Source organism: Lysinibacillus sp. K60 (assembly GCF_019731275.1).
Lineage (GTDB): Bacteria > Bacillota > Bacilli > Bacillales_A > Planococcaceae > Lysinibacillus > Lysinibacillus capsici.
The window spans coordinates 519042-576712 of record NZ_JAASJR010000003.1; the positions used below are offsets into that span (position 1 = coordinate 519042).

A 57671-nucleotide genomic window follows, 5' to 3' on the forward strand; every position below is an offset into this window, starting at 1 on the left:
TGTTTTTTGTGAGTACAACCAAATTCGCCGTGTCTCTTTCATTGTTTCGATCATTAAACCAGAAATTTGATCTAAAATTGTAGTGAGTAGGGGATTTTGAGAGGCATTGGAAATAGCTGCATGAAATTGATAATCTACTTTTTCCCCAAGCTGGCCATCACCATGTGCCTGCTTCATATCCTCTAAAATTTGTACCATTGCCAGAATATCCTGATCTGTACGTTGGAGCGCTGCACGTCCTGCTGCTCCCACCTCAATAATTTTGCGCACTTCTAGTAAATGAGCGATATCCTGTCTATTCGTTAACATAGCTGTGGATAATGGAAAGTCAAGCTGATGGGCTGGCACACTTTTGACAAACGTTCCAGAGCCTTGTTTGATTTCAATTAATCCCATTGCTTTTAATGCAGATAATGCCTCGCGTACAGCGGAACGACTCACTTGTAATTGCTCGGCAAGCTGCTCAACTGAGTCAAGCCGATCACCTGGCTTTAGGACACCAGCTCGTATTTTGTCATGCAATATTTCGGATACTTCTTCATAGATCTTTTTTGGTCTAATCTTTCTTAATTCCAAGGGCTACACCTCTTTTTTTCGCTCATTTGCTATCATTATTATACATGAAAATAAGTCATTTACTCATGGTTTAACATGAACACTTTGTGTAGAGTAGAAGACTGTCGAAATTTGAGGAAAGAATAATAAACCTATAATAAGGTCATCTGATGACTTTATATCCAGATGATTTAAACGATGAGTATAAAATAAATAGTTTTTTACTATAACATGAGCGTGATAGTGTCTATGAAAAACAGAAGCTTCTTTCAACATTAATGACAAGCAATCGACACTGTCAAGAAAAAGGTAGAAAAATTAGCTATACTCTTTTTGAAAAGGGGGGAAGATTGGCGGATTTTGTTGACAGAAAATCAACAGGAGCGCATAATGCAGAAGGAGCTTGATGGGACTTCTCAAAAATCTCATCATTTTGCCATGAAACGTTCACAAACTAGAAGGGCGCTTTTTATTTTATTTTTTGGTACGATGGATGCAGTAACTGTAAGGAGCGAATAAAAAATATGGGATCTGATATTAACGTATTTTTAGCTTTTGGTGCAGGGTTCTTAAGTTTTATTTCACCATGTACTCTTCCACTATATCCAGCATTTTTATCGTACATAACGGGTATGACATTAGATGAGCTAAAATCCGAAAAAGGTATGCTACAAAAACGTGCCATTTTCCACACACTATTCTTTTTACTAGGCTTTTCCATTATCTTTATCATTATTGGACTAAGTGCTTCATATGCAGCAGAATTCTTCCTGAATTATCAAACATTATTACGACAGGTTGGGGCTATTTTAATCGTCGTATTCGGTTTAATGATTGTGGGATTATTGCAGATAGACTTCTTAATGAAGGATCGAAAGTTCCAATTTAAAAATAGACCATCTGGCTATTTTGGGTCTGTCTTAATTGGTATTGCCTTTGCGGCAGGTTGGACACCATGTACAGGACCAATCCTTGCATCGATTATCATGTTAGCAAGTACAAACCCAGGTGCGGGCTTTAGCTATATGTTTGCGTATTATTTAGGATTCGCCATTCCATTCTTCGTACTATCTTTCTTCATTTCACGAATGACTTGGATTCGTACACACAGCCAGAAAATTGTAAAAATCGGTGGGTACATCATGATTGCCGTTGGGATTTTATTATTCTTTGATGGCTTAACGTATATTACACGCGTTTTACAGCCTATTTTCGGTGGATTTACAGGGTTTTAATTTGTTAAACTAAAGAGGCATACCGAACTTTAACGTGGAGGGAGATGAACATGTGCCTACAGTTTTAGTAGTAGATGATACGCTATTTATGCGTGTTGCAATCAGTAATATGTTTACAGAATGGGGTTATGAGGTAGTCGGTAAGGCAGTAAATGGTAAGGAAGCTGTGGCGATGTATCGAGAGTTACAACCAGATTTAGTCACAATGGATGTAACGATGCCCGTTATGACAGGTATTGCAGCCGTAAAAAAAATCATCCCAGAATTTCCAGATGCAAAAATCATTATGGTAACAGCATTAGGTCAGCAAAAATTAATCGTAGAAGCGATTGAGAGTGGGGCAAAGGATTTTATTACAAAGCCTTTCGAGCCAGAACGATTAAAGGCTGTTGCTGATCAATTACTTGGACAAAATTGTTAATTATACATTAGAGGAGGATTTTTTTATGTTAAGCAGTATCCCTTCTCACTATTATGTTATAGGGTCGACCATTATGGCCATTCTTATGGGGAGCTTTGTGATGGTCATACGAATGAGAGCTTCCAAAATGCCGACAAATGAGAAGAAAATTATTATTCCACCAATAGCGATGTCCTCTGGTGCACTGATGTTTTTATTTGAACAATTCCGTGTACCACCAATGCAAATCTTAGAGGCGGCAGCTGTAGGAATGGTGTTCTCGACAATATTAATTGCTACTTCTAAATTTGAAGTAAAGGGTCGAGATATTTATTTAAAACGTTCAAAAGCATTCGCTTTTATATTAATCGGATTGTTAATATTCCGAGTGGTGGCGAAAATGATTTTAAGTAGCTCCATCGATGTCGGTGAATTAGCAGGTATGTTCTGGATATTAGCCTTTGCCATGTTAGTACCTTGGCGTATCGCAATGCTCATCCAGTTTAAACGTGTCAAAAAAACAATTCCAAAACTACACTAGTACTGAAGCTGGTGTAGTTTTTTTATGCTTTTAAGCGCGGGAGGAACTGGATAGCCTCATAAAAGTAGCGGATAGAGCAGCAAAGCGCGGAGATGAGTCCAAATGAAGAGGATAAAGCTAGCAAAGTGCAGGATAGCTTCATAAAAGTAGCGGATAGAGCAGCAAAGTGCGGTTAGAGGTCCAAATGAAGAGGATAAAGCTAGCAAAGTGCAGGATAGCCTCATAAAAGTGGCGGATAGGGCAGCAAAGCGCGGATAGGAGTCCAAATGAAGAGGATAAAACTAGCAAAGTGCAGGATAGCTTCATAAAAGTGGCGGATAGAACTTCAAAAGTAGCGGATAGAGCAGCAAAGCATGGATAGAGGTCCAAATGAAGAGGATAAAGCTAGCAAAGTGCAGGATAGCCTCATAAAAGTGGCGGATAGGGCAGCAAAGCGCGGATAGGAGTCCAAATGAAGAGGATAAAGCTAGCAAAGTGCAGGATAGCTTCTTAAAAACACAGGTCAGGACAATATCGCATAGCTAAGTAAAAAACGCTGCACAAATCTTTGTGCAGCGTTTACTCATTCGAATAGATGTTCATAGGGGGAGATGTCAATTTGCATTTGCTCTAATTTTTTGCGTAAAAATTTGTGATCGCGTTTTGGTGTTGCTTGGATATAGCCGCGAATAATGAGGTCATTGTTAATGGCTGCTGCTTTTTCTTCTAATGCGAGCTCGCCAATTTTTCCTGCAATTTTTTCCTTAGCCACTTGTCTAAAAAGCTCAGGGACGGGGCTTACGAGTTCATAGAGTAATTCTTTTTCAGCTTGTCCCCACAAGTGAACGGTTTTATCTAAATAATATTCTTGCCAATCTAAATCTGATTTTCCATCCTGCTTTGGGAGTGCCTTTAAAAATTTGCGGAACATGAAGAATCCACCAATAGCCATCAATGAAATGAGGACGACAACCCAAAATAAAATAAACCATAAAAACCAACCTTGTAACAAATCGTTCACCTCTTTGCCTTCTCTCACTCTATTATAAAAGCTTCTGAAAAAAAATTCATCCTTAATGTCCCTTTTTTAGCAATTCGCCTTTATATAGTATGCAGAAGGGAGGTGATGCTACATGGCTAACGTTAACTTTGTAAATGCTACTCTGCGTCTCAAATATGTGGATGGCTATGATGAGAATAATAAGCCTACGTTCACAACGAAATCGTATCGAAATATTAACAATACACATAGTGCGGACGATTTGTTAGCTGTTGCTTATGCCATTGCTAGTCTTTCATCACAGTCACTAGCTGGCATTGCGAAACAGGAAACACACGATTTATCTTAAGGAGGGATCACAGAATGACACAAGTTCTAGAATTACAATTTGCCACAACTGATGGGAAAACGACAACCCTTTCGATTGATGCACCCAAGCCGAATATCACGGTGACTGAAATTCAACAGGCTATGGCAACGATTATGGCTAAAAATGTGTTTACTGGGCAAGGTGGTGCACTGTCAGCCATAAAGGGAGCTCGTATTGTAGATCGTCAAGTCACAGAATTTGAAGTAGTAACAGAATAATTCAACAATGGTCTTTGCTACGAGAAGTGCAAAGACCATTTTTAACGTGAGAGAGGAGGAGAAGGATGGAACAGTGGTTGAACATGATATCCGATATCGGTTTTCCGATTTTAGTGTCATTTTATTTATTGCACCGCGTCGAAGTAAAGCTTGATGCGATACATGCTGCGCTCGTTTCATTAAAATGAAATGGATTTCACAAAGATGTACGAAAGCTGTCACTTAGAAGTTCTTGTCAACGCTTACAACCTACGTTAGGATGGGGATAGTGTAGGTTAGGGAGAGTGTTGACATGAAACGTAAATTAATAGGGCTAGTGCTGCTGTTAGCCTGTGCAACTGTGCTAGGCGCATGTGGAAACTCAAAATTTAAAGCAGATTATAGTCTAGAAATACCCGATTTCGAACATGTTAATCAACGTGGTGAAACGGTTTCGCTTGAAAGCTTAAAAGGTAAGCCTTGGATTGGCATGTATATTTTCACAAACTGTGTGTCCATCTGCCCGCCCATGTCATTAAACATGGCACAAGTCCAAGAAAAGCTCCAGAAAAAAGGCGTAGAGGACTATAACATTGTTGCCTTTTCAGTAGATCCAGACGTTGATCAGCCAGATGTGTTAGCGGATTATCTTAGTAAATACAATGTTCCAGATGAATCTAAATGGAACCTTCTTACAGGATATTCACAGAAATATATCGAACAATTTGCGGTGAAAAATACAAAGATTTTAGTGAAAAACGACCCTAACAGTGACCAAGTCATTCATGGTAATCAATTTTTCTTAGTCGATAAAGATGGTATCCTCGTCAAAATGTATAATGGCTATGCTGAAAACATTGAAGATGTACCGATAGATACAATAGCTTCTGATATCGAAACATATATTGATGAAAATTTATAAAGTAACAGTAAACCGTCTCAAATGGTTGAGGCGGTTTTTTTATATTTTTCTATCTGGAAAAATAATCTTTTTCTGGTTGGGAGTCGTTTATAGTGTAGAAGGAGGGTGATGGCGTGTCTGATCATGAAAAATTCGAGCGGTTAATGGCTATACATACGGAGCAATTGTTTCGAATTGCTTATTACTATACAAAGGATTTACAAATAGCCGAGGATATTGTACAGGATGTGTTTATTAAGTTCTATCATCAAAAACACTATGAGGAACGAGGAGAGATGAAGGCATATTTAGCTCGCATGACAATCAATAAATGCAAGGATTATTTAAAAAGCTGGGCATACAGAAAAATAACATTTCAGCATAAATTTTTTACCAAACAAAAATCAACATTGCAGGACAAACTGATTCGTCAAGATGAACAAGCGCTGTTAGATGATGCTATTTTAAGCTTACCACTTAAGCCACGAGAAGCAATTGTCTATTTTTACTTGGAGGAGATGACGATTAAAGAGATTGCGGAGTTACTTGCGATTCCTGAAGGTACTGTGAAATCACGTTTAAAGAAAGGAAAGGAGCTATTAAAAGTAGAGTTACAACATATTGAGTGGGAGGTGCTTTTCCATGGATAAGCATACAATGCAGATACTACAAGATGTTTCAGCACATAAGGAAGCCATTATTCATAAGGTTCGACAACAAATTCAGCAAGAGCCTGTTATGTCCAAGCCGAAGTGGACATATCGTGTCGTTACGATGATGCTTACCTGCACTATTTTATTATTCATTGCCTGGCAAGCCGCAAAACCGATGGATGAGCTGGCGACACAGGATGAAGGAGAAACACCTACATTCACGGATTTATTTCAAACAGAAGTGGAGGGAAAAGACACAGCATTCAGTAATTTTCTTCCACTTGCTAATTATTTAAGTCAGGCAAAAGATATCCAATATTATGCACCACTTCAAGGTTTAGAGGCAATGCAATCAGTAGCCACATCACTGGAGGATGTCGTTCATCTCACTGATCCTGAAAATTTACCATTTCAACCAAATATTCAGGAGGTCTATGCAATTTCAGCAAAAATGGAGGATGGTAGCCAACAAACGCAATTTCAATTTAGCTATAAAGAAAAATCCTCCACTGGGGTGGATTTACAATTTATTAATTTTACCGTGACAAATGTAAAGTATAATCCCTTAGCGAGCTATGTGAAGTCGAAAAGTATGGAAGAAACTTTAGGGATGAAAGTTTCGAATATAGGCTTAAATTTTATGAATCCCCTGTTTTATCGGGAGATGTCACCAGAACAAGGTTATGTATATACTTATTATAATTACGATGAGACGGATAAGCGAATCTTTCAAATGACTACTAGAGCCAATGAGTTTTATTCTTACTATAACGGCTATGTCTATCATATAGGGTATCAACTTGATGGAAACCCTCAGGAGGTTCAAGAAAAAATGGCGATCCTTGCAAGAGATTTTATTCTTGGCGAATAAGTCATGAGACATTTCAATTGAGCTATAATAGAATGATAGAAAAGAGGGATGGAGGTTCGACTATGACAATTGCACAAACCTATTTACAAGTTGTTCAGAAAAGATTTCAAAGTGTGAAAGAGCTAGGGGATAAAACGCTTGCTCAAATGGAAGAGGCACAATTGCACTGGGCATACAATGAAGAATCCAACAGTATTGCAGTGATTGTAAAGCATGTAAGTGGGAATATGATTTCCCGCTGGACAGATTTTTTAACGACAGATGGAGAAAAGCCAACGAGAAATCGGGATGATGAGTTTGAGGATAGTCTTCACACCAAAGAAGCAATTATCTCGGCTTGGGACAAGGGTTGGCAGGTGTTTTTAGAGGCCTTGGCGAGTTTGACAGAATCCGATTTACAGGGGCATGTCACGATTAGAGGGGAGCGACTAGCGATCATTGATGCTATTGAAAGACAAATGGCACACTATGCACAGCACGTCGGTCAAATCATTTATATCGCCAAACAGGTAAAGGGCTCTGATTGGCAAACACTCAGTATTCCTAAAGGACAGTCACAAGCTTTTACTGAAGCTATGCTAGATAAACATCAACGCTAAAGAAGAAAGATCGTAGCCAAGTAGTAGGTGCTACGATCTTTTTTCTGCTAAATAGAGCTTGTATAAGGCTGTTTCTAGATCGGTCGCTTGAGCGAGTTCAAATGCCTCCTGCTGACTTCTATGATTTGTGATTATCTCATAGAAAAAGTGAATTAGAAACATGAGATTGGCATTACCCTCAATATAATCATCAGGTGCTAGGTAGGAATGACAGCCACTCTCTAAAAAGGCTGTCGCTAGCTGCTGCCAGCCTAATGTACAGCCTGCCGCAATGACCTTGACACCCTGTAGCTGACAATAGGTTAAGACATCTTGAGGTTCAAAATAGATACTCCTTGGTTCATTTTCTTCATATACCTCTTCTCCTAGCTCAGGCAGACAAAATCGCCCCTCATCGCCATGAAAGTTCAATAGCAAATAATCCATTTTGTGAGGAAGATCATTTCCAGATACAATATCAATTAAATCATTTGGTCTGCCAATTAAATCAAGTGTCACTCCTGCACCAAAGGATTCCAGTGCCGCTCGAATGGCCATGGATTCAAAATCACAATCAGGACCGACTACTAAATGTACGTATAATTCTGGTCTACTCATACATCATCACCTCTATTTAAGTATAGCTGAAACTTATTAGCGTAGTAAATCGTATATGACAATAATTACTATAAATGTAAAGTGGTAAAGGAGGTGATAAAGTGCACAAGGGTGGTTATATTTATACACTTATTCTGGGCATGGTTCTGAGTATAAGCACGCTACTACTCTTCCTTTACAATGAAAGGCAGCGGGAGGAGCTAGTGCCGCTGCATACTCCTATTCAATCGATTAAAGAGGCTTGGTATTTGTCTGGAAGTAATGGCAAAGAGCACTATTTATATCCATTAAAGCAAGTATTCTATGTCGACCGCTATGAGGTGAAAGATACAGATCGCCTTCAGCAAGTTTTACAAACTAAAAAGGACCTTAGCAGTCGACCAGCAGACCATGAAGCAGTAAGTGATTTATACATACGCTTCCATAATGGCAAGGAAACGGCCTTGAAAGTAATAGTCGAGGATGAACGATTCTTCCTAATGGATCAAAAAACAGGACGGTATTATGTACTGCAAGCACAAGAAGCTGAGGATTATTTCCATTTGTTAAATGATGAAAGCAAAATACCGTGGCTATTATTTATTGTTTATACAATTTTATTTTTTGGTCTTGTCTATATGCTTGCAAAGAAACTAGTAGCCACTAAATCCACAGAGAAAGAAAGCATGCCCTCCAATACGAAGGATAAAAGATCACTAGCAGATTCTATTTATCCAGCCATCTTACCGCTTGTTATCACATTCTCTATGCAGATTTATGGGGCTCAACATAGCTTACTATTACTGAGTGCGATGATGCTGACTTCAGGCATGCGAGAGTTTTTAGAAAAAAGAGGTCATTTCCTGAAAATGCTCCTGCTTCTTCCGCTCTTTTGGTGTTATCTCTATGGTTTCCAAATGATTACTTCCTATTTCAACTAGTGAAATAGTGGATATTATTGTCAATAGCTTAGATGCGAAATTCTCATTATTGTTAAATTTTAGCGATAGTTTAGGAGGAGAAACATAGATTTTATAGGCTAATAGGTTTAGGTAGGCTATACTCAAGTGGATTATAGAAGAATAGAGGGAATCATATGAGACTAACTGTGGAACGGAAATTGCAATTTGCTTTTGGTATTGTCCTCATCTTTTTACTGCTTATTTCAGGGATTGCTATGTACTACTTGAATAATAATAATCAGACATTAGCAGAAATCGAAGACAATACGGAATTAATCCATTTATATCAAGATATCTCGTTCCAAACCGTACGAGCGAATGCGGCTATTCGTGGGTATATGTTATATGGCAAGGAAGAAATGCTCAACAATCATCATGAAATCCGAAATACCTTACATACATCCATTAATCGACTTCAGGAAATAGGCGATAGTAATCAAGATTTTGATCAATTTTTATCGCAGCTTGACGACTGGGAAAAGGCTATAGATGGACAGATTGTGCCTCTTTATCAACGAGGGGATCACCAGCAAGCACAACAAATGGCTTTACCGATTTTAGGTGAGGGCTCTCAGAAATTGGTTGTCTTTGGAAAAACAATGGCAACAGCTCAGCAAGAAGATATGCAGGCTCATATTGAGGCTACCAAGCAAAAAGGAGAAAGAAGTGGCCTCGAAATTATGATTCTAGTGGCTATTTCTCTACTTATAAGCATTATCATCGCAACACTATTCGGTAGACGGATCGCAAAAAATATTCAACAAACAGTGGTTGAAATGGATAAGTTTTCGGAAGGGAATTTGCATACGCATTTACAATTTAAAACCAAGGATGAGTTTGCGCACTTAGCAGATTCCTTCAATAGTATGTCAGAAAAGCTTCGACTGATGATGAAACAAGTCGGAAATTCCTCTGAGCAAGTTGCCGCAACATCCGAACAGCTAACAGCAAGTAGCATGGAGGTTACACAGGCGACAGAGGTGGTAACAGAATCTATTCATGATATTGCACAAGGTATTGATCAGCAGGATACATTAACAGGTGATGTACGAAATTTATCTGCGCATATTTTGAAGAAAATGAATGATATTTCTACAAGCATACAAAGCGTGAATCAAGCAACAGTCAACACGAAAAATATGGCACAAACAGGTCGTTCTTCTGTGCATGATGTTACAGCGCAAATGAATGAAATCTCTACTAACACAAGTGAGCTAAATACACGTGTGCAAGATTTAGATGACAATACAGCGGCGATTGTATCAGCAGTAAATGTCATTAAGAGTATAGCGACACAGACTAATTTACTAGCAATCAATGCTTCCATTGAAGCAGCAAGGAGCGGGGAGCATGGGAAAGGCTTTGCGGTAGTGGCAGAGGAAGTCCGCAAGTTAGCAGATGAGTCAAATCTTGCTGCAGTCGATATTGAAAAAGTAGTGGCCCAAATTACAGATAGCACGAGGATTATCGAGGAAGATATGGTTAATAGTAATGACTCTGTCCATGTAGGTCGTGAAAAGGTTAATGTGGCAAGGGATAATTTTATACAAATTGATGATGCCATTAATGATGTACAAGCACAGACCGAGCTAGTAACGGCAGCGATTCAAACAATCCATCAAGATATTGAAAAGTTAGTGCAGGAAATCGACTATATTAGTGAAGTGTCGATGAAATCAAGCCATCATGTGCAAAGTGTTGCAGCCTCTTCAGAGGAACAAAATGCAGCGATGGAGGAGGTTGCAGCAGCCTCTACCCATCTAGCAAAGATGGCGATAGACCTGCAAGAATCCATTCAGTCGTTTAAATACTAAATCCAATTGACCCCTGTCTAGTTACAGGGGTTTTTATTTGTCGGTAAAGCCTGAATAATATGAAAATCGTAAAAAAGTTAGAAAAAAATTTTTTTGTCCGATAAAAGCTTTGGGAGAAATGTTAAGCAGATAAAGAGAGGGAGAGGTTTTGAAAAAATCAAAAGGAGATTGATATATGAAGAAACTATTTAGCAGTTTTAAGGGCAAGCTTTATACGCTATTTGCACTAGTATTACTTATCCCTGTCATATCTGTTGGGAGTTTGTCTTATTTATCTGCAAAAGACTCGATTGAAGAAGAAATTTTATTTAGTGCCAATGAAAGTGTAGGCATTTTAAATAAGCTCATTGACAAAACGATTAGTGAGAAAATGAGTGATATTAATGTATTTAGTAGTGAAATTGATGCGCGCCAATATGAAGAAGCACAAGCTTCGATTGTGGCTAAATTTCAGCAATATACAAAGCTTAATGCTGATGTATTGAGTGTTTATATTGGCATGAATGACGGTCGATTTACACAGGAGCCAAAATTGAATGGTGCAGACTATAATCCATTAGATCGAGATTGGTATAAAGAGGCGACAGCTTTAAAAGGAGAAACCTTAATTACCAACCCATACAAGGATGCGGGGACGGGTGATATGGTAGTAACAGTTGCTAAGCAGACGAAGGATCAGGCTGGGGTTGTGGCAATTGATATTAAATTAACCGATCTTCAAAAAATTGCTGATTCAATTCGAATCGGAAAAAATGGGTATCCTTCTATTTTTGGAGAGGACAAGATGGTCATTTCACATCCTACACTTGAAGCGGGAGGGGAGCTGAAAGAAAGCTTCCTTGATGAAATGTACGAAAGTCCATCAGGTACGTATGAATATGTCTTTAATGGTGATAATCGTCTATTATTCTATACTACAAATGAGCTGACAAATTGGAAAATAACAGGAACGATTTTTGCTAAAGAAATTGATGAGTCTGCTTCCTCAATTTTATACCATACGATTCTAGTCCTTATAGCAGCAATTATCATCAGTTCCATCATTTTTTATTTTGTAATGAGGGCTGTCATTAAACCAATTAAAGCCTTAAAGGATAGTGCTGTTACAATCAGCAAAGGGGATCTCACGGAAATAGTAACGATTACGTCAAAAGATGAGATTGGTCAATTAGGACAAGCCTTTAATGATATGCAAGAAAGCTTACGGACACTAATTCAAAAAATTGAACAAAATGCAGAGGAGGTTGCTTCTTCAGCAGAAGAACTAACTGCCAATGCCAATCAGACAAGCATTGCAACGGAAAAAGTGGCGATTTCCATTCAGGATGTTGCAACAAGCGCTGATTCTCAAACGATGAGTGCCACTAAAAATGCAGCTTCTTTACATGAGCTTTCTACTGCCATTCTGCATATTGCTGAAATCTCTTCGGCAGTGACGGACCTTTCACAGCATGCGACATTACAGGCGGACGAAGGCGGACAAGCTGTCCAAAATACAAAGGATCAAATGCAATCCATTCATTTATCCGTAGCAGACTCCAATGCGAAAATCCAGACATTGCATGAACGCTCTCAGCAAATTACATCCATTTTAGATGTGATTACAAGCATTGCAGATCAAACAAATTTACTTGCTTTAAATGCCGCTATCGAAGCAGCAAGAGCAGGAGAGCATGGGAAAGGCTTTGCAGTCGTGGCAGACGAAGTACGGAAGCTTGCAGAGCAATCACAGGAATCAGCTAAACAAATATTTGAGCTTATCCGAGGGATTCAGCATGAAACGGAGCAATCTGTCAGTATTATGGCGAAGGTTACAGATGATGTGCAAAGTGGATTGCATATTTCCGATGAAGCCATTGCAAAATTCCAAGTCATTATGACAAGTATGAATGAAATTACCCCTAAAATGGAGGAGGTTTCTTCAGCCTCTGAGCAGATGTCTGCAGGTGTTCAAGAGGTAGCAGCAGTAACCGAAGATTTGGCATTCTCCGCGAAAGGCAATGCAGCGGCGTCTGAGGATGTAGCGGCATCAACAGAGGAGCAATTAGCCTCAATGGAGGAAATCAATGCCTCTGCGCAAGCACTCGCGCATATGGCGGATGAATTAAAGCTACTGATTAGTCAGTTTAAATATTAAAGCACAACGCCACTCCAAATTTGGGGTGGCGTTAAGTGTTGATAAATGCCGTACTAGTAGAGCAAAGCAACCGTTTTTATCAAAAAACGCCACTCCAATTTTAGAAGTGGCGTTCAGTATTTTATCGATCTTCTTCTTCCCAACAGTCAGTATTTTTTAAGGTTGGGATTGATTTTGCATAGAAGACAGGATTTTTGCCTGCTCTACGTTGTTCAGTAAAGTCGTCTAGCACAAGGAAGGCAATTTTACCGAGCATCATAATAATGGCGATATTGATAAGCGCCATCAGCCCCATAAAGAGGTCAGCAAGATTCCATACAAGCTGTACTTGTGCGATGGAGCCGAACATAACCATAACTAACACTAAAATTCGATAGCAAAACATCCAAGCTTTATGGGCATCCATAAATTCAATATTGGATTCACCATAATAATAATTACCAATAATCGAACTAAAAGCAAAGAAAATGATGGAGATGGCAATAAAATAAGGAGCCCAATCACCAACATGTACAGCTAAAGAATTTTGCGTCAAAATAATACCATCACTCTCACCTTTATCATATAAGCCCGCTAAAATAATGATAAACGCAGTGGCAGTACAAATCATAATCGTATCAAAAAAGACACCTAAGCTTTGTACAAGTCCTTGCTTAGCAGGATGTGAAGTATTAGCAGTTGCCGCAGCATTCGGCACACTCCCCATCCCTGCTTCATTGGAAAATAAACCGCGACGTACACCCTGCATGATTGCAGCACCAATTGCACCACCAGCAGCTTCCTGTAGGCCAAATGCATGAGTAAAAATTAATGAAAAAACATGGGGAATTTCCGATAAATTGGTCACCACAACAAAAAGAGCAACAAGCAAATAAAAGATGGCCATAACCGGGACAAGAACTTGTGTCACCTTTACAATACGATGGACACCACCAAAAATAATTAAGGCAGTTAAAACGACAAGTATAGCCCCAATAATCTTAGGACTTACATCGAAGGCTTCGCCGACTGAAGTGGCAATTGTGTTAGATTGCACAGCATTAAAAATAAAGCCAAAGCTTAATGTTAATAAAATACTAAAAATAATGCCAAGCTTTCGTTGACCTAACGCTTTCTCCATATAGTAGGCGGGTCCACCACGGAATGTATCGCCATCCTTCACTTTATAGACCTGCGCTAAGGTGCTTTCAATGAAGGCAGTGGCCATTCCTAAAATTGCGATTATCCACATCCAAAATACTGCACCAGGTCCGCCTACACCAATGGCTAAGGCTACCCCTGTAATATTTCCTGTGCCAACACGTGAAGCAGCACTAATGGTAAAGGCCTGGAACGGAGAAACCCCCGAATCGCCCTCTCTTTTTTCTACAATTAAACGAAACATTTCAGGAAAAAGACGAATTTGTACAAACTTCGTACCGAATGAAAAATATAATCCTGCTACTAAAAGTAAGATAATGAGGATATATGTCCATAAAATATTATTTCCGCTATCAACTATCGTTGAGATCCATTCCATAAGTTGTCCTCCTTTCACAATACGCTTTAGTCTACACTGTTTTTTTATATAAAATCAACTTTTTTTAATATAATGAATTATACTAAAATTTTGATATTTCAAATTTATTAATTGTGAAAAATCCTTTTATATATTATTTTCCAAGCGTCATATATTGCTTTTGGAAAATTTTCTTATTTTTGTGTGAGAGAGGCGTATAATAATAGAAAAAAAGGAGTGGTGTAGACATGAAAACAATCGGCTTAATTGGTGGGATGAGCTGGGAGTCATCTGCTGAATATTACAGACTTATCAATGAACAGGTTAAACATAGACTAGGGGGCTTACACTCTGCGAAATGTATTTTGTTTAGTGTAGATTTCCAGCAAATTGAGCATTTTCAAGCTAACGGTGAGTGGGACAAAGCAGGTGAGGTGCTAGCTCAAGCTGCACAAGCACTGGAGCGGGCAGGTGCAGACCTAGTCATCATTTGTACCAATACAATGCATAAGGTCATTGATGTTATCGAGCCTGCTATAACCATTCCTATTTTACATATTGCGGATGCCACAGCTAAGCAAATCAAAGAAGCGGGGCTACAGAAAATAGCGCTTCTTGGCACAAAATACACAATGGAGCAAGCGTTTTATAAGGCAAGGGTAGAAAGCTTTGGCATAGAGGTGATCGTGCCTGACAGCAACGACCGAATGGAAGTAAACCGAATTATTTACGATGAATTGTGTCTTGGCACCATTGTACCAGCATCTAAAACGTACTATAGCCAAGTGATCGAGGAGCTTGTACATGCGGGGGCACAAGGGGTAATTTTGGGCTGCACAGAAATCGGCTTATTGATTCAGCAGGAGGATGTCAGCATTCCGGTGTTTGATACAACGGCGATCCATGCACAGGCTGCTGTATTAATGGCGATTCAGGAGGAGGCATACTATGCAGGGAAAAGTAAGACAATTGGGCATTGAAATTGGTATGTTACCAGTTGGGCAGAAAAACTGCATCACCGATGTAGAAGGAGTCCAAGTGGGACATGTGACATTGGATGAGCCATTAGATCAGAATGGGGCCTATGCGTGTACAGGCGTTACAGCCATTTTACCGCATGGAGGCAATGTATTTCAGGAAAAGGTAACAGCGGCAAGCTATGTACTAAATGGCTTTGGGAAAACAACGGGACTTGTGCAAGTGAATGAACTAGGTGTACTGGAATCGCCCATTATGTTAACCAATACTTTTGGCGTACCAGCTGTTACACAAGGTACATTAAGCTATATGCTTGATAGGAATGAAGACATTGGACTGACAACAGGAACCATTAATCTCGTTGTAGGCGAGTGTAATGATAGTTATCTTAATTCGATTCGAGCTTGTCCAGTGACACCTGCGCATGCCATAGAAGCCATTCGCCAAGCCTCTACAAAGACGGCACAGGAAGGCGCTGTTGGTGCAGGAAAGGGGATGATGTGTTTCGGCTATAAAGGAGGAATTGGTTCTTCCTCTCGCATCGTCAAAGTAGAATCAAATGAAGTGAACTATACAGTAGGCTGTCTAGTTCTTAGTAATTTTGGACAAGGCGGGGAGTTTTTAGCTGAGCATTACAAAGTCTCAACTACGCAAAACCAATCTATCTTATCACCAACAGATGGCTCCATTATCATTGTCCTTGCGACAGATGCCCCACTAAGTAGTCGACAATTGACACGTGTCATTAAACGCTGTGGTATCGGTTTAGGACGGACAGGCAGTCATTTTTCACATGGTAGTGGTGACATTGTGATTGGCTTCACGACGGCACATAGTATTCCTCATACCGCTGATCAGCTTATTGAGACAAGAATTCAGCTTCGTGAGGATCAACCCATCATGAATCAACTGTTTACAGCCGCAGCGGAAGCGACTGAGGAAGCGATACTGAATTCGTTATCGCAGGCACAGACAACAACTGGCCGCAATGGTCATACTGTACAAGCTTACTCCTTTCATCAGGCATAAAAGAAAAAGCCATTGAAACAGTGTTTCAATGGGTTTTTTTAGGTAACCAAACAGGATTCGTTAATTTTTTAGCATGAGCGAGCTATAAGATGAATAAAATCCTTAATTAGAGGATATAAGTGGTTTTTTGACCCGTCAATTGCTGGAATATGTATCATTATAAGAGTATATCCATTATTTTGTAATTATTCTTTTTTTATCTAGTCAATGATAGGGAGATGTGATAATATTCAACTTAAAAAACTGAATTATCTAACTATTTAAAGAGGGGGTTCCGTTATTATTAATCTTTTTCAACCAATAGCACCCTCTCTAAATGGAAGCCCCTCGCCATCACCAGTTGTATGTGAAAACAATGAGCCGCTTATCCAGCTTACAGGTGCTCATCCTAGGGTATTTATGAAGCCAATCTACTATCAGCAACAGATTTCTAATAGTTTACACGTTATTTATGTAAGAGAAGGTGTCTATGAGCGTTTGCAACAGGTATTAACATTATTACCTCAAGAGTATGGCTTATTACTTTATGATGGCTATCGCCCATTTCAAGTACAGCAGTATCTGTTCAGCCATTTTTCTCAGCAATTAGCAAAAAGGATGCCGCAGTTAACACCACAAGAGATTATGCAGGCGACCAAAAAATATGTAGCATTTCCAAGTAAAGATGCAGCCCATTTAGCCCCCCATTTAACAGGGGGTGCCATCGATGTAACACTGGCTGATGTTCATGGTAAAGCCCTCGATCTTGGGACAGCGTTTGATGAAATGAATGAAAAATCAGCGACCCGTTATTTTGAACAGCATACGCAAGAAAATCCGCTTGCCTGTCAGCACCGACGTTTGCTGTATAACTGTATGACACTTGCTGGATTTACGAACTATGCAGAGGAATGGTGGCATTACGATTATGGCAATGTGGCATGGGCTAGACGTGTTTATGCACAGGTAGCTCATTACGGAGCAGTACACGCAACAATTCAAAATCACAATGTAAAGGAGTTTCGATTTCTATGAAAGTTTATATTAGTGCAGATATTGAAGGGATTACAGGTACAACTTCGTGGAGTGAGACCGAGTTAAACGCACCTGACTATCAGTTTTTTCAAAGACAAATGACGCGAGAAGTAGAAGCTGCCATTGAAGGAGCGATAGCAGGGGGAGCAACTGAAATTTTATTAAAGGACGCACATGATTCAGCCCGCAATCTAGACATTTCTAATTTACCAATCAACTGTAAAGTCATCCGTGGCTGGACATATGATCCTATGTGTATGGTAGCAGGTCTCGATCGAAGCTTTGACCGTGCTATTTTTATTGGTTATCACAGCAAGGGTGGCAGTGAGCGTAACCCACTAGCCCACACGCTTTGCACATACGCAGATGTCAAAATTAATGGCGAATATGCGAGCGAATTTCTGATCAATACGTATGCAGCAGCGTTACACGATGTGCCCGTGTCCTTCGTAAGTGGGGATGTGGGGTTGACAGAAGAGATTCAGGCGATAAATGAACACATTGTCACGTTTGCTACAAAGGAAGGCATCGGCAATGCGACGATTAGTGTCAGTCCACAACTAACCATAATGGAAACCAAGCGACTGGTAGAGTCTTCTATGAAGATCCCTCGTGCCGCATTACAGGTAACGTTGCCAGAACACTTTATGGTAGAGATTATTTATCGTGACCATACAAGAGCCTATCGCAATTCATTTTATCCAAATGCCAAATTCAAACCACATAATACCGTGGAGTTCTTGACCCATGATTTTTATGAGGTGCTGCGTGTCCTGCAATTTTTAACATGATGGAAAGGTCTAGTGGGAGCTTTTACATCAAGTGAGGATTTTATTTCTTGAAAGGTGAGAAGTGATCCATTTGGTGAGGGACCCGCTCATGAAAGTGTGAGAAGTGATCAAAAAAGTGGTGTACCCGCTCACAAAGACAGGAGAAGTGATCAAAAGGTTGAGAGACCCGCTCATAATCACGTGAAAAGTGATCAAAAAATCGAAGAACCCGCTCACATATAGCTGAAAAGCGCTTAATCAAGTATAACCCCACATAAACGGATAATTAAAAAGCAGTGGGACACGCTGTCTGAGTGGTTTGATAGTTGATAGAACCGACAATTTAATCTCATAACCGTGACAACGAGTATGTACCGTTGTTCATTTCATCGATAGATGGTCGAATTAGACAGACCTAGCTTATGTTTGAATGATCCTAGGGAAGGTGCAATCCATCCTACCAATAGGATTTTCATTATAAAAAGATGACTAGGGGGATGCTTGTGAGAAAATATTGGTTGCTGTTCGTATGTCTGGTCGTATTATTTTGTGTAGCCTGTAATGACAAGTCAGCGAGTGAAAAAGCATCAGAATATCGAGTGGTGTATTCAGGGGAAATTAAAACGTTAAATTATTTAAAGACGTCAGAAACAAATGAATTTGCGGTGGCTGCGAATATGGTGGATGGGCTCATTGAATATGACAGCTATGGGGTGGTCCAGCCAGGATTAGCGAAAGAGTGGTCCTCGAATGAGGATGCTACGGTGTGGACATTCAAATTGCGTGATGACGCAAAATGGGTAACACATGAGGGCAAGGAATATGCAGCTGTTGTAGCACAAGACTTTGTGGATGGCTTACACTATGTGCTTGATGCTAAAAATGAATCATCGACAGCTTGGATTGCGACGGTGGTGAAAAATGGGGAAGCTTTCTATAATGGCGAGATGAACGATTTCAAGGAAGTAGGCATAAAGGCGCTAGATGAACATACAGTAGAATATACTTTAGAGGCGCCGACACCCTATTTTCTTTCTATGTTGAATTATGTTTGTTTCTTCCCTGTAAATGGCAAGTTCATTGCGGAAAAAGGAGAGGATTTTGGCACAACACGTGAAAACTTCCTCTATAACGGTGCCTATATTTTAGATAAATTTGAGCCACAAAATGAACGCGTTCTTGTGAAAAATGAAACGTACTGGGATAAAGACAAGGTGCTGATTGATCGTATTCGCTATAAATACAATAAAGAAGCGGCAACTGTGGCGCCTGAGCTGTTTTTACGTGGCGAAATCGATTCGGCTAGTATCCCTACCTCTATCATTGATGAATGGTTTAAAGATGAAAAGAAAAAATCTCAGGTTCGTCAAACACAAAATAACTTCTATACCTACTTTTATGCACTCAACTTCAACCCACAGTTTGACGCACAATACGAGCCTGATAACTGGAAAATCGCCGTCAATAATAAAGATTTCCGCAAATCCTTATTCCATGCGCTTGATCGTGTGTCCGCGATGCTAACGGTTGAATCATATAATCCAGCAGATTTGTTGAGCAATACCATTACACCAAAAAACTTTGTTGATGTGGAAGGCGTGGATTATACACAACTAGCACCACTTACATCCATTTCCAATGAGGATTCCTTCAATAAAGAGCTGGCCCTGGAGTATAAAGAAAAAGCAAAAACCGCATTAGCGGGTAAAGCTACATTCCCTGTGAAAGTATTAATGCCTTATAACGCTGGTATGCCGGATTGGGCTAATCGCTCTCAAGTAGTCGAGCAGCAAATGGAAAAACTACTAGGGACAGATTATGTCGACATTATTGTAGAGGCTGGTCCATCCACAGGCTTCTTATCAGAGGTACGTCGTCCAGGTAAATTTGCACTCTTAGAGGCGAACTGGGGTCCTGACTTTGCAGATCCATCTACGTATACAGATCCTTTCACAGTAGATGGTACTTACAATAAACCAGAATTAGCAGAGGGCTATAAAGAGGCGAATGGTAAAACAACTTATCAAAATCTTGTGGATCAAGCGAAAGAAACAATTGACACAGCCAAACGCTATGAGTTATTTGCGAAGGCAGAAGCATTTTTAATTGATGAAGCCTTTGTTATTCCATATTCAGTTGGTGGAAGTGGCTATATGGCATCTAAATTAAATCCATTCGAGGCGCAATATTCGCCATTTGGTGTAACGGCAGAGAAATTTAAAGGCCAGCAGGTGTTAGAAAAGCCGATGAGTAATGAAGAATTTAAAAAAGCGCTTGCCGAATGGGAGCAAGAACGTGCGGAAGCACTAGCCAATGCTGAAAAGTAGTAGAATTTCGTAGATGAAAAGGAGATACCGAAAAGAATAGTCGGCATCTCCTTTCGTCTTTTTGACAAAGGAGGATGGCGCGATGTTGCAGTATATAGGAAAACGACTCTTACAATCTGTTTTAACCCTTTTTATTATCATCACCATTGTCTTTTCATTATTACGGCTAATGCCAGAGGAAGGCTATTTAGGAGCGGCAGCCGATAAAATGTCACCTGCTCAGCAGGAAATTTACTTAACAAATCTAGGCTTGCGAGACCCAATGCTCGTCCAACTGGGGAATTTTTACAAGAATTTAATGCAGGGGGATTTGGGCAAATCAGTGACTTATCGTACCGATGTCCCAGTAGTGACGATTATTGCAGATAAAATCACGTATTCTCTGCTCTTTGGTTTAGGAGCCGTCGCTTTATCACTCCTGATTGGTGTGCCGTTAGGAATAATGATGGCCTATCGTAAGGGACGTTGGTTGGATCGACTTGGGACAGGCTACATCGTATTTGTTGTTGCAGTCCCAGCAGCCGTTTATTACTTAGTTATTCAAATGTATATTACAGAACTCTTTCAATTACCGATGCTGTTTGATGAATACAGGCCGGTTACTTGGATTCTTCCACTTACGTCAATGGCATTGGCTCCAACTGCCTCCTACGCGATGTGGATGCGACGCTATATGGTGGATGAACTGAACAAGGACTATATTAAGCTAGCTAGGGCAAAGGGCGTAAAGGAGCGGACATTGATGTTCAAGCATGTATTACGTAATGCCTTTATTCCCATGGCACAATATTTACCTGCAACGATTCTGTTTACGATAACAGGCTCGATCTATATAGAGTCGTTGTATTCCATTCCGGGGATGGGGGGCTTACTTGTGGATGCTATTCAGCGACAGGATAATACGATTGTGCAAGGCCTAGTGTTAGTGTTCTCTTCCCTGGGTATCATTGGTCTTGTTTTGGGGGATATTGCCATGGCACTTGTCGACCCTCGTATTAAATTAGGCAAGGGAGGGGGTGTGCGTTAATGGGGATGTATACAGATGAAATCAATAATATTTCAAATAAATCGCGTGAAACCTTGTTTGAATTTGCTGAAGTAGATGCAAGGCAGGCGGAGGAAACGGGCTATTCAAATTATTCTTATTGGCGGTCTACATGGCAATCCTTTTTGAAAAATCGACTGGCCGTTTTTTTATTAGTTGGGGTGATCATCATTGTTGGCTTTACGATTCTACAACCCTATTTACCAGCGCAAAAATCACCAACTAAAATTTACTTGGATGAACAAACGGGGATGCAGGCACGTAATATGGTACCTAATGCAGAATTTTGGTTTGGTACGAATTCAATTGGTCAGGATTTATGGTCTCGTATTTGGGCAGGCACACGGACATCCCTCTTTATCGGCTGTGTTGTAGCTTTAGTGGAGGCAGTTGTGGGGATTACAATCGGTACGCTGTGGGGCTTTTCAAGGAAATTAGAAGCGCCTATAACACAGCTTTATAATGTTGTCGATAATATCCCCACGACCATTGTGCTCATTTTAATGTCCTATATCTTACGGCCAAGTATTTCAACAATTATTATTGCTATGTGTATTACGGGGTGGGTGGAAATGGCGAGGTTTATCCGCAATCAAATTGTTATTTTGCGTGACCGCGAATACAATCTAGCCTCAAAGTGCTTAGGCACACCTGATTATCGTATTATCCTAAAAAATCTATTACCTTATTTAATTTCTGTCATTATGCTACGCATGAGCTTAGCGATACCCTTTGCAATTGGGGCCGAAGTCTTTTTAACGTATATCGGCTTAGGGCTTCCGATCAGTGAGCCATCCTTAGGAAATTTAATTAATGAAGGACGTGTCCTTATGATGTCACCAGATCTACGTTATCAGCTTATTTTCCCAAGTATTGTACTAAGCGTTATTACGATCGCATTTTATATTATTGGTAATTCCTTTGCAGATGCAGCAGATCCGAAAAACCATGTATAAGGAGAGGAAGCGAGTGACATTGAAAAAATCACGCATATTAGGCATTCAAAATTTAGTGATTCAGTTTACGCTACGTGGTCGAGTTTTAACAGCGATTCGCGATATTTCACTCGACCTCTACAAGGGAGAAAGTTTAGCCATTGTGGGCGAATCAGGTTCGGGTAAATCCGTGCTGATGAAATCCATTATGGGCTTGCTTGATAAAAATGGTCGCATTAAGCAGGGACAAATTATTTACAATGCACAGGATTTAGGCAAGTTCACAACAGAGCAAGAATGGCTAGGGATTCGTGGCAAGGAAATAGCGATGGTGACACAGGATCCGATGACATCGTTAAACCCGCTCAAAACCATTGGAAAGCAAATTGAAGAATGTGTGGTTATGCATCAGGGCTTAAGAGGCAAAGAAGCCTATGCGGAAACACTAAAGCTGTTAACAGATGTCGGCATTACCGATGTGCAAAAGCGCTATAAGCAATACCCACATGAATTTTCAGGAGGGATGCGCCAACGCATCGTTATTGCGATTGCGATTGCCTGTAAGCCGAATATTTTAATATGTGATGAGCCAACGACAGCTTTGGATGTAACCATTCAGGCACAAATTTTACAGCTCTTAAAAAGTCTTCAGCAAAAATACGACTTAACAATCGTCTATATTACGCATGATTTAGGTGTAGTCGCAAAAGTGGCTGACCGTATTGCCGTAATGTACGCGGGCGATGTCATCGAGGTTGGGGAAACACATGAAATTTTCTTTCATAGCAGGCATCCTTATACGTGGGCGCTGATTTCCTCCTTACCACAGCTTGGCTCAAAGGGAGAACAATTGTATTCCATTAAGGGCACGCCTCCTAATCTATTTCAAGAAATCAAAGGTGATGGTTTTGCGCCACGCAATCCATATGCACTAAAAATTGACTTTATCGAGCGACCTCCTTTTTTTCAGGTCAGTGATACTCATTATGCGCGAACATGGTTGTTAGATCCACTGGCGCCAAAGGTAGAGCCTCCAGCAGCCTTACAAGCATTTTTTGCAGAGGGGAGGCAGTATGCGAATGACTGATAAAGAGGTGCTTGTAGAAGTAAAAAATTTATCTGTTGTTTTTGGCAAAGGAAAAAATAAGTTTACAGCCATTGATGATGTCAGCTTTCAAATTTTTAAAGGCGAAACATTTGGCATTGTAGGTGAATCAGGCTCAGGGAAGACAACGATTGGTCGAGCGATTATGCGCATCAATGAGGTCACAGAGGGACAAATTTTGTACCATGGCAAAAGTATTCAGGGGAAAATACCTAAAGATTGGGATAGAGAAATTACGCAAAAAATCCAAATGATATTCCAGGACCCTATGGCATCTTTAAATGAACGAGCAAAAGTAGATTATATTGTCTCAGAGGGCTTATACCCTTCGAAAAAATATAAAGATGAGGCAGATCGACAACAAAAGGTGCGCGATGCGTTATTGAACGTTGGGCTACTTCCAGAGTTCTCAAGCCGCTTTCCGCATGAGTTTTCAGGAGGTCAACGCCAACGTATTGGTATTGCTCGGGCTTTAGTGATGGAGCCTGAATTTATTATTGCAGATGAGCCAATATCTGCCTTGGACGTGTCCATTCGAGCGCAAGTATTAAATTTATTAGCAAGCCTTCAACAGCAAAATCATTTAACGTTTTTATTTATTGCCCATGATTTATCGATTGTCCGTTTTATTACGGATCGTACGGCGGTCATTTATAAGGGGAAAATTGTGGAGCTAGCGGAAACAGAAAAGCTTTTTGCTCATCCGCTGCATCCTTACACAAGGGCTTTGTTATCAGCAGTACCAGAGCCAAATCCCTATAAGGAGCGGGAGAAAGTTGTAGAAGTGTATGATCCGTCACAGCATCGTTATGATGAGAACCCCCCCTCATTTGTTGAAATAGAGGAAGGTCATTTTATTTTAGCTAATGAAGAGGAACTTGCCGAGTATCGTACTTCACTGAAAAGGGAGGAAAAGATATGATTTGTCCAAAGGCATTGAAAAAGGGTGACACAATTGGTCTTATTAGTGCTTCTGGAGCAACGCCACCCGAAAAGCTGCAACCTGCTATTGCTAGTATCGAAAAGCTAGGGCTCAATGTAGTCGTTGGGGAGACCTGTCACGCAAGACATGGCTATTTAGCAGGCACAGATGATTTACGGGTAGCAGATGTTCATCGTATGTTTGGTGATCCAATGATTGATGGCATTTTTTGTATACGTGGGGGTTATGGTGCGACGAAAATTCTAGCCCAATTAGACTTTGATTTGATAAGTGCCAATCCAAAAGTATTTGCTGGCTATAGTGATGTGACCGCTCTACATATAGCTTTTAATCAGCTATGTGGCTTTGTAACCTATCATACGCCGATGCCATCCACAGAATTTATTAGACAGGAGATGGATGACTATACTTGGCAGTCGTTCATTCAGCTGATTATGGAGAATGAAAGAAAGGCGTACTACTTAAAAAATCCTTCTCACCAGCCTATGTCCACACTGGTTCCTGGGAGCGCTTCAGGTCAACTCATCGGTGGCAACTTAACATTAGTGACAGCTTCACTAGGCACACCCTATGAAATTGATACACGAGGTAAGATTCTGTTTTTAGAAGATATCGATGAAACGGAGCAACGGGTGGATCGTATGCTGACACAATTAAAACTGGCAGGAAAGCTAGATGATGTGGCAGGCATTTTATTGGGCGCTTGGACAAATTGCGAACCTGAAAATCCCGAGCAGCCAGCACACAGCTTATCATTACAAACTATTTTTCAAGAAATTCTAATGCCTTTAGGGAAGCCTATTATTGCTGATTTGGCATGTGGTCATTGTTTACCAACGATGTCGCTTCCTTTAGGAAGAACCATCAAGATGGATGCGGACAATCAGCGTATCCATGTAGTTGGATAGGTGGTCTATGGAGCAGAGAATTACGACACTTATTCAAGAATCGCCCTACAAGGTACATTTGTTTATTAAAAATCTAACAACGAATCAGTTACTCATTGGTCATCAGCTAGAGGCTTCATTTTCAAGTGCTAGTTTAATCAAAGTGCCGATCCTGTTAGCCTTGCTCTCACATATAGAGAAAAACAAATTATCACTTGATTCTACGCTTATGATTTCACCAGCTGATTGGGTGGATTTTAGTGTGATTAGTGAACAAAGGCTTACACAAAGCACTTTCTATGATCTGCTAGTGTGGATGATTATTACAAGCGATAATACAGCCACGAACGTCTTAATCAATGTAGTTGGCATGGCATATTTGAATGCCTATTTTCAGCATATCGGTTTACAGGATACATTGCTACAGCGAAAAATGATGGATGTGGATCGGCTAGCAAAGGGCGTAGATAATCGCACATCAGCAAGGGATATGGCGCATCTTTATACACGTATCTATCAGCAAGAGCTTTTATCGCCTCCTTACAATAAGCTAGTCATTGATATTTTAAGCCGTCAGCGTGTACATGACTCCCTAAAGCGTTATCTAATAGATGATGTGAGGCTGGCACATAAAACAGGCGGACTAGATACCATCGATCATGATGTAGGGATATTTTACACGAATGCAGTCGATTATAGTATGGGTGTTTTTATAACAAATGTAACGGACAATGATCAGGCGCGCCAACTCATTGGTCGTCTATCGAAAGTTGTCTATGACCAGCTAGTGAAGCGGAAGGGGGAGAAGGATGAAGGCTATCGTTACAGCCATGATTGCTAGCCTGCATGCCATGCCAGATAAAGCTTCTGAATTAGTCGATGAAGTGCTTTATGGGATGACCGTCGAGATCATCAGGGATGTCAATGACGCATGGGTTTCTATTCGAACGGCCTATCGTTACGAGGGGTATTGTCAGAAGGCAGATTTACTACAAGAGGAGGCTCTTGCGTCTACATGGCAACAAGAGGCACAGTATGTAATCTGTCAAAGCTTTGCAGATGTTTTGCAGCAGCCACGTATTCAAAGTACAAAGCTGCTAACGCTTGTTAGAGGCTCTTCCATTCGTGTCATGTCAGACGATGCAGTACCTGAAGAATGGTCAGCCGTACAGCTAGTGGCAGGGCAAATAGGGTACGTTCGAACAAAATGGCTACAGCCTAAAATAACAGTACAGTCATTATCAGAGAAGCAGTTCCGAGAAAATGTGGTGGACACAGCGCTTAGCTATTTAACGGCTCCTTATCGATGGGGTGGCAAATCGCCAGTAGGTATTGATTGCTCTGGTCTATGTTCGATGGCCTATATGTTAAACGGTGTCTATATTTATCGTGATGCCCGAATAGTAGAGGGCTTCCCTATCGTTAACATAGACCAAGACCAAATGCAGATGGGTGATTTAATCTATTTTCCAGGCCATATTGCTTTATACATGGGCGATGATTTGTATGTCCATTCATCGTTAGGTGGGAATGAAGTAACGATTAATAGTTTAGATGCCAAACATCCCCTCTATCGACAGGATTTAGCCACGACCATACTAGCAGTAGGTACTTTATATAACTCACAGAAGGACTAGTTAAGCTTTTTTAAAGGTCAGTCCCATTTTGAGGATGATAAATGTACTGAGATGGACCAGTACTAACACGATGAACTGCCATAGCCCAATTAAAAATGTACTCATGCATAAATCAAAGACTGCTTCACCTGGAGGCATATCTGGATAGGGCTCTAGTTGCCCGTAATGCCACACAAAATAACAGGCTATAGAAGTGGCCTGTCCGGCATAGATAAAGCTCCAATGGATAGAAGCTGCTACTCTTGGCCAACTACAACATAGTAAGAGGTTCGATAAAATAATAAGAGTGGGCAAAATAATAAGATAAAAGGAACCCTCTGCTATTTTTGTTATGAAATATAGGTTGTAGCTAAGCTGAATCAATGGCAATAGCACAAGGTTAACGGCGAGAAGACTGAGCAATTGTGTACGCTTCACTGTGTTCCTATCCTTTCCGTATTTTTACACTAAGACGTTTTGACAAACGAATTAGTTTCATGAGAAAAAACGTCCATACTCCTAGATGAGTCATGGACGTTTTGTGTTAATAATGATAAATATTGAGTTGCTGGCCTGCTTCAAGTCGTTCTGTTCGAAGCTGATTCCATTGCTTAAGTGATGTCACTTTCACATTATAGGCTTCGGCAATCTTCATAAGTGAATCGCCATCAGCCACCGTGATGGTTTTCTTATCTTTTACAGGACTATCATATTGTTGAAGGTCATATTTTGCGATCAATGTATTTAATTTTTCATTGTAAGCCGAATCAGTTGCATAGGAGCCTGTTAAAAACTTGGTCGCATCTGTATAGGTAGTTGTGTTGCTTTTGAAAACGCCTGCGTAAAAATCTTTATTCCATGAAACGCCATTACGCATTAATTTTACATAATCCTGCATGGATGCTTCATAGGAAGGGTATTTGCGGAAGTCAGCCATGATGGTAGAAAGGTTGCCTGACCCATCATCCTCTGTGGTTTCGAGTGTGACGGAATTATTTTGGTAGCTACCTTTCATTCCAAAAAGATTATAATTAGGGGCAGAGCCAAGTCCACTTTGCCCATGCTCACTTTCTAGAATCGCCTGGGCTATCATCACGGATGCATATAAGTCATTGTCAGCACCAAGATCTCGTGCGGTCTCTGCAATCTCACCGATAAACTCTTCCACACTTGGACGATCATCAATAACCACAGACTCTTCTCTTTCAGTCGTATTAAATAACTGTGTCACCATATAAAACGAAATACAAATAACGACAACGGCAATCATAAGTCCTTTAAAAAAGTTTAGCACGTATTTCATTGTAGCTGGATGTTGGTCGTGACCACATCTCCCTCCCTTCTATTAAAAGTTTAGCTATCTCTCATTATTACAGAGAGTGAAAGAGATGTATAGTTGAATAGACTTCATCATTCATAGAACGTTTCTTGCCTTAATTAGTTCCTAAATCTATCTTAAAATTCTGAGACATAAATTGTTTGAATCTCTCAAAATATCGCTCGGACGCTTCCCATTGAATCGTGTTTAAATAAGATAGCTCTTGTCGACCAAAAACGTTAGGAGGCTGATAGTGGCGAGCAACATAGGATTGATTTTCGAGCGTATAAAAATAATACGCTTCATCAGGCGTCATAATTTCAATGCGAGCATGTATCCTATCGCCTTCATCATCCAAATAGGTTTGACGGAAGCTATAGCATTTGGAACCATCCCACAATCCATCATGTTCATCGTCTAAATCCAGAACCGCAGGATGCTGAAGAATTTGTTGTACATCTCGCACCTCGATACTGTGCAAGTAAAGTTCTGCTACATTGATGCAGGTTAACAACATCAGCCAGTGCTGTTGTAAATCCACTAAATCCTCCTGGGAAGATGCTGTAATATCCCACCATTCAGCTTCTTCATCTAGTGCTTTTGTCAAGAGAGAGACGGATTGATCCTCATTAAGCCAAATAAAATAATGACACTGCGAGGTCAATATATAAATACTATCATTGCGTACATCTCCATCAGCATTGGTATGTGCGCGTTGGATCATAAAATAAACATCCTGTTCCGTCAAATCGAAAGAAGGTTTGTCAGGTGTCATCAGAATACACGAAGTCAGTTTCAGTATGTTTTCCGCATTGATCGAATGGTGCGTGAAATAAATAGGAGCTGCTATTGTCCTTTGAGGAACGCTTGTAAATTGAGTGAGTGCAGAACGCCCTTGTTTTAGAATTTCCACGAGTGAAGTGAAGGAAAAGCCGATGTCATCCTCATCCTCAGGTAAAAATATCTCGTCTACTAATACATCTTCAATACGGATAGGGAGCTCCTGAAAAACGCCATCTCCGTGCCATATATTTACGATACAAGGAATCGACTTCTGACCCTTTACGTTGATGCGATACTCATCATCCTGAACCAATATTGCTGCCTGAAGATTGCCATTAACGATCGTTTCGCCATGGTTGTAGGAGCCACATAATATATTCTCGACTGTCAGATGCCCGTGCACATAGATTTCCTGACCACCTACAGCTATATTTTTAGCGAGTACATTGCCCATCACTATCAGTCCAATTGCCCCATCTGTCTCTAAATTATAGAGGGTGTCTACGGTTAGATGACCATTGATGAAAATGAGAATGGTCTTGTCCTGTTGTGGGAATGGCATATCCCAGTCCAAATCAAGAGAGGGAAGTGTTAAATCCCCCTCATAGTACGCTACTAGATCATCTTCACTAAAATCCTTGTAAAACTTTGCCCACCAAGAGTCTGCTGGAAACCTTTTTGCTAGTTGTGAAATCGCCAAAAACTGAAAGCCATTATGCATAGGTCACGACCTCTCTACTACAATTTTTATTATTTTCTCACAGCTAGTAATTGGCAGTCAATTTCATAGAATGGTAGAGACAAGAATAATTTCTTAGAAAATGGTATTATTAACCTTTAAAACAATAAGTTGAAAGGGCGTTTTGATTGAATACGATTTTTAATGTGACACAAAAACAACTATATGATTTTCTACTGAATGTAGCGACAATAAGACCAGTTTTTATTTGGGGAGCACCTGGCATTGGGAAATCAGCGATTGTTGAAAACTTTGCTAGTGAATTAGGGCTACATTGTGTATCGTTATTGGGCAGTCAGCTAGCACCTGAGGATATTATTGGTGTTCCGCAGATTAAGGATGGCTACAGTGTTTTTTGTCCACCCAAAATGATTGCACGCGATGAACCTTATTGCCTTTTTTTAGATGAATTAAATGCTTGCTCACAGGAAGTACAAAAAGCGTTTTATAGTCTTATTCATGAACGCAGGATTGGAGAGTTTACATTGCCAGAGGGTACGATTGTTATTGGTGCAGGAAATCGGGCTCAGGATAACGCGATTGTTAAGCCGATGTCCTCCGCATTAATCAATCGGATGGTCCATGTTCAGCTTAGGGCATCGCACAAAGATTGGCTTGAATGGGCCTATACACATGAAATACATCCATATGTGATTGAGTATATTCAAATGCGTCCCGATCATTTATGGAGCGAACCTCCGAAAACAGAAGAACCCTTCTCCACGCCTCGTTCATGGCATATGTTAAGTGATTGTTTGTATGCATATGGCAATAGCTTACAAGAACAAACAATTGATCTATTAGCAAGTAGCTGCCTATCCGCGCATACTGCCAGTCAATTTAAAGCCTTTATCAAGCAAGTGCAGAGTAAATATGATCTTGCTAAAATTATTCATGGAGAATTACGTTGGCCCGATCAACCTGATGAAAGAGATTTGCTTTATTTCATGGCACAATCCTTCCGTGCTCAGTTACTGAAGGAGCTTCCGAACGAGCATACGACATTGAAGGGCAATCAACGGCAATTAGCCTTTCGAGCCAAAGACTTGATCAAGGACCTATCATCCATTAGCTTAGAAATTGCACAGATGGTTGTATCAGAGCAAAAGGGTGAAGCATTACCTGCCTGGTTTATGCTGGAGGTTATCCGAGATTTACCTCGTTTAGTAGCCAAAAAGGAAGGGTAGCTTATGGCCAAAAAGAAGAAAGCATCACAACAGGAGCATAAAAATGAGAAAGCTATCGCACGTGGGCATGACATTGTCTGTACACATCCCCTTTTCGAGGCGTTGTGTCATGCTGTTTACATGCAGTACGAAAGTATGCCTCAAAAGGATTGGGCTTACGTTACAAGCGCAGGTGTTATTTATGTGAATCAGGATAAAAAAGGTCAGCCAAATGAATGGGCATATGTGATAGCGCATTGCTTGCTACACCTTGGCTTACATCATCATCAACCAAAAGAGCAGCAGGAGCTGTGGAATATTGCCTGTGACTGCTATATAACAAAATTTTTAGCAGAGCTAAAATTTGGTCAAGCACCAAAGGAAATGAGTAATCCTCTTTTTGAGGCCATTAGCTCTGAGGAAAAATTATATGAAAGATTATTACGGGAAGGTGTACCAGATGATTTGAAAGGCTATAGTACAATGCCAGGCCAAGTGGACTTTGTGATTTCACAAAATCAAACAGGCTATCTTTATCGAGGGAACAGTGATTTCGCTGCATTATTTGCAGAAGGTTTATCGAAAGCCGTGCAAAGTGCCATTCGAGTAGCGGGTGGGGTAGAAAACACATTGGGAGGCACAACGAGGGTAACACAAGCACAACGCGCAAAGGCTTGGTTTATGAGCTCCTATCCCTTATTTGGTGCTTTGGCAGCAGATTTTACAATAATTGAAGACCCACTTATTTGTACAAGAATGGATATCTCGGTCGCAGCCATTGCAGTGGAAACAAAGGAGATTTATTTGAATACGGCTGTGGGAATGACCGATGAGGAAATGCGATTTCTAATGGCACACGAATTGCTGCATGCGGGTTTAAGCCATGCTACCCGCAGACAAGGGCGTGATCCCTACTTATGGAATGTTGCTTGTGATTATGTTATCAATGGCTGGCTCATCGATATGCAAATCGGCGAGATGCCAGCATTTGGCGGGCTATATGATCCAGCATTAAAAGGATTTTCAGCAGAATCTATTTATGATCGTATTGTTACAGATATTAGGATGTATCGCAAATTAAGAACCTTTCGAGGGCAGGGCATAGGCGATATGATCGAAACGAATCCACCAGATTTTTGGGAAGGCAAGGTAGGGGTGGATTTAGATGCTTTTTATAGAAGGGCATTGAGTCAAGGGTTAAGCTATCATTTGACCCAAGAGAGAGGATATCTGCCACAAGGGCTCATTGAGGAAATTCGTAGCCTAGCACAGCCTCCTATTGCCTGGGATGTGGCATTAGCCAAATGGTTTGATCGGATGTTTCAACCGATAGAGAAAGTTAGAACATATACCCGCCCCAGTAGAAGGCAAGCATCGACACCTGATATAGCTAGACCAAGATGGATTCATCAAAGCGGTGAGGAAGATGGACGAACTTTCGCAGTCCTTATTGATACATCAGGCTCCATGGACCGTCTCTTACTAGGAAAAGCACTCGGCACAATAGCGAGCTATAGCATCGCTAGAGATGTCCCCTTTGTTCGCGTTATATTTTGTGATGCTGTTGCCTATGATGCGGGCTATCTAGCACCTGAAGAACTATTAACGAAAGTGAAAGTAAGAGGTAGAGGAGGCACAGTGTTACAGCCTGGTATACAGCTACTTGAAGCAGCACAGGATTTTCCCAAGGATGGTCCTATTCTGATTATTACAGATGGACAATGTGATCGTTTAGCCATTAAAAGACAGCATGCCTTCGTACTACCACAGGGGGCCAAGCTACCGTTTGTGCCTAAAGGCGAAGTATTTAGAATGAAATAGTTTCATCTATCTACAAATGTTTGAAATAATTTTTGTTGGTGAAATATAAAAAGTGAACGCATTTCATGAGCACATTTTAAAGGAGATGACAGATGATTACATTTGACAATGTCTCAAAACAATATGATAACAACCAAATAGCTGTCAAAGCGCTAAATGTAGAAATTAAAAAGGGTGAATTCTTTGTTATTATTGGCCCTAGTGGATGTGGCAAAACTACTTTGTTGAAGATGATTAATCGATTAATCCCCCTAACAGCAGGCACCATCTGGATCAATGATAAAAGGATTAGCGATTATAATATCCATGAGCTACGTTGGAGTATTGGCTATGTACTACAGCAAATCGCCCTATTTCCGCATATGACAATAGAGGAAAATATTGCGGTTGTACCAGAACTGAAGAAATGGAGTAAAACGAAAATCCATCAACGTGTAGACGAACTATTAGCGTTGGTGGGGCTGGAGCCAGCGAAATATCGTCAGCGGAAGCCAAAGGAGCTGTCAGGAGGCGAACAGCAAAGGGTTGGCGTTGTTCGTGCCTTGGCAGCTGACCCAGAAATTATTTTAATGGATGAGCCATTTAGTGCGCTAGACCCTATTAGTCGCTCCAAACTACAGGATGATCTACTAGAGATGCAGCGTACCATCCAGAAAACCATTGTATTTGTATCACATGATATGCAGGAAGCACTGAAATTAGGAGATCGTCTCTGTATTATGAAAGATGGTGAAATTGTTCAGATAGGCACTCCACAACAATTGCTACAAAATCCGGTAAATGATTTTGTCCAACAGTTTATTGGAGGTAAGCAGACGGATCAATTGTTTACGATCCATGATGTGATACAGCCAATCACAGTGACAAACGACTTTGGGCATGCTATTCCTGTTGATGCCCCATTTCCGATGATTCTTGAAAAATTAGCCGAGCATGACTTGTTAGGTGTCGAAGAGAATGGCAAACTCATAGGTATGGTGACAAGAGCTTCCACGCTTCGTTATTTAGCAGCGGATTCTAAGAAAAGAGGGCATGGGCATGGTGGCTAATGTGATAGATGTATTTCAGGAACGGAAGGCACAGCTGCTGGCTGCATTACTAGAGCATATCCAAATCTCTTTTATTGCGCTATTTTTTGCTGTCCTCATCGCTATTCCCCTAGGTATCTATTTAACCAATAAAAAGAAAATAGCCGAGAGTATTATTGGAATTAGTGCTGTGCTGCAAACGATTCCTTCCTTAGCGTTGCTCGGCTTATTAATTCCTTTATTCGGTATTGGGAAAGTTCCCGCAATTATTGCGTTAGTTGTCTATGCGCTGTTGCCTATTCTACGAAACACCTACACGGGCATCAATGAGGTTGACCCATCACTGAAAGAAGCGGCATTAGCTATGGGAATGAATCGATCAAAGCGTTTAGTAAAGGTAGAGCTACCACTTGCTATGCCTGTTATGATGGCTGGTATTCGCACAGCAATGGTGCTGATTGTGGGGACAGCAACATTAGCCGCTTTAATTGGTGCAGGAGGCTTAGGAGATATTATATTACTTGGGATTGACCGAAATAACACGGCACTCATTCTTATAGGAGCCATTCCCGCCGCTATTTTAGCCCTGATTTTTGATGTGGCGCTTAAAAAATTAGAATCTCTGTCCTTTAAAAAAACCATAACGACATTAAGTCTCATTAGTTTAGTGGCACTGGTAATGATTTTCTTCCCGCTTCTAAGCAGTAAACAGCAAGATGAAATTGTCATTGCAGGAAAGCTTGGTGCGGAGCCTGAGATTCTCATCAATATGTATAAATTATTAATTGAGCAGGAGACCGATTTAACGGTGACATTAAAGCCAGGGCTTGGTAAAACTTCATTTGTATTCAATGCATTGAAATCGGGCAGTATTGATATTTATCCTGAATTTACAGGCACCGCCATTTCGGAGTTTTTAAAGGAAGAAGCCATTAATAATAACCAAGAGGATGTCTATCTTCAGGCAAAAGAGGGGATGCAGAAGCAATTCGATATGGTCATGCTGAGTCCTATGAGCTATAACAATACGTATGCACTCGCTGTATCAGAGGAACTGGCTGAGAGCTATCAACTGCAAAAAATCTCTGACCTCAAACCAATAGAGCAGAAGGTGAAAGCAGGCTTTACATTAGAATTTAATGACCGTGAGGATGGCTATGTGGGCATACAAAAACGCTATGGAATAGCCTTTACTACACTTGCAACGATGGAGCCCAAGCTTCGCTATCAGGCAATACAATCAGGTGATATTAATTTGCTCGATGCTTATTCAACGGATAGTGAAATTCGTCAATACAAGCTACGTGTATTGGAGGACGATCAAGCATTATTCCCACCATACCAGGGAGCGCCTTTACTAAGGAAAGAAACGCTGACTGACTATCCAGAGATTGGAGAAGCGTTAAATCAACTAGCTGATCACATTACAGATGATGAAATGCGAGAAATGAATTATCAGGTGAATGTAGAAGGAAAGCTTGCAGCAGAAGTAGCAAAAGAATATTTAGTAAAAATAGGATTACTAAAATAAACCCTCTAAACTTTAGAGGGTTTATTTTTATCAATAATTTATTAATGATAAACATTAAGAAATTATTGATAGAGATAAAAGGGGATGTATAATAGAGAGAAGGGAGGGAGAGGTTGATAATGGGGCAAACAATTCAAAGTAAAGAATTTCGATGGATGACAAAGGGGCTTCGTACCGCTTTTACCATCATCATGGTGATGATGATTTTTGCCTTGACGATGCTCGCGATTTTTATGGTGGGAGCAATGGTGGTATCAGAGCAACAAGTGAATCATTTATTAACAAAGGGCAGTGTGATCGCTACCGTTCAGTTAGAGGGGTTTGAAATGAAGCTGGCAGACCATGTGACAAGGGACATTCACTATTCAAAAAAAGATGTCATGACCTTTCTATTTATTGCTACAATATACATAGCTATTTTATTAATGATTATTGTACAAGTAAGGAATATTTTAAGTAATTTATCAAAAGGTATTGTATTTTCACTCGCTAATAGTAAAAAAATGGAGAGAATTGCCTACTGTGTGATTGTATTGAGCTTGACAGTGAATGCATTTCGTACATATACCGTCTATCTGATTATGCAACAATTTCAATTGGAGTCCCGATTTGTAGAGACGGGTTTGATCAAGGGGATTAGCTATCATTTTACAGGCATTCACTGGACTCTTTTACTATGTGGTGTGGTGATTTGGATCTTTGCACGTATTTTCCGATACGGTGCATTCCTTCAGGATGAATATGATGCAACAGCTTAGGAAGTGAAAACATGACCATAATTATTCGATTAGATCGTATGCTAGCGGATCGTAAAATGCAGCTGAGTGAACTTGCAGAGAGGGTGGATGTATCGATTGTCAATCTCTCTAATTTAAAAACAGGCAAGGTAAGAGCCGTACGTTTTTCTACATTAAATGCCATTTGTAAAGCTTTGGGCTGCCAGCCAGGAGACATATTGGAATATGTAGAGGAAGAAGATGACATCTAGAAGCAAAGCAGAAAGGATTTTTTGAATGACGGCTTTTAGTTTTTTAATTCTGGCTATCATAGCAGAGGTTTTTGCCAGTTCCATGCTCAAACGTACTGAGGGCTTCACACGAATAGGACCATCAATCGGCGTAGTAGTAGGCTATGGAGCGGCGTTTTATTGTTTAGCCTTAACATTAAAAGTGATTCCTATTGGCACAGCCTATGCAATTTGGGCAGGTTTAGGGACAGCGTTAACTGCTATTGTGGGGGTTGTCCTTTATAAGGAACGATTTAATCGCAAGAAGATATTAGGGATTCTATGCATTATCTTGGGTGTCGTGGTACTCAATCTTGCTGGTGGTCATTAGGAGGCTGAACAGGATGAAAGGCTATTTATTTTTAACACTATCGATTATAAGCGAGGTCTTTGCAACAACCATGTTGAAGTTCTCAGACGGCTTTACTGTCCTCGTTCCATCCTTGGCGGTAGCAATTGGCTATGGTATTTCGTTTTATAGCCTATCCCTCTGCTTAAAAACCATACCATTAAGCTTGGCCTACGCTATCTGGTCAGGTGTCGGCACAGCCTTAACCGTTCTGGTAGGCATTGTCATTTGGCACGATATTTTTACTGTTTATTCTGCGATCGGTATTGCCCTCATTATTGGAGGCGTTATATTGTTGAATCAGGGGGATAAAGGTGAAGAAGTGGTGGATAGGATAGGCGGATAGAAATGCGAAAGTAGCGGATAGCGGGTCTAAATTGATGCATAGGATTAGGAAATCGACGGATAGCAGGCCAAAACCTGGGCTTGGTTCAGCGCAAAACAATAGAATGGAGAGAATTTGATGATAAAAGCTCTAATTTTTGATTTTGACGGTACTATCATTGATACGGAAACAGCATGGTATAACGTTTTTAAGGATGCCTATGCACAATATGGTATTGAATTATCGTTAGCAACCTATGCTAAGTGCCTTGGGACCAATCTTCTAACTTTTAATCCCTATACATATCTTGTTACACATCATCACATACAACTGGATGTGGAGGCTTTTCAAACATCTATTCAGCACCGCCATGCACAATGGATGGAAACGGAAACGCTAAGACCTGGTATTTTAACATTGCTACAGCAGGCAAAGGAAGCGGGTTTGAAGATTGGACTTGCTAGTAGCTCCAGTCGTCAGTGGATTGATTTGTATGTGGATCGGCTGGGTATCCGACAATACTTTGATTGCTTCTGTAGTGCTGACACGGTGACAAATGTTAAGCCTGATCCAGAGCTTTACTTGCAGGCGCTTGAACAATTAGGAGTAGAGGCTGATGAGGCCGTGGCAATTGAGGATTCACCGAATGGCGCACAAGCCGCTGTAGCAGCGGGGCTTTATACAGTGGTCATTCCGAACGAGATTACCAAGCAATTACCATTCAATACAAAACACCATACCGTAACTGCATTAGAACAATATACAATACATGATCTCCTCGCATGTTTTGCAACGTAAACTTTTGCAAAAACCTCCCCCTCATTGGTGGAGGTTTTTTTAGTTTCTTTAGGAAGAAGTCGCCATATTTTTTGTCGCAACATATGATAACGAGAGGGCAACTTACACGGATCAAATCGCATAGTCAAACTAAGAGAGGGGGCTACGAATTGAATAGTGATAAGAAAAGAAATCACTTTTTATGTGAAGCTTTAAGTGATTTAAAGGATCTTCAGGATATTATGATGAATTTTCATTCTAAATATTTTGGTCAGCTACTTATTAAAATTGTCGGGAGTGATACGATTCCATTTTTTTTAATTACACATAGTGGTGCTCATTTAAGCTTATTGGATACAGTGAAACAATTTGAGACAGAGTTTTTCCGTATTGAGGCTGTTGATAGAGAGCGTTGTCGTGGCACAGTATCGTTGTTGCGTGCTTTTGATTATGAGGGAAACGATACAAATTCGATTGCAGATGTGGTGAGGTTAGAAAAAACAAGTACAAAGAAATCTATTGAACTCAGTGGCATATCGGCCATTCAGCTCTTAAAGCCAGATATGTTGAAGGGGAAATTTATCATAGAGCCGAAATGGTAGTGCCATATTAAACTACTAAAGCTAGAGCATCTGTCTATATGCAAGGGATACAAAGTGAATGTAATAGAGAGAGAATCTAATGAAAGGAAGTTTAGCTATGACGATTATTGGTATGCTGCATCATCGACTTGATCCAACAACAGTGCTCAAGTCCTATGCCTTTGCAGCAGTTGCGAAAGCTGAAGGCGCAACATTTTTCTATTTCACACCTAAAAGTGTGGATTTTGCCAAACGTTCTATTCGAGCAAAGGTCTATGAGAATGGACAATGGCAAGAAAAAACAATGCCCTTTCCTGATGTTATCTATAATGCAGGAAGCCCTGAGAAATTATCTGTCTCCAAGGAGATTATTGACCGTTTAAAAGAGGAGATTCCATTTACAACCCATTCAATCGGGAACAAATGGAATGTGATGAAACGATTAAAGGAAGCGAAGGAATTTGAACAGTATTTGATTCCCTCTGAAATTGTAAAGGATGCCGATTTATTTCATAAGTTCGTTAATTATTATAAACGAGTTGTGTTTAAGCCAATTGATGGACGAAAAGGAAAGGGTATTTATTTTATAACGAAGGCTGGAGCCAAATATTTTGAGGTGCGAAAGGATAGCACCACGACAACCTATACAAAGCCACAATTGGATTCATTGATAAAGGAGCAACTTGCGTCTGGCACCTTTATTATGCAGCCGTATATTCAATCTGTTACAAAATCTGGTCAGGTCTATGATTTCCGCCTGCATGTTCAAAAAAATGGAGAAGGTAAATGGGTAGTGACAACGGTGTACCCACGCATTGCACCGAATGGCTCCATCATACCGAATATTAATAATGGTGGTTATACCAATTATTTAGATCCTTTTTTGGAGCAGGAGTTTAAGGATGAGGCCTATAATATTCGGCGAATGCTTGAGCATTTTTCACTAGCGCTGGCCCATCATCTGGATGAAATTCAAATGGCGAAATTTGGGGAGGTTATTGATGAAATTGGCATTGATGTGGGCTTAGATCAACATCAAAAAATTTGGATGTATGAGGTCAATTGGCGCCCAGGCTGTCCCCCTGCCTTTTACTTGGAATTAGATGTGGTCATCCATTCCATCCGTTATGCGATGTATCTTGCCAAAAATCAAAAACCGCTGAAAAAGAAAATTGTCCAACAAAAAAGTAAGCAGGTGGAGGCAAAGAAAACCCTGCCTATTATTGCGATTACAGGAAGTGCAGGGAAAACCACAACAAAGGCATTTGTTGGTTCCATCTTATCGAAAAAATGGAATGTATTTGAATCAAAGGATTATTGGAATACGACAGAGCATACGAAAAAGCATAAGGAAGAAATCAATGATTCACATCAGGCCGTTGTATTAGAGTATGGTATGGCTTACCCGGGCATTATTACCAATCACTGTAGCATCATCCAGCCGAATATTAGTATTGTAACGAATATAGGCTTAGCCCATGTTGGGAACTTTGATGGAGATGTAAGGGGTGTTGCCAAGGCAAAATCGGAATTGATTCATGGCATGGACCAACAGGGCTTACTCATTGTCAATCAGGATGATGACAATTCAAGATACTTAGAGACACAACAATTTAAAGGAAAAATCATCACGGTGGGCATTAAAAAAGAAGCGGATTACCGTGCATATGATTTGCAATATAAAGATGTCGGCATGTCCTTTAAAATGAAGCTGCATGGGCAAGAAATAGAATTATATATTCCTATTTTAGGAGAACATCATGTATACAATGCATTGAATGCAGTGGCAGTGGCTGATCTTTTAGGATTTAGTCCACTTGATATTCAGGCTGGACTCAACTTCAAAAAACCACCAAGACGCTTAACGATTTATAATTGCCGTGATGATATAACGGTTATTGATGATACGGTACACTCTCATCCGCAGGGGGTTCGTGCTGCGCTCGATGTACTGACGAATATCGCGACAAATCGAAAAGTAGCCATTATTGGGCAAATGCGAGAACTTGGTGTCTTGAGGGAAGAGGAGTATCGTAAGGTTGGGGAATACGTATATGACATAGGCATCGATGAATTTATTACCTATGGCTTTAGGACAGATGAAATGAGTAATGCTGCCATCGCGAAGGGTATGGACCCATCCAGAGTACATCATTTTATTAATAAAGATCAATTGCATGTCCTCCTTGAAAAGCTCGTTAAGCCTCATGATACCATTCTTGTAAAGGGTGCAAGTAAAACCAATATGTTCGAAACCGTGAAATTTTTAGATCAAACGTTTAAAGAAGAATAATGGATTACGACTTATGAAATTAAAAAAGCCCGAGTAACTGTCCACTGGCAAGCGGCAATTATTCGGGATATTTTTTTCAAACTCTCAAAATGAATTTTATTTCCTTCGCTGCATTGATTGCGTGATTTCTTGCTTCCTTCAAGGTTGCTCCCTCTGCAATGACATAGGCATAACGGTGACCCATTGATAAAGGTGGGGTGAGGAGAGTGCCTCTTCTCGGTTTGACATATACTTCAACGACGCCAGTTGATCTTGTCGCTCTTGCCTTGCCAATAACCTTTTCTAATATTCCTCTACTTTCCACAATGACATATTTTGTATAAACAAATTTTTTGTGTCTTGGTTGCAGATTAGGCTGTTCTCCTAGCAATATCTTCAATGTTTCTTCTACTAAACTAAAACCTAGAGCTGCTTGTAGCATATTATTCATAGCGCCACCTGAAATTCGAGGATTGATCTCGATAAGCTTCCAACCATTTTGGGTTAATCGAAGTTCTAAATGAAGCGCCCCATTCTCAATATCAAAGGCTTTCACGATGGAATGGAGTACCTCCTCGATGCCTGATTGGATGTCTTTAGGGGCTTTCACTAGAACACCATAACCCGTAATAATAAATCGTTTTCCTTGCGTAATTTCTTGCTCAATTATACCAATGACATGTGGTTGACGTTGATAAACAACCGCCTCTACTAAATATTGAGGGCCATCTAGATATTCTTCAATCATGATGGTTTCATAGGGATTTTTACTGCGTAGTGCTTTGAGGTGGTTATTGAGTTGATCGGCATCCGTTGCTAGTAAGACATCTTTTGAGCCTGTTGATTTAGGAGATTTTACGATTAATGGAAAGGTCAAATTTTTAGCTATGGGTTCGTTCGGTTTCATGAGCAAAAATTTTGGCGAGTATGGTTGATCTTGTAAAAACTTTCTTGTTTTTTCTTTATCCTCCATAGTTTCAATTGCACTGGAGGATGTATAGTTCTGACAAAATTCATCACACAGTGTTGAAGCAATATGGACAAATGGATCAACAAAACTAACGATACTTTTAATATTTAATCCAGTTTTTCCTAGTTTCTCAATTTCATCTTTCATGCTCTCGATATCAAAAGTATCAATGAGTATCATTTTATGGATGTCGGGGTAGGCTCTGCGCTGTTCAAGTTGTTTTTCATTATTTGTGAAAAGTACTGTGAAGTAGCCTAATTTTTCTGCTGCCCTTGTTGCTTCACGACTAGACCCAGATTTGTTTGTACCGATAAATACAATGGCTTTCAGGTATATCACTCCTTCTATTGGTACTTAGATACTTAATCACCTTTATATATATGCAATGAAATAGATTTCCTCTAGTTATGTATCTTGTCTACATCCAAGCAACTTTTAAAAGGTTACATATACTAGAAAAGAAAGGAGGGAGAAAAGATATGAAGCCTCTTTCGGTGAAAAATTTAGCAATGATTACGGCAGGCTATCTAGTGCACGGGTCAGAGGATACACTGATTCAGCATGGGGCTTATCGATTAAAGCAAGTGAAAAAATCCAATACGGCCCTTTTTACAAGTAAACGTATTGTTAATTGGAAAAGTCTTGAGCCACTTTCTCCTCTAGTGCTAGTGACCGATAGAGTTTATCGGCCTTCTGACATTCCCGATCATGTCATGCTGATACAGGTAGTGAATGCAGAAGAGGCCTATTGGAAATTTGTTCATTTTTATCGTAGCCAGTTTCATATTCCGATTGTCGCGATTACAGGTACATCAGGCAAAACAACGACAAAAGAGATGATTAAACATATTCTTTCGGCTGATCGGAAAGTGACTGCGACGACATTGAGCAGCAATTCTAGAACGGCTTCTTTGCAATATTTACTGGGCATTGAGGATGATACCGAGGCTGCCGTTTTTGAAACAGCAGTAGGCTCACCTGGAGACGTTACGAATGCAGGGAGATATTTCAAACCGACAATCGGTATTATTACGAATATCGGAGCCCATCATTTAAATTATTGCAAAACATTAGAAGGCTATATTCAAGCAAAGGGAGAAATGGTAGATATCATTCATCCAAAAGGTACATTAATTATCAATGCTGAAGATATGAATACGAAAAAAATAGATGTTTCGAGATTTCGTGGGCGTTTGATTAAGGTAGGAAAGCATGACTCCTGTGATTTTCGAGCAAGCCATATCCACTACTATCAAAAAGGGATGAAATTTATCCTGCATCATGATAGAAAAAGCTATGACATTCTTGTACCAGGGTTTGGCGAGCATCAGGTTTATAATGCTCTTGCTGCTATTGCCGCGGTCCATGATATGGGGATGCCTATTCCAGTCGCAGCAAAACAGCTTCAATCATTCCGTCAATTGAAAAAACAGCTGCAACTCTTTGAGGGCATTAATCATTCCATGTTATTGGATGATACATGGAGTATTACAACCACTTCCTTAGAGGCTGCCTTAAAGGTGTTGAATGAGTTAGGTGACGGCAAGAAAAAGATTGCGGTTATTGGTACGATTACCGATTTAGGTTCTTGGGGCTACATTATTCACGAACAAGCGGGTGAATTAATTCAACGTATTGGCGTGGATGTCCTGATTACCATTGGAGAACACGCAAGGATTATGGCTGATCACGCAGTAAAGCTAGGATTTAGCGCGCCTGTTTACACATTTAAAAATAGTACGCTAGTCTATCCGTTATTGCAGAAGATTGTGGATGAAAATACCATCATTCTCATAAAGGGAGATATGTATAGCAAACAGGTCTCTAAACTAGCAACGGAGCTAAAGCTAAAGCCTCCACCACCTGCTGATTAGCTTCTTTCCATATAGGATATTGACTGTGCCACATAGAGGAGCTTTCTAATAAGGTATAGTAATTGATCAAAAAGCAGCACGCTAGATCAAGAGAAGAAATAAGTCATCTACAAGATCGATAAAGAGAGGAGGCGTAGTACACTTGCAATCCATTAGTGTGCAGAAACTTAGGAATGTCCTACAGGGAAAGCTCATTCACGGATCAGAACAATGGTCTGTTAAGCAGGCGATCTATTATAATCGGCATGATTTAACAAGGAGCCATTCGCTCCTGTTTGTTAGTCGAAACGATCACATCAACTGGCAAGAGATTGATCGGAAAGGTCCGTCTCTTATCATATCCGATAAACCGTCTACAGAGTTAAAAAATGCACTGGAGAATACAACCGTTTTACAAGTGAAAAGTGTTGCACAGGCATACTGGACATTTATCGAGTATTATCGTGGGCTCTTTGAAATTCCCGTTGTGGCTTTAACAGGAACTTGTGGGAAAACAACAACAAAAGAGATGTTAAAACATATTGCTAGTAAGCATTGGCAAGTGCAAGCATCCGTCAGCAGTAAAAACGAGCCAAGGCAATCATTACCTTATTTAACGGGCATTGACGATAAAACACAAGCCGCTATCTTTGAACTAGGCTTAGGGAATACGGGGAATATTAAACATCAATGTATGATCTATCAACCAACTATTGGCATCATTACAAACATTGGTGTGCATCATCTAGATGGCTGTCTCAATTTGGAGGGCTATATTAAGGCCAAGGCAGAAATTGTGGAAGGCATTAAAGAGGATGGCACGTTAATCATCAATGCTGATGATGCCAATACTAAAAAAATCTCACTGAAAAGATTTAAAGGGAAGATTATCAAGTTTGGCTTACAGGATACGGCAGATTACAAGGCTTCGAAAGTGGAGTTTGCCAATACAGGCATGAAGTTTGTTTTAGAGGTAGCGGATGAAACATACAATGTGTTTGTCCCAGGCTATGGTGAGCATCAGGTCTATAATGCCTTAGCCGCGATTGCAGCTAGCCATGAAATGGGGCTGACCATTCGTCAGGCAATCGCAGGACTCAGAACATTTAAACAGATGGCAAGACATTTAGAATTTACGACAGGACTTGGTGACAGTACGATTATTGATGATACATGGACAAATAACCCAACATCTGTAGAGGCCGCCTTAAAAGTGCTAGATACGGTAGGAAAAGACAAAAAGGTCATTCTGGTTTTAGGGGATATAAAGCGATTAGGCAATTTTGAAGAAAAATATCATCGCGAAATCGGCTCCATGGTAGCACTAAGAAAGATCGATACATTGATTACCATCGGCAAAAGGGCAGAGAAGATTGCCGATCAAGCGCAAAAGGATGGAACCAGTGCAGAGGTTCATACGTTTAAAGAGGTAGCAGGCGTTTTAGAATTATTGAAGCCAAAGCTTGATGCAGACACGATAGTTTTAATTAAGGGACCGATGTCTAGTAGATCCATGATTGAATTTGCCAATAAACTGAAAAACGCATAGAAAAAGGGTGTCTCAACATGATTGAGACACCCCTATCCTCATTTATTTTAAGACGCGTCGAGCAGTTACAAAATTCTTTTGTGCCCACGTTGAAGACATGTTTTGTTTTACAATATTATTCGTTGTCATACTAATATATTGATTATTGCCTATATAAATACCCGTTTGTGTGATTTCTTGTCCACCATTATTCGTAGAGAAGAACAGTAGATCCCCTTTTTGTAGTTGTGATTTTTGAATACGTGTCCCTACTAAAGCCTGTTTACTTGCTAGTTTATCTTTTAAATCAATACCATGCTTTTTAAAGACATAATAAGTAAAACCCGCACTTGTAAAAGTCAGTGCACTCTCATTGTACGTATAGCCGAATTTTGCTTTGCTTGTTAAACCAGTAGCAGTGGCAATAATTTTATCGGCAGATGTACTTGCTGAAGGTGCACTTACGCTGGGCGTAGAGGTGCTATTAGAGAAAACACGCTTCGCTGTAATATAATGTTCAGTATAGTAATCTACAAATAATACTCTTGTCATTACACCATCTGAATTAGGAATGATGATACGGTGATCTCCTGCGTAAATCCCAACAAGTGAAGGTGTTTTAGAGCCTTTGACACTATTAAAGAAAACTAGATCACCTTTCTTCAAGTTAGCACGTGCCACAGTGGATCCTTGGTTCATTAATTGATTTAATGACGTTGCGCCTAGTGTCACTCCACTTTTACGATAGATAAAATCAACGAAAGTTGGAGCTGTAAAGCGTAAGCTAGCTTCATTTGTTGTTGAACTAATCGTTACTTTGTTTTTATAGGATAGAGCATTCTCTACAATTTTATCGCCTTTTGTAGCAGGGTTGGCAGATAGCAGAGTAGGTAATACTCTACGTGCAGATACATAGTTTTCCGTATAATATGGCTTACTATTTAAATCAGAGATAACTATATTTTGTTTGCTATCAGCCATATGGATGATTTTATTGTCGCCAATATACATACCGACATGATCGGGATCAGTTCCTGTTTTTTTACTTTTAAAGAACACTAAATCGCCTTTTTGTAATTGGTTTCGCGCTACATAAGTCCCTTGCTGAATCATATAATTTTCATTATACGTACCAAGGTCTACCCCGTTTTTCTCGAAGATGTACATTAAAAATGAAGCACAAGAAAATTTGTATGGGTATGTAGGCTTGTAAACCGAATTGCTGTATGTTGCTTGCCCCATTAAGCTTTTACCAGTCTGAATTAATTGGTCTGCTTTTGCAGCTACCGCCTGTGCGTTGTTCTGAGCATTTGTTGTTGCAGCCTCTACTTGTATCGGCTGGATCGCTGTTTGCACCATTCCAAATGAACTAAATCCAATTGTTAATGCAAGTGTTGTAGATAAAAATCGTTTATTCATGTTGTGTAACCTCCTAAAGCATCTAGTAGGATTTCTCCTGTATACCTTTGCCATGGAAATAATCGTAGCATGAAAAAGTAGGGCTTCTGGGCGGTAAATGTTACCAGGGTGACTGAAGGGATGGCTTCAACACTTGCTATAAAAGGCTTTATCAAGGGAATTTACAGTTTTATTACAAATGTTTCAGTAAGATGTAATATGGAACAATTCCATGAAAAAAGCTGCCCCAAAACGAGGCAGCCTACACGATTTTCTGTATCATTTCTACACGATTACCAAAGGGATCACGGAATTCAAAACGCTCGTAATGAGGAATAGGCACAGAATCGAGTATCTTGATTTGATGTGCTGTGAGCTTCTTCCTCCAATACTGAATATCCGCTACTTGATACGCAATATGCGCCTTTGTGGTCAAACGATCGAAGCCATCCTCTGTCCCTACATGGACTTCCTGTTGACCAAGCTGTAACCAAAATCCCCCGCGTCCTTTAAGAGAGTCAGGCTTCTCTAATTCTGGAAGTCCTAAAACATGACAATAAAAATCCTTCCCTTGCTCCTCACAGCCTTTCGGAATTGTAATTTGCACATGATGTAAACCCATAATCATCTCAAACCGCCCCCTTTTTTCTTAATTATAGAGTAATTCCTAGATATTTGAAATGGAGGAGAGGATAGATTTGTAAAAGATCATATTGAAGGATAGAGTTTAAACTAGCGGATAGAACTTCAAAAGTGGAGGATAGGATTCTAAAACTGGTGGATAGAATCATCAAATTGCAGGATAGAATTTAAACGGGTGGATAGAACTTCAAAACTAGAGGATAGCGCTTCAAATTAAGTGGATAAAACCTCAAAAGAGAGGGATAGAGCTCCAAATTTAGTTTTTAGAACTTAAAAGCACAATATTTCTATTCTGTTAAGATTTAATACTATGGTATAATAATAAAAACGGAATAATAGGATAGAGGTACAAATTAGATGTTTTAATTTGTTTAAAAGGGAAGATCGGTGTGAAGCCGACGCTGTCCCGCAACTGTAAATGGGAGCACATTTCAAAAGGCCACTGTTACGAGTCGTAATGGGAAGGTGAAAGGTGTGATGAACATAAGCCAGGAGACCTGCCTTTATCTAGTACAGCCAAAAAACCTACGCGGATAGGGGGTGTTGAGTGTGACTAGAGAGTTTCTCCTGCATGCTCATAGTACGATGATTGCTAAAAAGGGTGCTTCTATGTTTAATAGAAAGCTTCTTTCCATCTGGCAATCACCGTATTATGTCGTGTATTTGTCATAGTAGACATCTTTCTGATGAGAGAAAGATGTTTTTTTATGTAAAAAATTAAAGGAGCGGTCCACATGAATCCACAAGTTGTTGAGTACTATGAAAGCTTATTCAAATTTGAAATTATGCTAGAGCCTAAACCTTTAAAGGAGCTTGTCGAACATTATGTTGTGCACGATGCTTCACATGAGCAATCTATTTTAGCAGCGTACGCCAATGTTTTGAAAGAATTAAGAGGATAGAATATGTTTGGCTACTTCGAAAAACGAAGTAGCCATTTTTGTGAGTAAATAACATAATACCAATTGGAATACATTTGTTTGTCATAAAACTGCCTTTAGGACTTCATTCATATTTCACTTTTTATTTATATAATTAATCTGCTATAAATAGAGAGATTGGAGATCAAATATGAAAAATTTGCTTTATTCTAGGTTTTGGCGGTTGCATTTTTTCGCAGCACTTTTTATTACGCCTTTATTGCTTTCTCTCACATTAAGTGGGATTGGTTATTTGTTTTTTACAGATGTAGAAAATCGATTATATGACGATTATTTTTTTGGTGAAAGCCATAAGGAAGAGGTCTTAACAATTGATGAGGCCGTGGAAAAAGCGGAGGCGGCATTTGCAGGATACTCTACTACAAAAGTGATTATGTTGGAGGAGCCTTATAATACGCGTTTAACTTTATCAAATGGCGCTAAACAAAAGTACGTATTTTTAGATGATCACAATCAAATGGTTGGTAGTCAGGATGCCGATTATACATTTTCAAATATTATGAGAAATACGCATAGCTCTCTCTTTATTGGTGGGACCTTTGTCAACTATTTAGTAGAGCTGGCAGCTTGCTGGACGATCTTTTTATTACTGTCAGGTCTTTATATGACATTCAAAGGAAATCTCCTAAAGAAGGGCAAGTCGGAGAATAAGAGGCAAAAAAGTAAGAGATTGCATGCGCTTGTTGGGACAATCATTACGATTCCAATGGTGATGTTCATTTCGACTGGGCTATTATGGTCTGCTTTTCAGGGTTCCATGCTAGCAGATATAGCGTCAGAAAATCCGACTTTTGGGTATCCATTACTCCAACAAAAGCCACCAACATCTGATGTCTCTGAAATTCCGTGGGCCACTCGTCAATTAGAGGCACCGACCTCACAAGAGGAACATGCACAGCATCATGGTGGTGGTGCTGTCCGTTATACGAACGACAGCCAAATCACGATTGCTCAGCTTGAAAAAGAAATCAATTCGATGAACATTGCTAAGCCTTACTCTATCATTTATCCGTCAAACGGTGAGGGCGTCTATACAGTGGCGAAGGCTAGTAATTCTGGTGTAACAGGGCTAGATGTAAAACCTACAGCGGAAGCCACAATGTATTTTGATCAGTATAGTGGCAAGTTTATCGATCAAGTGAATTATGACGATTATGGCCCATTAGCTAAATTCTTTACATGGGGAATACCATTACATGAGGGGCATTTATTCGGCTGGCCAAATAAGCTATTAAATTTAGTGGTTTGTCTAGCCTTCCTAGCCGTAATCGTGTGGGGCATTCGCACTTGGATTTTGCGTAGAAAAAAAGGGGAGCTGTCTGCGCCACCGCAAATTTCTCATAAAATGTCCATGCCATTCATCATTTTCCTTGTCATTTTAGGGATTATGATGCCGCTATTTGGTGCGTCATTAATCGCTGTGGCATTAATTGAATATATCATTTTAGGTTGGCAAACAAAGAAGAAGCTAAGAGCACAAGAAACTAAATAAAGCAAAGATGATACGGCACAGCGGGATTGTGCCGTATCTTTTTTGTTTATTTCATTTATAGGAACGCAATACTATACTGAAGCGATAAAAATGTTTATAGATTTTTCAGCATGATTTTATAAAGTTTTAAGATTTGTATGGTACATTGCTAGTAGTTTCAGCTTATGGGGGTATGTAGATGTCAATAAAAACAAGGTTTTTGCTATCATATGTGGGTGTCATAATCATTGCCATCACGCTATTACTAGCAGCGGTTTTTCTTTTTTCCTTTGCCATTACAGGTGATGTCAAAGCGATTGAGCATTTTTATAAAAAATCTTATGTCCAAAAGCCTTTGACGACAGTAGAGGAAAATGCGTTTCTAGATTTAAAATTACTAGCTAAAAAAAGTCCCCAGCAGCTTTTAGATCTCGAACAGCTTGAACAAATCAATGCGCCTTCGATAGAGATTGTGGTACGAAAAGATCATCAAATCGTGTATTCAACACAGAAAGAGCATAAACAATTATTGCTTCAAAGCTTACCTAGCTTTGAAGAGACCAATATTAATTCTCGTGACACCATCATGATAAATCGAGCTTTTTATACGTATGTCAAATTTGATTTTTATTTTCCAGATCAAACAGAGGGCAGTATTTTCGTATTGAGAGAGGTTAGTTCCCATGCAGAGGTAACGAGGGAACTGTTACCGATTCTTTTAGGTATTTTATTTGTCCTGTTTATGATGATTATTGGCTTTTTAAATTATTTAGTCTCAAGAAGTATTATTAAACCGATATCGACATTAAAGGAAGGGGCAGAACGAATTAAATCGGGCGACTTGGATTTTGAGATTACGACCCACTCGAAGGATGAAATTGGTCAGCTGAATCGGTCATTCGAGGAAATGAGAGTCAAATTAAAAGAATCCATCCAGCTTCAGCTTCAATACGAGGAAAATCGAAAGGAGCTCATCTCCAATATCTCCCATGATTTAAAAACGCCGATGACTTCCATTATCGGCTATGTAGAGGGCATTAAAGACGGTGTGGCAAATACAGAGGAAAAAATGGATAAATACTTAACTACTATCTATACAAAGGCAAAGGATATGGATGTATTAATTGATGAGCTATTCTTATTTTCTAAATTGGACTTAAAAAAGATTCCCTTCCAATTAGAAAGCGTCAATCTACAGCAATATATGCATGATTATGTAGAGGATGCAAGCTTTGATTTTATTGCACGAGACATTCATTTACAATATCTATCAGCAGGCTCGCCGCTTTTGGCGATGGTGGACCGAGATAAATTAAGACGTGTCCTGACGAACCTTTTAAGTAATAGCGAAAAATATATGGATAAGCCATATAAGCAAATCATTATTTCCTTGCATGAGCGAGCAGAGGATGCGATTATTCAGGTAACAGATAATGGTGCAGGCATTGATCCTGCCGCATTGCCCTATATTTTTGATCGATTTTACCGTGCGGAGCCTTCACGTAATTCGCAAACAGGAGGCAGTGGCTTAGGGTTAGCCATTGCCAAGCAAATCGTTGTTGAAATGGGTGGCGATATTTGGGCAAAGAGTGAATTAGCGAAAGGGACGAGCATATTCATTTCATTGAAAAAGGCTGAGGAGAAGGTGAATCATCATGAAAAAAATTCTGCTAATTGAAGACGAAGTAAGCATAGCAGAGCTTCAACGAGATTATTTAGAGATTAATGGCTTTACAGTAGATATCCAACATCATGGAGAGGATGGGCTACAGCAGGCACTTAAAGGCAATTATGATTTAATCATCTTGGATATTATGCTCCCAGGCATAAGTGGCTTTGACATTTGTAAACAGATTCGAGCTGTACACAATATTCCCATTTTATTTGTTTCAGCTAAAAAGGAGGATATTGATAAAATTCGTGGTCTTGGACTAGGAGCGGATGATTATATTACAAAACCATTTAGTCCGAGTGAATTAGTAGCGAGGGTCAAGGCCCATTTATCAAGATATGAGCGTCTGGCGAGCCATCAACAAACAAATCATATGATGTCCATTCATGGCATTACAATCGATACTTCGGCTAGAAAGGTGTTTGTTAATGGTGAGGAGATTGCCTTTACAACGAAGGAATTTGATTTGCTCGTCTTTTTTGTTAGACACCCCAATCAAGTATTAAGTAAGGAACAGCTATATGAGCGAAACTGGGGCTATGAATCAGCTGCAGACGTTTCGACTGTCACTGTTCATATACGAAAGCTACGTGAAAAAATTGAACGAGAGCCAGCGCATCCCAAGTTTTTGGAAACAGTATGGGGTGCAGGCTATCGCTTCAATGTTTAAGTAAAACTACCTCGTCCTTGTGGCGGGGTAGTTTTTTTAGACTTTTTTAAGAATTCGTTAATGGGCAATTTAGCATTACCGCTTACACTGAGGAAAGAAAGGCGGTGTATAAATATTGAAAAAAAGGCAGACAGTTATCATTGCATTAACATTTTTGCTTCAAGGGTGTGCCACAATGGATACAATACAACAGGATAGAGGAGGGAGTGAAGTGATACAAACAGATTGGGCGAGTGAGTTGCTAAAGGCAGCTGAAAAGGGAGATATCGATAGACTTCAACATGTTTTAAGTCAAAAAGGGGACATCAACGTACAAGATTCAAATAATCGAACAGCTTTGATGATAGCTACCTATAATCAGGATATCGAGGCAGCGAAATTAATAATAGATGCAGGTGCAGATGTTAATATTCAGGATAATCAGCAAAATACACCATTTCTCTATGCAGGTGCGGAGGGCTATCTGGCTATTTTAAAGATGACCATTCAAGCTGGTGCTGATCCGACTATTTTAAATCGATATGGGGGAACGGCACTTATACCAGCAGCAGAGCACGGTCATGTGAAGGTCATTGAGGAGCTATTGAGCAATACCGATATTGATGTCAATCATGTGAATCATTTAGGCTGGACAGCCCTGATGGAGGCGATTGTCTTAAATAACGGCAATCCAACACAGCAAAGCGTAATACAACGACTAATTGAACATGGTGCTGATGTAAATATTCCCGATCAAAATAACGTGACACCACTGCAACATGCAAAACAGCGAGGATTTAAAGAAATCGAACAAATTCTACTTGCAGCAGGCGCAAAATAACTCAAACTGTAGAGATGGCTCTCTACAGTTTTTTGTTCTTAAATTCTTTTTCCTATTTTTTAATTCTTTTTTAATAGTTTATTTATTGGCAGTTTAGATATGGAGCTTATGATAAATTTTGTAAACTAAATAACACCATAAAGGAGTGTTCAACAAATGAAATTAAGAAAACGCATTGTCCCAGCAGCATTAGCTTTATCCGTATTATCAGCAGGTCTAGTAACCGTAGGCGAACAACTAAATGCAGATGCGGCAAGCAATAAAGCAGTAGTAGCAGCGGAAAACGAGCAAGTAGCTAAAATTACAAACATCAAGCCATTAAATACAATGACCCTACAAATAACATTTAATCAGCCATTAGCAGCAGCTGATGTAGACCTCAATCATTTAGATGCTATAAAAAAACATTTTACGTTTAATGGAGATTTAGAGATTGTCAATGTGCCACGCTTAATGACCGGCTCTAAGCGTACATATATTGTACCAACAACATTCCAAGAGGATGATTTTATCTATACATTGAGCTATAAAGAGCAACGCAATAAGGTTTTTGAGGGCACAGATGAAAAGGTATATGTACGCAATGTGGAGCAAGTCACAAATGATACATTCACATTGGAATCCTTTCAGGAGGATGGCGTAGTAGATTATGCTAATATTATTGAAACCTATCGCGCGAGTCGAGGAGATTTAGTATTTAGCTTAGATCGTCATAATCGAGATGCTAGCGGAAAACGCTTTGATGTTATTTCCTCATTACGTGATCGCTATGTGACAGTGAAAACAAGTGAGGGAGAAGAATTTGTAGCTAATTATGTTCCATTTACACAGGCAGCTGATGGCAGACAAGCTCCTCAATTTAGACTCCCTGCTGGCAAAGTTTTAAAACCAGGTGTGACTTACCGTGTGTACGCACAATGGGCGGAAATAGATGTAAAGAGCTTTGTAGCGAACGAAATCGCGCCACTCAGCCTGCAGTCAGTGAAGGCCATGGATGAAAAATCCTTTGAATTACAATTAAGAAACGATCCGCAATCTGATTTACTTGCTGGCCGAAGTGTAGCGTTAAAAGGCAGTGATGGGAGTACATTGCAAGCACAATATCGTTATTCATCACGTAAAGGTGCTATAGGTATTTTTGATCTAACGAATGGTGGTACGTTGAAAACAAATGTCAGCTATACCGTAACCCCATTAAACAACTGGGCTACAGCAACCAATTTAGTTCTACAAGGAAAATAAACGTTCTTTTGCTTAATAATGAATCTGTCATTTGAAACCTAGGAACGTGTCTTATGCTACCATTGTAAAAATCTCGTCACAGCTGTGGCGAGATTTTTTTTATAGCCAGCCTTTTTCGCCTGCTACCTGAGCGGCTTGCTGTCTAGATTCAACTTGTAGCTTTTGAATAGATGTGGATAAATAATTGCGAATCGTGCCCTTCGTTAAAAATAATTGCTTACTGATTTCGTTTGTGGTCAAGCCTTTTTTGACTAGCTGAAGCACCGCAATTTCTCGTTCATTTAAAGGGTTTGACTCCTTCATAAATAAGGAGGCGGCTAAATCCTTGCTGACCACCTTTTCTCCCTGCATGATTTTTCGTATAGTAGCGATTAAATAATCAATGGGTTCATCTTTCAATAGATAGCCGTGTACCTCGCAATCCATTGCCTTCTGCAAATAGCCAGGGCGTGCAAAGGTTGTCACAATCATTACCTTGCAAGGGAGGTTGGCCTGTTTAATTTTTTCAGCAAGCTCAAGCCCTGATAGATGGGGCATTTCAATATCGACTAGGCAAATATCTGGTGGCTCCTGCTGGATCAATTCCCATGCTTGTTGTCCATCCGCCACCTCAGCTATGACTTCAATATCAGGCTCAAACGCTAGTAGCGAAGTTAGGGCACCACGTAACATTTGTTGGTCTTCTGCTAGTAATACACGTATCATGTTAGAGGCTCCTTTCCATCTTGAATTGGTAGAGTAAGTGTGACGCTGGTGCCTACTGGTGTGTCACTTTCAATCAGGGCATAGCCTTGCAGCATATGCATTCTTTCTTTTATGGAGTGGATGCCATTCCCACGTCCTTGTGACTGTAAACCGATGCCATCGTCTTTCATCACAAGTGTATAGTGTCCAGCACAACATTGAATGGTGAAATGGCATTTTTTTGCCTGACTATGCTTGAGAATATTCGTAGTCGTCTCTCGTACACATAGAGCAAGCATCGTTTCCTCCACACTAGAAAGTACGATTTGAGGACATTGATTGTCAAGGGTTGTCGTAATATTCGCGCTTTGTAAAAGCTGTTGGCAATGGATAAGCTCCGTGTGCAGTGAAATAAAATTCATATCAGACACAAGCTCACGTACTTGTTTTAAGGCGGTACGGGTAGTGGCTAATATGTCATGTAGCTCAGGCTTCACGCTTGAAGGATCTCGGTCAATCAGTTTGGTCGTTAGTTCGGTTTTTACTTTAATCATTGTGAGCGTATGGCCAATTGTATCATGAAGGTCTCTAGCGATCCGTTGTCGTTCCTCTTGCTGAACAAGCTGAGTATTTACATCTGCCAGTTCAGCTTGCAGATTTTTGGACTTTTCCACAAAATAAATGAGAATCGGGAGCACTAGTTGAAACATCATAACCGGTACTAGTACCTGTGATTCCTTCGGTAAAAGAGAGTCGGTTGTCATGTACAAAACCGTCAAAAACATGACAGCGATGGCTACAATTCCACAGGCAATATGCCATTTTGATTTTGCCCGTCCTAGTAAATCGGCAAAGGTAAAGCCAAAAATAAGCATAAAAGGATCGACAATTATGCTAAGTAAGGTGATCAGGACAAAGGCTACTAGAGATGCAGCAAGTAGCCTCCAATCTCGATGCCATAAAGCAATGTAGAAGGCTATTAGGTATAAAAGGAGCACTGTTATTTTCATAGCTAAGGGAAGGGAATGAGACCCTAGTACTAGTGCGAATAGGAAAATGACAGAAGCTGCATCAATGATTAAATAATGCTTAATTTGTTCTCTTGGATATATTTTTATTACTAGCACCATCCTTTGTTGCTGATTGCTGTGTCATCGCTTGAAGGGCTTTTTTACGAATCCATTCCATAGGGCCCATTTGAAATTGCTGTAACCAAGCAAATGCTATAACAAGTTGTAAGATTGATAGAGATAGCCAAATACCAATGACAGAGAAGCTATTGACTTGCCCACCTAAGCCAAGCCCCCAGCCATAAAAAATAATCGACGCAAGCACGTTTTGAAGGACATAGCAGCTTAAAGACATTTTACCGACATGAGCAAAGCGCTGCCAAAGCCAGTCTAGCCTCTTATATTCTACCAGTTTACCTAAAATTCCAATATAGCCAATGGATAGAATAGGAGCACAAAGATAGCGAACAGGTAAATCAAAAAGCCCCCCAGGAATAAAAATAAGCAGATTGATAGGAAAGCCAATGAATACACCAATTTTAAAGAGCTTTTGTCGAGTTTGACGTCCTTTGTCTGTTGGTGAAAATACCTCATTACGCATGAACCTCATGCCAAGTAAAAATAAAAAGACATTCATCGGGATAATAAATATAGCTTCCGAGCGATAAAATAAAAAGTTTGTGAGACGATGCTGAACCTGCGCAAACCATGTGCCATGTTCATAGAGCTCAGTAACGGACGCCATGCCATTTAAGGAAACACCCGCTCCTTGTAAGGTACTGATAAAAATAAGCAGAATCAATAGGATGTGAAAGCCACCAAAAAAATAAAAGGCTCCTGTCATGACCTTGTCACCCAAACGTACAATAAAAGCGACGATGAATGCTGTGACAGCATAGCTCATTAAAATATCATATTCCATGACAAGCGTGTAGTGCAGTAGCCCCTCTAACCCTAAGAAGACGATAGTCCACAGGTACACTCCTGGCCAAGCTGTACCTCTACGTAAGGCTTGCTGATATTTTAATTGTAGACCTACACCAAACATAATTGTTAACAATCCAAGCAGCTTGCCATTAACGAAAAATAATACGACCATACGTAAAAAATCATTGAAGGACCACCAACCAGAATAATCACTTGTTGTGATATAGGATAAATCACCAAGATAAGCAAATATCCAAATATTTGTGCCAAGCGTTCCTAAGACGGCAAAGCCTCTTAACATATCGATAAAGGGAAGTCTTTGTTGTGTTTGCATAAGTTCGATCACTCTTTCTTTGTTTTCTTACCTTAAGAATAAGAAATTCTCAAGAGAAAACCTATTCACACCAGTCAAAGAATCTTGATGACAGGTGTCATAAAGTATGCTGTGACAGCACAAAAAACCAGCAACACTTTTGCTGCCGGCTCATTATTTTGTACAAGTATAGATGCGATAGTCTAAAATGTCTTCGTATTTTTCATTCATGGCAATATGCTGATCCATGATTTCATAGAATTCCGATTCTAGATCTGTGGAAACTTGAAATTCAGGCTTGGATGAGATGGATTTGTTTTTTTGTATATGGATATCATAAAAACCAGCCTGTTGCAGTAGTCTTACCCAATCCTTTTTCCTGAGGAGAGACTGAAAGCCGTAAAATTGTTGGAGGTCGTCTGCAAGTTCGGTACGAAGTGTTTTAGGAATAGTAAATTCGATAGCAATAAAGCGGCCACCTTTTTTCAATAAACGATAAATTTCCTGCAAAGCCTGCTGCAAATTAACAAAAGCCAGAACCGACTCAGCTAGAATCAAGTCAAATGTCTCGTTCGCTAACGATGTTTGTTCAATAGAGCCTTGCAGAAGTTTAACAGGTAGACGCGCTTTATCCATACGCTGACGAGCCTTTTCTATCATGATGGGCTGAATATCGAGACCTGTGACGTTTGCTTGATAGGAAGATGCTAAATAAGCAGCCGTTTGCCCTGTACCACATCCCACATCTAAAATATGTGCGTTTTGCTCGATATTCTCTGCTTGCAAGACAGCCTTTGATAGATTAATGCCCCCAGGATGTGCGCCTCCGACCCCGAACTTAGCTAAAAAGGTAAGATAATGAGAGCCTTGAATAGTACCACCTTCTTTTTTCTTATA

The 57671-nt window shown here is 40.0% G+C and carries 60 protein-coding genes and 1 riboswitch (1 of these 61 only partly in view); of the genes, 46 read left to right on the plus strand and 14 right to left on the minus strand.

The genetic code is table 11. From position 1 onward, the window contains the following. Window positions 1-576: the 5' portion of a FadR/GntR family transcriptional regulator gene (locus HCH28_RS09865; protein ID WP_255601019.1), read on the minus strand. It extends 156 nt beyond the left edge of the window; the window shows 576 of its 732 coding nt (coding positions 1-576); it begins with the start codon at window positions 574-576; its stop codon lies beyond the left edge, outside the window. Between the two features lie 342 nt (window positions 577-918). Here HCH28_RS09865 and HCH28_RS09870 point away from each other — a divergent pair, with 342 nt between their 5' ends. Genes HCH28_RS09870 through HCH28_RS09885 form a run of 4 tightly spaced genes read left to right on the plus strand, consistent with a single transcriptional unit; the run spans window position 919 to window position 2731 of the window. Beyond that, complete coding sequence (locus tag HCH28_RS09870) at window positions 919-1074, plus strand: hypothetical protein (protein WP_221680793.1); 156 nt, start codon at window positions 919-921, stop codon at window positions 1072-1074. 5 nt (window positions 1075-1079) lie between these two features. Beyond that, complete coding sequence (locus HCH28_RS09875; RefSeq protein WP_016995208.1) at window positions 1080-1790, plus strand: cytochrome c biogenesis CcdA family protein; 711 nt, start codon at window positions 1080-1082, stop codon at window positions 1788-1790. Between the two features lie 34 nt (window positions 1791-1824). Continuing rightward, window positions 1825-2211, plus strand: coding sequence for a response regulator (locus HCH28_RS09880; RefSeq protein ID WP_004229473.1), 387 nt, complete (start codon window positions 1825-1827; stop codon window positions 2209-2211). A gap of 25 nt (window positions 2212-2236) precedes the next feature. Further along, complete coding sequence (locus HCH28_RS09885) at window positions 2237-2731, plus strand: CcdC family protein (protein ID WP_004229470.1); 495 nt, start codon at window positions 2237-2239, stop codon at window positions 2729-2731. A gap of 562 nt (window positions 2732-3293) precedes the next feature. Here HCH28_RS09885 and HCH28_RS09890 read toward each other — a convergent pair. Beyond that, window positions 3294-3722: a DUF2621 domain-containing protein gene (locus HCH28_RS09890; RefSeq protein WP_004229468.1), complete on the minus strand. Its 429-nt coding sequence runs from the start codon at window positions 3720-3722 to the stop codon at window positions 3294-3296. Window positions 3723-3843: 121 nt separating this feature from the next. On the opposite strand from HCH28_RS09890, the gene HCH28_RS09895 reads away from it, so the two are divergent. From HCH28_RS09895 to HCH28_RS09925, 7 genes are all read left to right on the plus strand, one after another. Further along, entirely contained in the window at window positions 3844-4059 is a 216-nt protein-coding gene (locus HCH28_RS09895; RefSeq protein WP_221680794.1) for a DUF1659 domain-containing protein, read from the plus strand. 14 nt (window positions 4060-4073) lie between these two features. Beyond that, window positions 4074-4298 (plus strand): DUF2922 domain-containing protein, encoded by a 225-nt coding sequence (locus HCH28_RS09900; protein WP_221680795.1) that lies wholly within the window; start codon window positions 4074-4076, stop codon window positions 4296-4298. A gap of 65 nt (window positions 4299-4363) precedes the next feature. Then, window positions 4364-4486, plus strand: a complete 123-nt coding sequence (locus tag HCH28_RS09905) for a YvrJ family protein (protein ID WP_004229459.1) — start codon at window positions 4364-4366, stop codon at window positions 4484-4486. Window positions 4487-4590: 104 nt separating this feature from the next. Then, window positions 4591-5199, plus strand: coding sequence for an SCO family protein (locus tag HCH28_RS09910; protein WP_221680796.1), 609 nt, complete (start codon window positions 4591-4593; stop codon window positions 5197-5199). 113 nt (window positions 5200-5312) lie between these two features. After that, window positions 5313-5828, plus strand: coding sequence for a sigma-70 family RNA polymerase sigma factor (locus HCH28_RS09915; RefSeq protein ID WP_221680797.1), 516 nt, complete (start codon window positions 5313-5315; stop codon window positions 5826-5828). After that, on the plus strand, window positions 5821-6702 hold the full coding sequence (locus HCH28_RS09920; protein ID WP_221680798.1) for a hypothetical protein: 882 nt from the start codon (window positions 5821-5823) through the stop codon (window positions 6700-6702). The genes HCH28_RS09915 and HCH28_RS09920 overlap by 8 nt, the downstream gene beginning before the upstream one ends. Before the next feature lie 62 nt (window positions 6703-6764). After that, window positions 6765-7301 carry a DUF1572 family protein gene (locus HCH28_RS09925; RefSeq protein WP_221680799.1) on the plus strand — a complete coding sequence of 179 codons (537 nt, stop codon included), beginning with the start codon at window positions 6765-6767 and terminating at the stop codon, window positions 7299-7301. A 30-nt stretch (window positions 7302-7331) separates the two neighbouring features. Here the strand turns inward: HCH28_RS09925 and HCH28_RS09930 are convergent, their stop codons facing one another. Beyond that, complete coding sequence (locus tag HCH28_RS09930) at window positions 7332-7898, minus strand: delta-aminolevulinic acid dehydratase (RefSeq protein ID WP_221680800.1); 567 nt, start codon at window positions 7896-7898, stop codon at window positions 7332-7334. 101 nt (window positions 7899-7999) lie between these two features. On the opposite strand from HCH28_RS09930, the gene HCH28_RS09935 reads away from it, so the two are divergent. From HCH28_RS09935 to HCH28_RS09945, 3 genes are all read left to right on the plus strand, one after another. Next, window positions 8000-8818 (plus strand): hypothetical protein, encoded by an 819-nt coding sequence (locus HCH28_RS09935; protein WP_221680801.1) that lies wholly within the window; start codon window positions 8000-8002, stop codon window positions 8816-8818. Between the two features lie 155 nt (window positions 8819-8973). Then, the gene (locus HCH28_RS09940) at window positions 8974-10653 is read left to right on the plus strand and encodes a methyl-accepting chemotaxis protein (protein ID WP_221680802.1); all 1680 of its coding nucleotides are present in this window, start codon (window positions 8974-8976) and stop codon (window positions 10651-10653) included. A gap of 175 nt (window positions 10654-10828) precedes the next feature. After that, window positions 10829-12790 (plus strand): methyl-accepting chemotaxis protein, encoded by a 1962-nt coding sequence (locus HCH28_RS09945; RefSeq protein WP_221680803.1) that lies wholly within the window; start codon window positions 10829-10831, stop codon window positions 12788-12790. Between the two features lie 121 nt (window positions 12791-12911). Here the strand turns inward: HCH28_RS09945 and HCH28_RS09950 are convergent, their stop codons facing one another. Continuing rightward, on the minus strand, window positions 12912-14309 hold the full coding sequence (locus HCH28_RS09950) for an alanine/glycine:cation symporter family protein (RefSeq protein WP_221680804.1): 1398 nt from the start codon (window positions 14307-14309) through the stop codon (window positions 12912-12914). A 227-nt stretch (window positions 14310-14536) separates the two neighbouring features. On the opposite strand from HCH28_RS09950, the gene HCH28_RS09955 reads away from it, so the two are divergent. From HCH28_RS09955 to HCH28_RS10010, 12 genes are all read left to right on the plus strand, one after another. After that, entirely contained in the window at window positions 14537-15268 is a 732-nt protein-coding gene (locus tag HCH28_RS09955; protein ID WP_221680805.1) for an aspartate/glutamate racemase family protein, read from the plus strand. Then, the gene (locus HCH28_RS09960; RefSeq protein ID WP_221680806.1) at window positions 15237-16295 is read left to right on the plus strand and encodes a DmpA family aminopeptidase; all 1059 of its coding nucleotides are present in this window, start codon (window positions 15237-15239) and stop codon (window positions 16293-16295) included. The genes HCH28_RS09955 and HCH28_RS09960 overlap by 32 nt, the downstream gene beginning before the upstream one ends. A 399-nt stretch (window positions 16296-16694) precedes the next feature. After that, entirely contained in the window at window positions 16695-17309 is a 615-nt protein-coding gene (locus HCH28_RS09965; protein ID WP_221680807.1) for a M15 family metallopeptidase, read from the plus strand. Then, window positions 17306-18100, plus strand: coding sequence for a M55 family metallopeptidase (locus HCH28_RS09970; protein ID WP_221680808.1), 795 nt, complete (start codon window positions 17306-17308; stop codon window positions 18098-18100). Before HCH28_RS09965 ends, HCH28_RS09970 begins: the two co-directional genes overlap by 4 nt. 476 nt (window positions 18101-18576) lie before the next feature. After that, entirely contained in the window at window positions 18577-20406 is a 1830-nt protein-coding gene (locus HCH28_RS09975) for a peptide ABC transporter substrate-binding protein (protein ID WP_255601020.1), read from the plus strand. 82 nt (window positions 20407-20488) lie between these two features. Continuing rightward, window positions 20489-21433, plus strand: a complete 945-nt coding sequence (locus tag HCH28_RS09980) for an ABC transporter permease (protein ID WP_221680810.1) — start codon at window positions 20489-20491, stop codon at window positions 21431-21433. Continuing rightward, a complete protein-coding gene (locus tag HCH28_RS09985) occupies window positions 21433-22407 on the plus strand; it encodes an ABC transporter permease (RefSeq protein ID WP_221680811.1) in 975 nt (324 codons plus the stop codon). The genes HCH28_RS09980 and HCH28_RS09985 overlap by 1 nt, the downstream gene beginning before the upstream one ends. Further along, window positions 22400-23473, plus strand: a complete 1074-nt coding sequence (locus HCH28_RS09990; RefSeq protein WP_221680812.1) for an ABC transporter ATP-binding protein — start codon at window positions 22400-22402, stop codon at window positions 23471-23473. The genes HCH28_RS09985 and HCH28_RS09990 overlap by 8 nt, the downstream gene beginning before the upstream one ends. Then, complete coding sequence (locus HCH28_RS09995) at window positions 23466-24413, plus strand: ATP-binding cassette domain-containing protein (protein WP_221680813.1); 948 nt, start codon at window positions 23466-23468, stop codon at window positions 24411-24413. The genes HCH28_RS09990 and HCH28_RS09995 overlap by 8 nt, the downstream gene beginning before the upstream one ends. Then, on the plus strand, window positions 24410-25342 hold the full coding sequence (locus tag HCH28_RS10000; RefSeq protein ID WP_221680814.1) for a S66 peptidase family protein: 933 nt from the start codon (window positions 24410-24412) through the stop codon (window positions 25340-25342). The genes HCH28_RS09995 and HCH28_RS10000 overlap by 4 nt, the downstream gene beginning before the upstream one ends. A 7-nt stretch (window positions 25343-25349) precedes the next feature. Continuing rightward, window positions 25350-26162 carry a serine hydrolase gene (locus tag HCH28_RS10005; RefSeq protein WP_221680815.1) on the plus strand — a complete coding sequence of 271 codons (813 nt, stop codon included), beginning with the start codon at window positions 25350-25352 and terminating at the stop codon, window positions 26160-26162. Further along, window positions 26131-26958, plus strand: coding sequence for a C40 family peptidase (locus HCH28_RS10010; RefSeq protein WP_221680816.1), 828 nt, complete (start codon window positions 26131-26133; stop codon window positions 26956-26958). Before HCH28_RS10005 ends, HCH28_RS10010 begins: the two co-directional genes overlap by 32 nt. Here HCH28_RS10010 and HCH28_RS10015 read toward each other — a convergent pair whose 3' ends face one another. From HCH28_RS10015 to HCH28_RS10025, 3 genes are all read right to left on the minus strand, one after another. Beyond that, the gene (locus tag HCH28_RS10015) at window positions 26959-27375 is read right to left on the minus strand and encodes a hypothetical protein (RefSeq protein ID WP_221680817.1); all 417 of its coding nucleotides are present in this window, start codon (window positions 27373-27375) and stop codon (window positions 26959-26961) included. Between the two features lie 106 nt (window positions 27376-27481). Further along, window positions 27482-28240, minus strand: coding sequence for a glucosaminidase domain-containing protein (locus HCH28_RS10020; protein WP_048390248.1), 759 nt, complete (start codon window positions 28238-28240; stop codon window positions 27482-27484). 130 nt (window positions 28241-28370) lie between these two features. Further along, the gene (locus tag HCH28_RS10025; RefSeq protein ID WP_221680818.1) at window positions 28371-29759 is read right to left on the minus strand and encodes a hypothetical protein; all 1389 of its coding nucleotides are present in this window, start codon (window positions 29757-29759) and stop codon (window positions 28371-28373) included. A 146-nt stretch (window positions 29760-29905) separates the two neighbouring features. Between HCH28_RS10025 and HCH28_RS10030 the strand changes: the two genes are divergently transcribed. The 11 genes from HCH28_RS10030 to HCH28_RS10080 all read left to right on the plus strand — a co-directional run bounded on the left by HCH28_RS10030 (window position 29906) and on the right by HCH28_RS10080 (window position 40654). Next, the gene (locus HCH28_RS10030; RefSeq protein ID WP_221680819.1) at window positions 29906-30964 is read left to right on the plus strand and encodes an AAA family ATPase; all 1059 of its coding nucleotides are present in this window, start codon (window positions 29906-29908) and stop codon (window positions 30962-30964) included. Between the two features lie 3 nt (window positions 30965-30967). Beyond that, window positions 30968-32764, plus strand: coding sequence for a vWA domain-containing protein (locus tag HCH28_RS10035; protein ID WP_221680820.1), 1797 nt, complete (start codon window positions 30968-30970; stop codon window positions 32762-32764). A gap of 92 nt (window positions 32765-32856) precedes the next feature. Then, window positions 32857-33813, plus strand: coding sequence for an ABC transporter ATP-binding protein (locus HCH28_RS10040; RefSeq protein ID WP_221680821.1), 957 nt, complete (start codon window positions 32857-32859; stop codon window positions 33811-33813). Next, a complete protein-coding gene (gene opuFB, locus HCH28_RS10045; protein ID WP_255601022.1) occupies window positions 33803-35323 on the plus strand; it encodes an osmoprotectant update ABC transporter permease/substrate-binding subunit OpuFB in 1521 nt (506 codons plus the stop codon). Before HCH28_RS10040 ends, opuFB begins: the two co-directional genes overlap by 11 nt. Window positions 35324-35442: 119 nt before the next feature. Beyond that, window positions 35443-36081, plus strand: coding sequence for a DUF2975 domain-containing protein (locus HCH28_RS10050; protein ID WP_221680822.1), 639 nt, complete (start codon window positions 35443-35445; stop codon window positions 36079-36081). 11 nt (window positions 36082-36092) lie between these two features. Next, on the plus strand, window positions 36093-36311 hold the full coding sequence (locus tag HCH28_RS10055; RefSeq protein WP_004229412.1) for a helix-turn-helix domain-containing protein: 219 nt from the start codon (window positions 36093-36095) through the stop codon (window positions 36309-36311). Window positions 36312-36336: 25 nt separating this feature from the next. Then, window positions 36337-36660, plus strand: coding sequence for a DMT family transporter (locus HCH28_RS10060; RefSeq protein ID WP_221680823.1), 324 nt, complete (start codon window positions 36337-36339; stop codon window positions 36658-36660). Window positions 36661-36673: 13 nt separating this feature from the next. Further along, entirely contained in the window at window positions 36674-37024 is a 351-nt protein-coding gene (locus HCH28_RS10065) for a DMT family transporter (protein WP_221680824.1), read from the plus strand. 117 nt (window positions 37025-37141) lie between these two features. After that, window positions 37142-37801, plus strand: a complete 660-nt coding sequence (locus tag HCH28_RS10070) for an HAD family hydrolase (RefSeq protein ID WP_221680825.1) — start codon at window positions 37142-37144, stop codon at window positions 37799-37801. A 149-nt stretch (window positions 37802-37950) separates the two neighbouring features. Further along, entirely contained in the window at window positions 37951-38382 is a 432-nt protein-coding gene (locus tag HCH28_RS10075; protein ID WP_036081468.1) for a hypothetical protein, read from the plus strand. Window positions 38383-38461: 79 nt separating this feature from the next. Continuing rightward, window positions 38462-40654 carry a YheC/YheD family protein gene (locus tag HCH28_RS10080; protein ID WP_255601023.1) on the plus strand — a complete coding sequence of 731 codons (2193 nt, stop codon included), beginning with the start codon at window positions 38462-38464 and terminating at the stop codon, window positions 40652-40654. Between the two features lie 76 nt (window positions 40655-40730). On the opposite strand, the gene HCH28_RS10085 is transcribed toward HCH28_RS10080, so the two are convergent. Further along, on the minus strand, window positions 40731-41942 hold the full coding sequence (locus HCH28_RS10085) for an ATP-grasp domain-containing protein (RefSeq protein WP_004229393.1): 1212 nt from the start codon (window positions 41940-41942) through the stop codon (window positions 40731-40733). 140 nt (window positions 41943-42082) lie between these two features. On the opposite strand from HCH28_RS10085, the gene HCH28_RS10090 reads away from it, so the two are divergent. Next, complete coding sequence (locus HCH28_RS10090) at window positions 42083-43477, plus strand: Mur ligase family protein (RefSeq protein ID WP_221680826.1); 1395 nt, start codon at window positions 42083-42085, stop codon at window positions 43475-43477. Between the two features lie 142 nt (window positions 43478-43619). Next, entirely contained in the window at window positions 43620-45005 is a 1386-nt protein-coding gene (locus HCH28_RS10095) for a UDP-N-acetylmuramoyl-tripeptide--D-alanyl-D-alanine ligase (protein ID WP_221680827.1), read from the plus strand. 42 nt (window positions 45006-45047) lie between these two features. Here the strand turns inward: HCH28_RS10095 and HCH28_RS10100 are convergent, their stop codons facing one another. Next, window positions 45048-46403 (minus strand): C40 family peptidase, encoded by a 1356-nt coding sequence (locus HCH28_RS10100; RefSeq protein ID WP_221680828.1) that lies wholly within the window; start codon window positions 46401-46403, stop codon window positions 45048-45050. Between the two features lie 241 nt (window positions 46404-46644). Continuing rightward, window positions 46645-47010, minus strand: a complete 366-nt coding sequence (locus HCH28_RS10105; protein ID WP_221680829.1) for a VOC family protein — start codon at window positions 47008-47010, stop codon at window positions 46645-46647. Between the two features lie 341 nt (window positions 47011-47351). After that, a riboswitch (cobalamin riboswitch) is annotated at window positions 47352-47543 on the plus strand. Window positions 47544-47573: 30 nt separating this feature from the next. Here HCH28_RS10105 and HCH28_RS25015 point away from each other — a divergent pair. The 7 genes from HCH28_RS25015 (at window position 47574) to HCH28_RS10135 (ending at window position 53840) form a co-directional block, all read left to right on the plus strand. Further along, complete coding sequence (locus HCH28_RS25015; RefSeq protein WP_004229388.1) at window positions 47574-47696, plus strand: hypothetical protein; 123 nt, start codon at window positions 47574-47576, stop codon at window positions 47694-47696. 62 nt (window positions 47697-47758) lie between these two features. Continuing rightward, window positions 47759-47926: a hypothetical protein gene (locus tag HCH28_RS10110; RefSeq protein ID WP_221680830.1), complete on the plus strand. Its 168-nt coding sequence runs from the start codon at window positions 47759-47761 to the stop codon at window positions 47924-47926. A gap of 169 nt (window positions 47927-48095) precedes the next feature. After that, window positions 48096-49457 carry a PepSY-associated TM helix domain-containing protein gene (locus HCH28_RS10115; RefSeq protein ID WP_221680831.1) on the plus strand — a complete coding sequence of 454 codons (1362 nt, stop codon included), beginning with the start codon at window positions 48096-48098 and terminating at the stop codon, window positions 49455-49457. A 178-nt stretch (window positions 49458-49635) separates the two neighbouring features. Next, window positions 49636-51114 (plus strand): sensor histidine kinase, encoded by a 1479-nt coding sequence (locus HCH28_RS10120; RefSeq protein ID WP_221680832.1) that lies wholly within the window; start codon window positions 49636-49638, stop codon window positions 51112-51114. After that, a complete protein-coding gene (locus tag HCH28_RS10125; RefSeq protein WP_112117822.1) occupies window positions 51092-51778 on the plus strand; it encodes a response regulator transcription factor in 687 nt (228 codons plus the stop codon). Before HCH28_RS10120 ends, HCH28_RS10125 begins: the two co-directional genes overlap by 23 nt. Window positions 51779-51893: 115 nt before the next feature. After that, on the plus strand, window positions 51894-52598 hold the full coding sequence (locus HCH28_RS10130; protein WP_221680833.1) for an ankyrin repeat domain-containing protein: 705 nt from the start codon (window positions 51894-51896) through the stop codon (window positions 52596-52598). A gap of 156 nt (window positions 52599-52754) precedes the next feature. Next, window positions 52755-53840: a hypothetical protein gene (locus HCH28_RS10135; RefSeq protein ID WP_221680834.1), complete on the plus strand. Its 1086-nt coding sequence runs from the start codon at window positions 52755-52757 to the stop codon at window positions 53838-53840. 99 nt (window positions 53841-53939) lie between these two features. Here HCH28_RS10135 and HCH28_RS10140 read toward each other — a convergent pair whose 3' ends face one another. The 4 genes from HCH28_RS10140 to HCH28_RS10155 all read right to left on the minus strand — a co-directional run bounded on the left by HCH28_RS10140 (window position 53940) and on the right by HCH28_RS10155 (window position 57560). Then, entirely contained in the window at window positions 53940-54545 is a 606-nt protein-coding gene (locus tag HCH28_RS10140) for a response regulator transcription factor (protein ID WP_221680835.1), read from the minus strand. Then, window positions 54542-55654, minus strand: a complete 1113-nt coding sequence (locus tag HCH28_RS10145) for a sensor histidine kinase (RefSeq protein ID WP_221680836.1) — start codon at window positions 55652-55654, stop codon at window positions 54542-54544. The genes HCH28_RS10140 and HCH28_RS10145 overlap by 4 nt, the downstream gene beginning before the upstream one ends. Beyond that, a complete protein-coding gene (locus HCH28_RS10150; protein ID WP_221680837.1) occupies window positions 55614-56795 on the minus strand; it encodes a DUF418 domain-containing protein in 1182 nt (393 codons plus the stop codon). The genes HCH28_RS10145 and HCH28_RS10150 overlap by 41 nt, the downstream gene beginning before the upstream one ends. Before the next feature lie 153 nt (window positions 56796-56948). Beyond that, window positions 56949-57560 carry a class I SAM-dependent methyltransferase gene (locus HCH28_RS10155; protein WP_221680838.1) on the minus strand — a complete coding sequence of 204 codons (612 nt, stop codon included), beginning with the start codon at window positions 57558-57560 and terminating at the stop codon, window positions 56949-56951. Window positions 57561-57671: the final 111 nt, after the last annotated feature.

What these genes read in the sequence shown, in the direction of transcription:
- HCH28_RS09900 (WP_221680795.1), top strand. Translation starts at nt 4,074, where the DNA reads ATGACACAAGTTCTAGAATTACAATTTGCCACAACTGATGGGAAAACG.
- HCH28_RS10010 (WP_221680816.1), top strand. Translation starts at nt 26,131, where the DNA reads ATGAAGGCTATCGTTACAGCCATGATTGCTAGCCTGCATGCCATGCCA.
- HCH28_RS09970 (WP_221680808.1), top strand. Translation starts at nt 17,306, where the DNA reads ATGAAAGTTTATATTAGTGCAGATATTGAAGGGATTACAGGTACAACT.
- HCH28_RS10050 (WP_221680822.1), top strand. Translation starts at nt 35,443, where the DNA reads ATGGGGCAAACAATTCAAAGTAAAGAATTTCGATGGATGACAAAGGGG.
- HCH28_RS09945 (WP_221680803.1), top strand. Translation starts at nt 10,829, where the DNA reads ATGAAGAAACTATTTAGCAGTTTTAAGGGCAAGCTTTATACGCTATTT.
- HCH28_RS10070 (WP_221680825.1), top strand. Translation starts at nt 37,142, where the DNA reads ATGATAAAAGCTCTAATTTTTGATTTTGACGGTACTATCATTGATACG.
- HCH28_RS09950 (WP_221680804.1), bottom strand. Translation starts at nt 14,309, where the DNA reads ATGGAATGGATCTCAACGATAGTTGATAGCGGAAATAATATTTTATGG.
- HCH28_RS10060 (WP_221680823.1), top strand. Translation starts at nt 36,337, where the DNA reads ATGACGGCTTTTAGTTTTTTAATTCTGGCTATCATAGCAGAGGTTTTT.
- HCH28_RS10120 (WP_221680832.1), top strand. Translation starts at nt 49,636, where the DNA reads ATGTCAATAAAAACAAGGTTTTTGCTATCATATGTGGGTGTCATAATC.
- HCH28_RS10040 (WP_221680821.1), top strand. Translation starts at nt 32,857, where the DNA reads ATGATTACATTTGACAATGTCTCAAAACAATATGATAACAACCAAATA.
- HCH28_RS10150 (WP_221680837.1), bottom strand. Translation starts at nt 56,795, where the DNA reads ATGCAAACACAACAAAGACTTCCCTTTATCGATATGTTAAGAGGCTTT.
- HCH28_RS09985 (WP_221680811.1), top strand. Translation starts at nt 21,433, where the DNA reads ATGGGGATGTATACAGATGAAATCAATAATATTTCAAATAAATCGCGT.
- HCH28_RS10105 (WP_221680829.1), bottom strand. Translation starts at nt 47,010, where the DNA reads ATGATTATGGGTTTACATCATGTGCAAATTACAATTCCGAAAGGCTGT.
- HCH28_RS10115 (WP_221680831.1), top strand. Translation starts at nt 48,096, where the DNA reads ATGAAAAATTTGCTTTATTCTAGGTTTTGGCGGTTGCATTTTTTCGCA.
- HCH28_RS09980 (WP_221680810.1), top strand. Translation starts at nt 20,489, where the DNA reads ATGTTGCAGTATATAGGAAAACGACTCTTACAATCTGTTTTAACCCTT.
- HCH28_RS10090 (WP_221680826.1), top strand. Translation starts at nt 42,083, where the DNA reads ATGAAGCCTCTTTCGGTGAAAAATTTAGCAATGATTACGGCAGGCTAT.
- HCH28_RS09895 (WP_221680794.1), top strand. Translation starts at nt 3,844, where the DNA reads ATGGCTAACGTTAACTTTGTAAATGCTACTCTGCGTCTCAAATATGTG.
- HCH28_RS10145 (WP_221680836.1), bottom strand. Translation starts at nt 55,654, where the DNA reads ATGGTGCTAGTAATAAAAATATATCCAAGAGAACAAATTAAGCATTAT.
- HCH28_RS10135 (WP_221680834.1), top strand. Translation starts at nt 52,755, where the DNA reads ATGAAATTAAGAAAACGCATTGTCCCAGCAGCATTAGCTTTATCCGTA.
- HCH28_RS09905 (WP_004229459.1), top strand. Translation starts at nt 4,364, where the DNA reads ATGGAACAGTGGTTGAACATGATATCCGATATCGGTTTTCCGATTTTA.
- HCH28_RS10080 (WP_255601023.1), top strand. Translation starts at nt 38,462, where the DNA reads ATGAAAGGAAGTTTAGCTATGACGATTATTGGTATGCTGCATCATCGA.
- HCH28_RS10065 (WP_221680824.1), top strand. Translation starts at nt 36,674, where the DNA reads ATGAAAGGCTATTTATTTTTAACACTATCGATTATAAGCGAGGTCTTT.
- HCH28_RS09940 (WP_221680802.1), top strand. Translation starts at nt 8,974, where the DNA reads ATGAGACTAACTGTGGAACGGAAATTGCAATTTGCTTTTGGTATTGTC.
- HCH28_RS10000 (WP_221680814.1), top strand. Translation starts at nt 24,410, where the DNA reads ATGATTTGTCCAAAGGCATTGAAAAAGGGTGACACAATTGGTCTTATT.
- HCH28_RS09975 (WP_255601020.1), top strand. Translation starts at nt 18,577, where the DNA reads ATGCTTGTGAGAAAATATTGGTTGCTGTTCGTATGTCTGGTCGTATTA.
- HCH28_RS09920 (WP_221680798.1), top strand. Translation starts at nt 5,821, where the DNA reads ATGGATAAGCATACAATGCAGATACTACAAGATGTTTCAGCACATAAG.
- HCH28_RS09885 (WP_004229470.1), top strand. Translation starts at nt 2,237, where the DNA reads ATGTTAAGCAGTATCCCTTCTCACTATTATGTTATAGGGTCGACCATT.
- HCH28_RS09990 (WP_221680812.1), top strand. Translation starts at nt 22,400, where the DNA reads ATGTATAAGGAGAGGAAGCGAGTGACATTGAAAAAATCACGCATATTA.
- HCH28_RS10100 (WP_221680828.1), bottom strand. Translation starts at nt 46,403, where the DNA reads ATGAATAAACGATTTTTATCTACAACACTTGCATTAACAATTGGATTT.
- opuFB (WP_255601022.1), top strand. Translation starts at nt 33,803, where the DNA reads ATGGTGGCTAATGTGATAGATGTATTTCAGGAACGGAAGGCACAGCTG.
- HCH28_RS09930 (WP_221680800.1), bottom strand. Translation starts at nt 7,898, where the DNA reads ATGAGTAGACCAGAATTATACGTACATTTAGTAGTCGGTCCTGATTGT.
- HCH28_RS10020 (WP_048390248.1), bottom strand. Translation starts at nt 28,240, where the DNA reads ATGAAATACGTGCTAAACTTTTTTAAAGGACTTATGATTGCCGTTGTC.
- HCH28_RS10035 (WP_221680820.1), top strand. Translation starts at nt 30,968, where the DNA reads ATGGCCAAAAAGAAGAAAGCATCACAACAGGAGCATAAAAATGAGAAA.
- HCH28_RS10055 (WP_004229412.1), top strand. Translation starts at nt 36,093, where the DNA reads ATGACCATAATTATTCGATTAGATCGTATGCTAGCGGATCGTAAAATG.
- HCH28_RS09960 (WP_221680806.1), top strand. Translation starts at nt 15,237, where the DNA reads ATGCAGGGAAAAGTAAGACAATTGGGCATTGAAATTGGTATGTTACCA.
- HCH28_RS09995 (WP_221680813.1), top strand. Translation starts at nt 23,466, where the DNA reads ATGACTGATAAAGAGGTGCTTGTAGAAGTAAAAAATTTATCTGTTGTT.
- HCH28_RS10025 (WP_221680818.1), bottom strand. Translation starts at nt 29,759, where the DNA reads ATGCATAATGGCTTTCAGTTTTTGGCGATTTCACAACTAGCAAAAAGG.
- HCH28_RS10110 (WP_221680830.1), top strand. Translation starts at nt 47,759, where the DNA reads ATGAATCCACAAGTTGTTGAGTACTATGAAAGCTTATTCAAATTTGAA.
- HCH28_RS10140 (WP_221680835.1), bottom strand. Translation starts at nt 54,545, where the DNA reads ATGATACGTGTATTACTAGCAGAAGACCAACAAATGTTACGTGGTGCC.
- HCH28_RS10005 (WP_221680815.1), top strand. Translation starts at nt 25,350, where the DNA reads ATGGAGCAGAGAATTACGACACTTATTCAAGAATCGCCCTACAAGGTA.
- HCH28_RS09925 (WP_221680799.1), top strand. Translation starts at nt 6,765, where the DNA reads ATGACAATTGCACAAACCTATTTACAAGTTGTTCAGAAAAGATTTCAA.
- HCH28_RS09965 (WP_221680807.1), top strand. Translation starts at nt 16,695, where the DNA reads ATGAAGCCAATCTACTATCAGCAACAGATTTCTAATAGTTTACACGTT.
- HCH28_RS09875 (WP_016995208.1), top strand. Translation starts at nt 1,080, where the DNA reads ATGGGATCTGATATTAACGTATTTTTAGCTTTTGGTGCAGGGTTCTTA.
- HCH28_RS10125 (WP_112117822.1), top strand. Translation starts at nt 51,092, where the DNA reads ATGAAAAAAATTCTGCTAATTGAAGACGAAGTAAGCATAGCAGAGCTT.
- HCH28_RS09910 (WP_221680796.1), top strand. Translation starts at nt 4,591, where the DNA reads ATGAAACGTAAATTAATAGGGCTAGTGCTGCTGTTAGCCTGTGCAACT.
- HCH28_RS09955 (WP_221680805.1), top strand. Translation starts at nt 14,537, where the DNA reads ATGAAAACAATCGGCTTAATTGGTGGGATGAGCTGGGAGTCATCTGCT.